The organism is Lysinibacillus sp. NPDC096212 (assembly GCF_044763105.1).
Lineage (GTDB): Bacteria > Bacillota > Bacilli > Bacillales_A > Planococcaceae > Lysinibacillus.
The window spans coordinates 1-57,671 of sequence record NZ_JBIWFQ010000003.1 but is presented as its reverse complement, the minus strand read 5'-3'; the positions used below and the strand labels follow the sequence as shown (position 1 = coordinate 57,671).

At 35.5% G+C, this 57,671-nt stretch carries 57 protein-coding genes (1 of these 57 running past the window's edge); 27 read left to right on the top strand and 30 right to left on the bottom strand.

Translation table 11 applies throughout. The annotated features are described in order from the left end of the window. The 5 genes from ACIQ7T_RS03675 to ACIQ7T_RS03655 form a co-directional block, all read right to left on the bottom strand. On the bottom strand, nucleotides 1–356 hold the start of the coding sequence (locus tag ACIQ7T_RS03675) for a hypothetical protein (RefSeq protein ID WP_402868700.1). The gene continues 1,237 nt to the left of window position 1, outside the view; the window shows 356 of its 1,593 coding nt (coding positions 1–356); the start codon lies at nucleotides 354–356; its stop codon lies off the left edge, out of view. Then, nucleotides 346–1,047, bottom strand: a complete 702-nt coding sequence (locus ACIQ7T_RS03670) for an ABC transporter ATP-binding protein (protein WP_370076091.1) — start codon at nucleotides 1,045–1,047, stop codon at nucleotides 346–348. Before ACIQ7T_RS03670 ends, ACIQ7T_RS03675 begins: the two co-directional genes overlap by 11 nt. Before the next feature lie 187 nt (nucleotides 1,048–1,234). Further along, complete coding sequence (locus ACIQ7T_RS03665; RefSeq protein ID WP_370076093.1) at nucleotides 1,235–2,014, bottom strand: ABC transporter permease; 780 nt, start codon at nucleotides 2,012–2,014, stop codon at nucleotides 1,235–1,237. 4 nt (nucleotides 2,015–2,018) lie between these two features. Next, a complete protein-coding gene (locus ACIQ7T_RS03660; protein WP_402868698.1) occupies nucleotides 2,019–2,921 on the bottom strand; it encodes an ABC transporter ATP-binding protein in 903 nt (300 codons plus the stop codon). Then, a complete protein-coding gene (locus tag ACIQ7T_RS03655) occupies nucleotides 2,905–3,156 on the bottom strand; it encodes a PLD nuclease N-terminal domain-containing protein (RefSeq protein WP_370076097.1) in 252 nt (83 codons plus the stop codon). Before ACIQ7T_RS03655 ends, ACIQ7T_RS03660 begins: the two co-directional genes overlap by 17 nt. 179 nt (nucleotides 3,157–3,335) lie before the next feature. Here ACIQ7T_RS03655 and ACIQ7T_RS03650 point away from each other — a divergent pair, with 179 nt between their 5' ends. Together ACIQ7T_RS03650 and ACIQ7T_RS03645 are read left to right on the top strand one after the other, a co-directional pair. Continuing rightward, nucleotides 3,336–3,875 carry a helix-turn-helix domain-containing protein gene (locus ACIQ7T_RS03650; protein WP_370076099.1) on the top strand — a complete coding sequence of 180 codons (540 nt, stop codon included), beginning with the start codon at nucleotides 3,336–3,338 and terminating at the stop codon, nucleotides 3,873–3,875. 34 nt (nucleotides 3,876–3,909) lie between these two features. Further along, nucleotides 3,910–4,770, top strand: coding sequence for a YitT family protein (locus ACIQ7T_RS03645; protein ID WP_370076101.1), 861 nt, complete (start codon nucleotides 3,910–3,912; stop codon nucleotides 4,768–4,770). Nucleotides 4,771–4,822: 52 nt separating this feature from the next. Here the strand turns inward: ACIQ7T_RS03645 and ACIQ7T_RS03640 are convergent, their stop codons facing one another. Then, the gene (locus ACIQ7T_RS03640) at nucleotides 4,823–6,007 is read right to left on the bottom strand and encodes a YbfB/YjiJ family MFS transporter (protein ID WP_402868695.1); all 1,185 of its coding nucleotides are present in this window, start codon (nucleotides 6,005–6,007) and stop codon (nucleotides 4,823–4,825) included. Between the two features lie 102 nt (nucleotides 6,008–6,109). Here ACIQ7T_RS03640 and ACIQ7T_RS03635 point away from each other — a divergent pair, with 102 nt between their 5' ends. Beyond that, nucleotides 6,110–6,988 (top strand): LysR family transcriptional regulator, encoded by an 879-nt coding sequence (locus tag ACIQ7T_RS03635; RefSeq protein ID WP_402868693.1) that lies wholly within the window; start codon nucleotides 6,110–6,112, stop codon nucleotides 6,986–6,988. A 96-nt stretch (nucleotides 6,989–7,084) separates the two neighbouring features. After that, on the top strand, nucleotides 7,085–7,393 hold the full coding sequence (locus ACIQ7T_RS03630; protein WP_370076109.1) for a hypothetical protein: 309 nt from the start codon (nucleotides 7,085–7,087) through the stop codon (nucleotides 7,391–7,393). Nucleotides 7,394–7,479: 86 nt separating this feature from the next. Here ACIQ7T_RS03630 and ACIQ7T_RS03625 read toward each other — a convergent pair whose 3' ends face one another. From ACIQ7T_RS03625 to ACIQ7T_RS03610, 4 genes are all read right to left on the bottom strand, one after another. Next, entirely contained in the window at nucleotides 7,480–8,994 is a 1,515-nt protein-coding gene (locus tag ACIQ7T_RS03625) for a sensor histidine kinase (protein WP_370076111.1), read from the bottom strand. Continuing rightward, nucleotides 8,978–9,679 carry a response regulator transcription factor gene (locus ACIQ7T_RS03620; protein WP_370076113.1) on the bottom strand — a complete coding sequence of 234 codons (702 nt, stop codon included), beginning with the start codon at nucleotides 9,677–9,679 and terminating at the stop codon, nucleotides 8,978–8,980. Before ACIQ7T_RS03620 ends, ACIQ7T_RS03625 begins: the two co-directional genes overlap by 17 nt. A gap of 261 nt (nucleotides 9,680–9,940) precedes the next feature. After that, nucleotides 9,941–10,534, bottom strand: a complete 594-nt coding sequence (locus ACIQ7T_RS03615; protein WP_370076115.1) for a DedA family protein — start codon at nucleotides 10,532–10,534, stop codon at nucleotides 9,941–9,943. Beyond that, the gene (locus ACIQ7T_RS03610; RefSeq protein ID WP_370076117.1) at nucleotides 10,534–11,106 is read right to left on the bottom strand and encodes a class I SAM-dependent methyltransferase; all 573 of its coding nucleotides are present in this window, start codon (nucleotides 11,104–11,106) and stop codon (nucleotides 10,534–10,536) included. The genes ACIQ7T_RS03615 and ACIQ7T_RS03610 overlap by 1 nt, the downstream gene beginning before the upstream one ends. Before the next feature lie 434 nt (nucleotides 11,107–11,540). On the opposite strand from ACIQ7T_RS03610, the gene ACIQ7T_RS03605 reads away from it, so the two are divergent. Next, nucleotides 11,541–11,837, top strand: a complete 297-nt coding sequence (locus ACIQ7T_RS03605) for a hypothetical protein (protein ID WP_370076119.1) — start codon at nucleotides 11,541–11,543, stop codon at nucleotides 11,835–11,837. Between the two features lie 153 nt (nucleotides 11,838–11,990). On the opposite strand, the gene ACIQ7T_RS03600 is transcribed toward ACIQ7T_RS03605, so the two are convergent. Next, nucleotides 11,991–12,620 carry a hypothetical protein gene (locus ACIQ7T_RS03600; RefSeq protein ID WP_370076121.1) on the bottom strand — a complete coding sequence of 210 codons (630 nt, stop codon included), beginning with the start codon at nucleotides 12,618–12,620 and terminating at the stop codon, nucleotides 11,991–11,993. Between the two features lie 390 nt (nucleotides 12,621–13,010). Between ACIQ7T_RS03600 and ACIQ7T_RS03595 the strand changes: the two genes are divergently transcribed. The 3 genes from ACIQ7T_RS03595 (at nucleotide 13,011) to ACIQ7T_RS03585 (ending at nucleotide 15,757) form a co-directional block, all read left to right on the top strand. Continuing rightward, complete coding sequence (locus ACIQ7T_RS03595) at nucleotides 13,011–13,910, top strand: hypothetical protein (protein WP_402868689.1); 900 nt, start codon at nucleotides 13,011–13,013, stop codon at nucleotides 13,908–13,910. Nucleotides 13,911–14,069: 159 nt separating this feature from the next. Next, nucleotides 14,070–14,963, top strand: a complete 894-nt coding sequence (locus ACIQ7T_RS03590) for an ABC transporter ATP-binding protein (RefSeq protein ID WP_402868687.1) — start codon at nucleotides 14,070–14,072, stop codon at nucleotides 14,961–14,963. After that, nucleotides 14,960–15,757, top strand: coding sequence for an ABC transporter permease subunit (locus ACIQ7T_RS03585; RefSeq protein WP_402868685.1), 798 nt, complete (start codon nucleotides 14,960–14,962; stop codon nucleotides 15,755–15,757). The genes ACIQ7T_RS03590 and ACIQ7T_RS03585 overlap by 4 nt, the downstream gene beginning before the upstream one ends. 85 nt (nucleotides 15,758–15,842) lie before the next feature. Here ACIQ7T_RS03585 and ACIQ7T_RS03580 read toward each other — a convergent pair whose 3' ends face one another. From ACIQ7T_RS03580 to ACIQ7T_RS03570, 3 genes are all read right to left on the bottom strand, one after another. Beyond that, nucleotides 15,843–16,487, bottom strand: coding sequence for a CPBP family intramembrane glutamic endopeptidase (locus ACIQ7T_RS03580; RefSeq protein ID WP_402868683.1), 645 nt, complete (start codon nucleotides 16,485–16,487; stop codon nucleotides 15,843–15,845). 28 nt (nucleotides 16,488–16,515) lie between these two features. After that, nucleotides 16,516–17,118 (bottom strand): TetR/AcrR family transcriptional regulator, encoded by a 603-nt coding sequence (locus tag ACIQ7T_RS03575; protein WP_402868681.1) that lies wholly within the window; start codon nucleotides 17,116–17,118, stop codon nucleotides 16,516–16,518. Between the two features lie 186 nt (nucleotides 17,119–17,304). Then, nucleotides 17,305–17,904, bottom strand: coding sequence for a TetR/AcrR family transcriptional regulator (locus ACIQ7T_RS03570; RefSeq protein WP_402868679.1), 600 nt, complete (start codon nucleotides 17,902–17,904; stop codon nucleotides 17,305–17,307). A 427-nt stretch (nucleotides 17,905–18,331) separates the two neighbouring features. Here ACIQ7T_RS03570 and ACIQ7T_RS03565 point away from each other — a divergent pair, with 427 nt between their 5' ends. From ACIQ7T_RS03565 to ACIQ7T_RS03510, 12 genes are all read left to right on the top strand, one after another. Further along, the gene (locus tag ACIQ7T_RS03565) at nucleotides 18,332–19,060 is read left to right on the top strand and encodes an ABC transporter ATP-binding protein (protein WP_370076133.1); all 729 of its coding nucleotides are present in this window, start codon (nucleotides 18,332–18,334) and stop codon (nucleotides 19,058–19,060) included. Further along, nucleotides 19,057–20,073 carry an ABC transporter permease gene (locus tag ACIQ7T_RS03560; RefSeq protein ID WP_402868677.1) on the top strand — a complete coding sequence of 339 codons (1,017 nt, stop codon included), beginning with the start codon at nucleotides 19,057–19,059 and terminating at the stop codon, nucleotides 20,071–20,073. The genes ACIQ7T_RS03565 and ACIQ7T_RS03560 overlap by 4 nt, the downstream gene beginning before the upstream one ends. Before the next feature lie 188 nt (nucleotides 20,074–20,261). Continuing rightward, nucleotides 20,262–21,140 (top strand): ABC transporter ATP-binding protein, encoded by an 879-nt coding sequence (locus tag ACIQ7T_RS03555; RefSeq protein ID WP_402868675.1) that lies wholly within the window; start codon nucleotides 20,262–20,264, stop codon nucleotides 21,138–21,140. A 195-nt stretch (nucleotides 21,141–21,335) separates the two neighbouring features. After that, nucleotides 21,336–21,866 carry an ABC transporter permease gene (locus tag ACIQ7T_RS03550; RefSeq protein ID WP_402868673.1) on the top strand — a complete coding sequence of 177 codons (531 nt, stop codon included), beginning with the start codon at nucleotides 21,336–21,338 and terminating at the stop codon, nucleotides 21,864–21,866. Between the two features lie 23 nt (nucleotides 21,867–21,889). Continuing rightward, nucleotides 21,890–22,600, top strand: coding sequence for a response regulator transcription factor (locus ACIQ7T_RS03545; protein ID WP_402868671.1), 711 nt, complete (start codon nucleotides 21,890–21,892; stop codon nucleotides 22,598–22,600). A gap of 9 nt (nucleotides 22,601–22,609) precedes the next feature. Beyond that, on the top strand, nucleotides 22,610–24,049 hold the full coding sequence (locus ACIQ7T_RS03540; RefSeq protein ID WP_370076143.1) for a sensor histidine kinase: 1,440 nt from the start codon (nucleotides 22,610–22,612) through the stop codon (nucleotides 24,047–24,049). 75 nt (nucleotides 24,050–24,124) lie between these two features. Further along, nucleotides 24,125–24,283: a hypothetical protein gene (locus ACIQ7T_RS03535; protein WP_370076145.1), complete on the top strand. Its 159-nt coding sequence runs from the start codon at nucleotides 24,125–24,127 to the stop codon at nucleotides 24,281–24,283. A 566-nt stretch (nucleotides 24,284–24,849) separates the two neighbouring features. Continuing rightward, complete coding sequence (locus ACIQ7T_RS03530) at nucleotides 24,850–25,047, top strand: DinB family protein (RefSeq protein WP_402868669.1); 198 nt, start codon at nucleotides 24,850–24,852, stop codon at nucleotides 25,045–25,047. A 246-nt stretch (nucleotides 25,048–25,293) separates the two neighbouring features. Continuing rightward, the gene (locus ACIQ7T_RS03525; protein ID WP_370076149.1) at nucleotides 25,294–26,052 is read left to right on the top strand and encodes an ABC transporter ATP-binding protein; all 759 of its coding nucleotides are present in this window, start codon (nucleotides 25,294–25,296) and stop codon (nucleotides 26,050–26,052) included. Between the two features lie 3 nt (nucleotides 26,053–26,055). Further along, the gene (locus tag ACIQ7T_RS03520; protein WP_402868666.1) at nucleotides 26,056–28,425 is read left to right on the top strand and encodes an ABC transporter permease; all 2,370 of its coding nucleotides are present in this window, start codon (nucleotides 26,056–26,058) and stop codon (nucleotides 28,423–28,425) included. 228 nt (nucleotides 28,426–28,653) lie between these two features. Continuing rightward, nucleotides 28,654–29,460, top strand: coding sequence for a HipA domain-containing protein (locus ACIQ7T_RS03515; RefSeq protein ID WP_370076153.1), 807 nt, complete (start codon nucleotides 28,654–28,656; stop codon nucleotides 29,458–29,460). Further along, on the top strand, nucleotides 29,453–29,854 hold the full coding sequence (locus ACIQ7T_RS03510; RefSeq protein ID WP_370076155.1) for a hypothetical protein: 402 nt from the start codon (nucleotides 29,453–29,455) through the stop codon (nucleotides 29,852–29,854). Before ACIQ7T_RS03515 ends, ACIQ7T_RS03510 begins: the two co-directional genes overlap by 8 nt. A gap of 243 nt (nucleotides 29,855–30,097) precedes the next feature. Here ACIQ7T_RS03510 and ACIQ7T_RS03505 read toward each other — a convergent pair whose 3' ends face one another. From ACIQ7T_RS03505 to ACIQ7T_RS03495, 3 genes are all read right to left on the bottom strand, one after another. Further along, nucleotides 30,098–30,295, bottom strand: coding sequence for a helix-turn-helix transcriptional regulator (locus ACIQ7T_RS03505; RefSeq protein WP_370076157.1), 198 nt, complete (start codon nucleotides 30,293–30,295; stop codon nucleotides 30,098–30,100). After that, a complete protein-coding gene (locus ACIQ7T_RS03500) occupies nucleotides 30,295–30,594 on the bottom strand; it encodes a DUF2178 domain-containing protein (RefSeq protein WP_370076159.1) in 300 nt (99 codons plus the stop codon). The genes ACIQ7T_RS03505 and ACIQ7T_RS03500 overlap by 1 nt, the downstream gene beginning before the upstream one ends. A gap of 450 nt (nucleotides 30,595–31,044) precedes the next feature. Further along, nucleotides 31,045–31,500: a 2-thiouracil desulfurase family protein gene (locus tag ACIQ7T_RS03495; RefSeq protein ID WP_402868664.1), complete on the bottom strand. Its 456-nt coding sequence runs from the start codon at nucleotides 31,498–31,500 to the stop codon at nucleotides 31,045–31,047. Between the two features lie 231 nt (nucleotides 31,501–31,731). Between ACIQ7T_RS03495 and ACIQ7T_RS03490 the strand changes: the two genes are divergently transcribed. After that, complete coding sequence (locus ACIQ7T_RS03490) at nucleotides 31,732–32,211, top strand: NUDIX hydrolase (protein ID WP_370076161.1); 480 nt, start codon at nucleotides 31,732–31,734, stop codon at nucleotides 32,209–32,211. A gap of 60 nt (nucleotides 32,212–32,271) precedes the next feature. On the opposite strand, the gene ACIQ7T_RS03485 is transcribed toward ACIQ7T_RS03490, so the two are convergent. From ACIQ7T_RS03485 to ACIQ7T_RS03460, 6 genes are all read right to left on the bottom strand, one after another. Next, the gene (locus tag ACIQ7T_RS03485) at nucleotides 32,272–32,787 is read right to left on the bottom strand and encodes a DUF6886 family protein (protein ID WP_370076163.1); all 516 of its coding nucleotides are present in this window, start codon (nucleotides 32,785–32,787) and stop codon (nucleotides 32,272–32,274) included. 447 nt (nucleotides 32,788–33,234) lie between these two features. Beyond that, on the bottom strand, nucleotides 33,235–34,440 hold the full coding sequence (locus tag ACIQ7T_RS03480; protein WP_370076165.1) for a dihydrolipoamide acetyltransferase family protein: 1,206 nt from the start codon (nucleotides 34,438–34,440) through the stop codon (nucleotides 33,235–33,237). 12 nt (nucleotides 34,441–34,452) lie between these two features. After that, nucleotides 34,453–35,430 (bottom strand): alpha-ketoacid dehydrogenase subunit beta, encoded by a 978-nt coding sequence (locus ACIQ7T_RS03475; RefSeq protein ID WP_370076167.1) that lies wholly within the window; start codon nucleotides 35,428–35,430, stop codon nucleotides 34,453–34,455. Further along, on the bottom strand, nucleotides 35,430–36,527 hold the full coding sequence (pdhA, locus tag ACIQ7T_RS03470; RefSeq protein ID WP_370076169.1) for a pyruvate dehydrogenase (acetyl-transferring) E1 component subunit alpha: 1,098 nt from the start codon (nucleotides 36,525–36,527) through the stop codon (nucleotides 35,430–35,432). Before pdhA ends, ACIQ7T_RS03475 begins: the two co-directional genes overlap by 1 nt. Nucleotides 36,528–36,649: 122 nt before the next feature. Further along, nucleotides 36,650–37,240, bottom strand: coding sequence for a TetR/AcrR family transcriptional regulator (locus ACIQ7T_RS03465; protein ID WP_402868661.1), 591 nt, complete (start codon nucleotides 37,238–37,240; stop codon nucleotides 36,650–36,652). A 273-nt stretch (nucleotides 37,241–37,513) separates the two neighbouring features. Then, nucleotides 37,514–38,716, bottom strand: a complete 1,203-nt coding sequence (locus ACIQ7T_RS03460) for a YbfB/YjiJ family MFS transporter (RefSeq protein WP_370076267.1) — start codon at nucleotides 38,714–38,716, stop codon at nucleotides 37,514–37,516. Nucleotides 38,717–38,835: 119 nt separating this feature from the next. On the opposite strand from ACIQ7T_RS03460, the gene ACIQ7T_RS03455 reads away from it, so the two are divergent. The 5 genes from ACIQ7T_RS03455 to ACIQ7T_RS03435 all read left to right on the top strand — a co-directional run bounded on the left by ACIQ7T_RS03455 (nucleotide 38,836) and on the right by ACIQ7T_RS03435 (nucleotide 43,798). Further along, the gene (locus ACIQ7T_RS03455) at nucleotides 38,836–39,726 is read left to right on the top strand and encodes a LysR family transcriptional regulator (RefSeq protein ID WP_370076173.1); all 891 of its coding nucleotides are present in this window, start codon (nucleotides 38,836–38,838) and stop codon (nucleotides 39,724–39,726) included. A 471-nt stretch (nucleotides 39,727–40,197) separates the two neighbouring features. Further along, a complete protein-coding gene (locus ACIQ7T_RS03450; RefSeq protein ID WP_402868660.1) occupies nucleotides 40,198–40,869 on the top strand; it encodes a CPBP family intramembrane glutamic endopeptidase in 672 nt (223 codons plus the stop codon). A gap of 205 nt (nucleotides 40,870–41,074) precedes the next feature. After that, complete coding sequence (locus tag ACIQ7T_RS03445) at nucleotides 41,075–41,515, top strand: hypothetical protein (RefSeq protein WP_370076269.1); 441 nt, start codon at nucleotides 41,075–41,077, stop codon at nucleotides 41,513–41,515. A 177-nt stretch (nucleotides 41,516–41,692) separates the two neighbouring features. After that, nucleotides 41,693–42,814, top strand: coding sequence for an N-methyl-L-tryptophan oxidase (solA, locus tag ACIQ7T_RS03440; RefSeq protein ID WP_402868658.1), 1,122 nt, complete (start codon nucleotides 41,693–41,695; stop codon nucleotides 42,812–42,814). A gap of 342 nt (nucleotides 42,815–43,156) precedes the next feature. Beyond that, on the top strand, nucleotides 43,157–43,798 hold the full coding sequence (locus ACIQ7T_RS03435) for a response regulator transcription factor (protein WP_370076179.1): 642 nt from the start codon (nucleotides 43,157–43,159) through the stop codon (nucleotides 43,796–43,798). A 503-nt stretch (nucleotides 43,799–44,301) separates the two neighbouring features. Here ACIQ7T_RS03435 and ACIQ7T_RS03430 read toward each other — a convergent pair. The 7 genes from ACIQ7T_RS03430 to rpoN all read right to left on the bottom strand — a co-directional run bounded on the left by ACIQ7T_RS03430 (nucleotide 44,302) and on the right by rpoN (nucleotide 57,003). Then, nucleotides 44,302–46,281, bottom strand: coding sequence for a hydantoinase B/oxoprolinase family protein (locus ACIQ7T_RS03430; protein ID WP_370076181.1), 1,980 nt, complete (start codon nucleotides 46,279–46,281; stop codon nucleotides 44,302–44,304). Nucleotides 46,282–46,304: 23 nt separating this feature from the next. Beyond that, the gene (locus tag ACIQ7T_RS03425; protein WP_402868656.1) at nucleotides 46,305–48,329 is read right to left on the bottom strand and encodes a hydantoinase/oxoprolinase family protein; all 2,025 of its coding nucleotides are present in this window, start codon (nucleotides 48,327–48,329) and stop codon (nucleotides 46,305–46,307) included. 244 nt (nucleotides 48,330–48,573) lie between these two features. Further along, entirely contained in the window at nucleotides 48,574–49,971 is a 1,398-nt protein-coding gene (locus tag ACIQ7T_RS03420; protein WP_370076185.1) for an aldehyde dehydrogenase family protein, read from the bottom strand. Nucleotides 49,972–50,009: 38 nt separating this feature from the next. After that, nucleotides 50,010–51,338 carry an aminotransferase family protein gene (locus ACIQ7T_RS03415; protein ID WP_370076187.1) on the bottom strand — a complete coding sequence of 443 codons (1,329 nt, stop codon included), beginning with the start codon at nucleotides 51,336–51,338 and terminating at the stop codon, nucleotides 50,010–50,012. A 487-nt stretch (nucleotides 51,339–51,825) separates the two neighbouring features. Next, nucleotides 51,826–53,472: a sigma-54 interaction domain-containing protein gene (locus tag ACIQ7T_RS03410; protein WP_402868653.1), complete on the bottom strand. Its 1,647-nt coding sequence runs from the start codon at nucleotides 53,470–53,472 to the stop codon at nucleotides 51,826–51,828. Nucleotides 53,473–53,634: 162 nt separating this feature from the next. Beyond that, nucleotides 53,635–55,050: an amino acid permease gene (locus tag ACIQ7T_RS03405; protein WP_370076191.1), complete on the bottom strand. Its 1,416-nt coding sequence runs from the start codon at nucleotides 55,048–55,050 to the stop codon at nucleotides 53,635–53,637. A 615-nt stretch (nucleotides 55,051–55,665) separates the two neighbouring features. Then, on the bottom strand, nucleotides 55,666–57,003 hold the full coding sequence (gene rpoN / locus ACIQ7T_RS03400) for an RNA polymerase factor sigma-54 (RefSeq protein WP_402868650.1): 1,338 nt from the start codon (nucleotides 57,001–57,003) through the stop codon (nucleotides 55,666–55,668). 311 nt (nucleotides 57,004–57,314) lie between these two features. Between rpoN and ACIQ7T_RS03395 the strand changes: the two genes are divergently transcribed. Beyond that, nucleotides 57,315–57,671, top strand: a 357-nt coding sequence (locus ACIQ7T_RS03395) for an acyl-CoA dehydrogenase family protein (protein WP_402868648.1), incomplete at its 3' end; no start/stop codon positions are given.

The following is a 57,671-nucleotide window of genomic DNA, read 5'->3' as shown; positions in this document are numbered from 1 at the left end:
ATTGATAGAATACTTACTACCATCATCGGTAAAGCTACTCCACTTATTATTTTCGACATTACAACCCGTTTCGCTGAAATGGGCAAATGAGCAAATATAGCAAAATCACTTTGACTAAACACTACCGAAATAGCAAAAAATGAAATCAATATATACGTCACACCATTTGAAAGGAGAATATTATAAAATAAATACTCCTCAGGGGTCGCTATAAAGTAAATAATTAGAGTAAGCACAAAATACTGAGTGGCTACATAAATGAATGCAATCAAAAGGAGTACTTGAATAACTGGCTGCTTTGGCTTTGCATAAAAAGATGTTAAAAAGAATTTGATTAATTGGATATTATCCTTCATTTGCTTGTTTCTCCATAAAAATAGTCTCTAAGCTACCATCGACTAGCAAATTCTCAACACGATCATGCAAGACAATCTTTCCATCTTTTAAAAACGAAATTGATTGACAAATTTTCTCGGCAACATCTAACAGATGAGTGGAAAAGAGAACGGTTCCACCCTTTTCAACGTACTCTTTCATACAATTTTTAAAAGCAACGACAGCTAGTGGATCTAGGCCATTTATCGGCTCATCCATAATAAGGATAGGCGGACTAATTGTAAAAGCAGTAATCAACGCAATCTTATGAAGCATTCCATAAGAATACGTTCCCATCGGTTTATAAATACTTTTTTCCATGCCAAAGATGTTAATGAAGTTTTGTAGTTTTTCATCATCAGTTTTTTCATATAGTTTCAAAACGAAATGTATCCAATCATATGCAGCTAAATTTGGAAATACATGAATCGTATCAGGTATATAATAAAATTGCTTTTTATATTCGAGTGACTGTGATTTCGCAACATTATTAATCATTATTTTTCCGCAATTTTGTTCTACTAATCCAGCAATACAATTTAATGTCGTTGTTTTACCTGCACCATTCCCCCCAACAAACCCCAGTATTTCTCCCTTTTCTATTTTTAACTCTACACCCTTTAAAACCTCATGTTGTCCATATGATTTCTGTAAATTTTGTATCGATAACAATTTCATCACCTCATCCCATATCATTTATATCACCTAATGTTTGAACACGTTCTGAAAAGCGGCTTAAACCCGTATTCATCACCCCATAAAGTGGCGAAAGACATCTGTATCTGTCGCTTTGCTTTCGATACAAAAGACATCTGTAACTGTCGCTTCGCTTTCGCACAGAAAACATGGCTGAAAGAAGTTAAAATTTCTTTTTCGCAATAAAACTTTGCATCGTAATGATCATCAATAAAACTAACAGCAGTGTTACTACAATATTGATGCCATACCAAGATCCCATATCACCCGACATTAGAATATTTGTTGCATACATACTATTACTAGCAGGATTAACAACGTCCATTATTGGATGTAGCCCAGCGATAAAACGACATATTAATAAACTAACGATACTTATTAGTGCAATAAATGCAGGACTTTTAAAAAATGTACTCATCATCGCAACAAACGTAATGATGAATAACAGCCAAACACAATAAAATACTAATGCCCATAAAGCTTGTGTCATAGGAACAGTAGTAAATAAAAATGCTGAATAGCCATAGGACACTGCATAGCCAAGAGCTATACATATAACAGCCAAAATATAATGGATGATGATTTTACTATTTAAATAAGAAGATATCGATACTGGCCTTGTTAGGATAAATGCCATCATGCCATTAGCTTTCTCTCCTTGGATAATACTCATAGTGGCAACGGCCAGAATAATAATGCCCAACTGATCAAACTGTGAATTTAATGTTGAGGCAAGTACCTCCTGTCCCACAGGCTTTGCCATCGTAGGATCAATTGTTATACCTTGAACACCACCAGCTGATTGTAAAATAACCGGTAAATAATACATCATAATCGGTTGCGTTAGCCCTAGTAAAATAAATACAATAGGGAGCCACAATATTTTAAACTCCCTTGCCATTTGATGTACTTCTTTTTTGCTTAATTCGATAAAAGCATTCATTCATTTACACCACCAATTCTAAAAATATTTCTTCTAGATTGTCTTGAATACCCACTTCAAATTTAATAAACATCACTTTTGAATCCAGTCCGTGCTGTATTAATCGATTAGCATCTGTTTCCAAATTTTCAACGTGTATTTTGAAGCCATTTCCACAGCTTTCGATTTTCTGCACATAAGATAATTGTTCAAGCATTGTTAACCACTGAAAATCTACCTTACGAATCATTAAAAAGATAGCTGATTCTTGATGGCGCTCAAGTAACTCTGATTTTGTAGCATCCTCTATTTTGTGACCATTTTTAATCATCACAAAGCGCTCACAAAATTCCTCCGCATCGCTCAATATATGCGTTGATATTAAAACTGTCGTTTCTTTTTTTATCTCTTTTAATAGATTTAACACTTCTCTTCTCCCTATTGGATCTAGCGCTGATACCGGTTCATCCATAATCATTAAAGCTGGCTTATGCAACAATGCTTGTGCAATACCAAGGCGTTGCTTCATACCACCTGAAAATGTCCCGACATGTATATGTGCTTCTTTCCCTAAGCCTACCTTTTCTAAAAGTAATGGAATTTCTTTCTGCAATTCATTTTTTGATATGCCTGAAAGTGTTCCCATAAAGGACAATGTTTCAAATGCTGTCATCCATGAGAAAAAATTAGGATACTGAGGTAAGTAACCAATTTGATTTCTCATAGCTGAAATCTTTTGACCATCAAGAAGTATTTCTCCTTTGTCTGCATTCAAAATGTCGGCAATGATTTGAATTAACGTGGATTTTCCCGCTCCATTTGGTCCAATTAATCCAACACACTCATTGGAATCAATGACCATTGAAAAATCATTCACGGCTGTTTTATGTTTAAACTTTTTCGTAATATTTTTAATCTCTAAGCGCACGTTTATTTACATCCTTTCTACCAATAATGAAGTATAGAACAGAACCAATTGAGTTACAGAACAAAATAATAATTGTCCACATCAGTATGTTTTCCCGCGTATGTCGGTGCCTATATAAATCGAATAATGCAACAATGATTAGAACAAATCCTACGAATATCAATGGCAAAATGATTGGAAGTATGCTTGCCCAATCCAGTTGGCTTAACTCATCAAAACCATAGTGTAATTCCATTCCTAAAACCTCCATTCATTATCATTATCGATAATGATAACATAAGGTGTAAAAAATTTCATTACCTTTCTACTGTACATCTGTAAAAAAAATATATAGTATATTTATTGATAATGTTCTCATATTGATAACATTTGATTGTGCTTCCCTTGATTCCATCTGATAGGAGGATCGTTTTTATGCGGAATAAAGCAGAGGTTTTAATGCACCCTGTGAGAATGAAAATTTTACAAGCTCTAATGCACGATAAAGAAGAAGGCTTAAGCACTTTGGAGATGATTTCTATCATAAAGGATGTACCTCAAGCTACTTTGTATCGTCACATCCAAATCTTAATGGATGAAAACATCATAAAAATTGTGAAAGAGCGAAAAGTACGTTCTGTTACAGAAAAATTTTATGCATTAAATGAAGGAGCAGAAAAACTTAGTCAGGAGGATTGGACACAACTAACGATCAAACAAAAATTAAATTATGTTTCCAACTATCAATTAGCTTTACTATCTCAATATCAAAATTATTTAAATTCACTTGATGAAGAAGAAAGACTTGCAGATTTAGCAACTTTTTCATTTATCGATTTGACATTAACGACTAATCAATTTATGAGTTTTGAAAATGAATTAAACGATTTAATTCTTAAATACTATAATATGGCCGACTCAAGCAAAGAGACTGAGACAAAAACAATTGCTATAAATATTATTCCAAAACCTTAAGTAATATTTTTACGTAAAGAAATGGAGAAGATTTATGAAAAGAAGAAAGACAGTAGAAAACACACGAAAATTTATCATGATTATAATTGGCGCCATCATCGCAGCATATGGACTAGAAGCGGTATTAATTCCGAACGATGTCATTGATGGTGGCGTGACAGGTATTAGTATTATGGGCGCACACCTCTTTGGTATTCCATTAGGCGTACTGCTCTTTGTATTAAACATTCCGTTTATTTGGATTGGCTACAAACAAGTAGGTAAAACTTTTGCATTGATGAGTAGTGCTGGGATAGCAGCTCTCTCTATTTCCACAGTTCTTATGCACGATGTTAAAACAATTTTAGGTCCAAATGATCCGTTATTAATTGTTTTATCTGGTGGTATGTTACTTGGTGTTGGGATTGGGATTGTCTTACGTAACGGTGGCGCTTTAGATGGCTCTGAGGTTTTAGCCGTGTTGCTATCACGTAAAATTCCGTTTTCAGTCGGGGATATTATATTATTTATTAATGCCTTTATTTTCTTAGGGGCAAGCTTTATTTTTGGCTTAGAAAGCGCATTATACTCAGCTTTAACGTACTATATTGCGAAAAACGTTATCGATATTATTCAAGTAGGTTTAGAAAAATCAAAAGATGTTCGTGTTGTCAGTGCAAAATCAGAGGAAATTGGTGATGCGATTCAAGCTCGTTTAGGACGTGGTGTTACATATACTAAAGGGCGTGGCGGTTTCTCCAATGAACCAACTGATATATTAAACTGTGTCATTAACCGTATGGAAGAAAATAAACTTGTATCGATTATTAAAGATATTGATGAAGGTGCCTTCGTAGTTATTTCTGATGTTTCAGAGGTACGTGGTGGGAACTTCAAAAAACGTGATATCCACTAACACAAAAGTAAGTAAGTCGCTCGTTGACTTACTTACTTTTGTGTTTATTTACTTACGTCGCGAGCTCTCCGACTTTCTCTTTTTCATATTTTAATCCACTAATTAGACATAAAGCTCCAACTACTACAACAGCTGTTGCGCCAAACAATGCATACTGATAACTGTTTGTATAATTGGCTAATGTTCCTGCAAGGGAAGGACCTAACATCTGTCCCAAAGCATAACCAGCTGTTAGATAACCTAATATTTGATGACTGTTCACCGGCAATATTTGTCTTGCTAATGTTGTGGCCACAGTTGTAATTCCCATAAAGGTTGCTCCAAAAATAAATGCACTAGTGTAGAGTGTTATCGTATTTGTCGCAAATGCTGGTAAAACAATGCCTAGCCCTTGCAATAGCATAGAAATCAATAATGTCCTCACATAGCCGTGTCGCTGTGCAAGTTTAGACCAAACAATGCAAGATGGGATTGCAGCAATCCCAACAACAAACCATACAAAAGCTGCATCACCATGAAAGCCTGTTGACTCTTCTGCTATTGATACGATAAATGTCCCCGTGACAATATAGCCAAGACCTTCTAAGCTATAAGCCAAAATTAGCCACTTCATCCATGTCATAGGCGGGAATTTTCGCATTGCTACTGTCTGACTTGATTTCTGTTGTGTATGTTGAGTAACTGGCTTAATGAAAAATACAACGAATACAAGTAATATGACACTAAATAACGCCAAAGCAATCCATGTTCCATCCCAATCAAACATTGCATGAATGGGCGATACAATAATCGCACTTAGAGCAATCCCTGTACCTACCCCACTATAAAAAAGCCCTGATAAATGTGATTTACCATTCCCAGCTAACTGATCGAGTACAAGGCTTGCAGCAACTACAAAAACAAATGCACTCATAACCCCTGAAATAAAACGAAGTACATACCATGCGATAATAGCATCTGTAAAGCCCATCATAGCAGTTGTCAAAATGCTAATAATGAGCGATATTTGTAAAAAGGGAATACGCTTATCCCCGATTTCTAAGCGACCAGCGACCAATGCCCCTACTAAGTAGCCTAAATAATTACTCGTTGCTAGAAAACCTGCTGTGGCACGACTAAAGGCAAAAGTATCTTGCATATACGGCAGGATAACCGTATAGGAAAAACGACCAATGGCCATGGCAATGACTAATGCAAAAATGCCCCCTATTAAATATTGAAACGTCTGCTTGTGCATATTCTCCCTCCCTCCTCCTCAATATAACAAAATTCCAATTATCACAAATAGCACGAATTCGTTATAATAGATATCAAATAAACTGATGGCTGGAGGGAACTTATGAATATTAATGATCTCTTAATTTTTCGGACAGTCGTGCAATCAGGTAGCTTCTCCAAGGCTGCTGCAGAACTTAATTACACCCAATCCAACATCTCTATGAAAATACAAAATCTAGAGGCCATGTATAATACAACTTTTTTTCATCGAGGACATCGAGGAATCCGCTTGACTCCAAAGGGAGAACAATTTTATGAAATAGTATTAAAAATGCTACATCTCTATGAAAAATCCTTTGAAATACTTCAGGTTACAGAGGAACATAAAGGACATTTACGTATCGGTTCAATGGAAACGACTGCGGCACTGCACTTACCTACCTTGTTAACGACTTTCCATAAAGCACATGAACAGGTGGATATCACGATATTGACAAGTCCATCCCAACAAAATATCGAACGGTTAGAAAACTATGAATTAGATGGTGCGTTTGTAAATGGACCCGTATATAAAGAAAATATCCTTGCGAAGGAATTTGTTTATGAGGAGCTTGTTGTCATCGCATCTAGCAAACATAAACGAATTGATAGCCAGCGAGATTTAGAGGACAGCACATTTATTACTTTTCCTCATGGCTGCTCATATAGAGCTATTTGGGAGCATTGGTTGCGTGAAGACGGTGTGCAACCACAAAAGCGTATGGAATTTGGCACCCTCGATGGAATCATCGGCTGCGTTGCTGCTGGACTAGGTGTAACATTACTACCACGTGCAATCGCTCAAAAATATATGGATACTCAGTCACTGTCGCTGCACATACTAGCAACAAAGCAGTCTCAAATCCCGACTTGGTTTATTTATCGCAATGACGAAGTACAATCACCCGCTCTAAAATATTTTTTAGAGACGATTGATGCATACAAATATCCTTCGGTTTGAAGGGTGGGGGCTATCCACGCTTTGAGGCGGGCTATCCATCTTTTTGACCGTTCTATCCATCACGTTTAACATCAAGATATAAAAAAGGAGAAATAAATGGATTTATTTATCGCAAGTAATCGCCAGTTACCTATCCGTTATTACGTCAATGAAGCGATTTGGATTCGTCGCGGTTGCTTAAGTTTACATCAATTAACACTACCCTTTTTTGTAGAAGTAGAAATGAAAAACCCACTTCATTTATTGAAAATTACAGAATATGTTCAAGAAGTTCAAAAACAATATAGCTATACAGAAATTCAAATTATTATTAAGGACAAGAATATTTTAATGCACTTACAAAAGAGCCTCCCTCACTCTAACGCCAATCATATTCTCACTATTGAGCAACTCATTCGCCCTTGAAAAAAGGTAGCATTGCTCTAATGCTACCTTACTAATTTTATAAATTATGCCTTGGCATAATTGCGTCCGGAATCCGCTGAAAGAAGTTAAACTGTAACTGGCAGTTCGATGATAAACTGCACCATACCTTCCCTATACTTCGCGTCAATTTTGCCACCATGTAATTCTACTATGCTTTTAGCAATAGCAAGTCCAAGTCCTGAACCTTCCGCTACACTTGTTCTAGATTGATCTTTTTTATAAAAACGATCAAATAAGCTCATTAGCTCTTCAGAAGTAAATTCATCACTTTCATTTGCGACACAGATTTGAACATTACTTTCTTTTCTTTCAAGAGAAACAAAAATCTCGCCATCACCGGTACTATATTTAATTGCATTCATTAATAAATTATCAAAAACCCTGACAATTTTTTCAGAATCTACTGTAACAAAGACTCGCTCGTCCGAGAAATCTTTATTGAATGAACGATGGTTTTCCTCAGCTTGCGGAATCAACTCCTCAATTAGCTGATCAAGAAGTTCATTGATACATACCTCTTGTTGTCCAAGGATAATGCTTTCATTCGTAAGCTTCGTATATTCAAATAGATCATCAATTAAGTTTTTTAACTGTTCGGATTTGGAGAAAGCAATCTTTAGATACTCATCAGATTGCTCTTTCGTGTCGTATCTCTCATCTCTTAACAACCGTAAATAGCCCATAATTGAGGTAAGAGGAGTCCGTAAGTCGTGTGATACATTGGTGATTAATTCATTTTTTTGTTTTTCAATTTTTCGTTCCATTTCAATACTTGTCATAATTGCTTCAGCCATATGATTTACATTGTCTGTTAATACAGCAATCTCATCCTGGCCTTTTTTCTTAATGCGATAGGCTAAATTTCCTTTAGCGATTTCCATGACTCCCTCCGCCAACACCTCAATTTGATTCATTTTTCGTTTCGTTATATAGAAGAATGAAAAGGTAAATACAATAATTGCACTAAACAATGGGATAAGACCCTCATTCGAACTCGCGATAACCATCCCCTCAGGAATACCACTTACAAAGAAATATAAGTTTTTTTCTTCTAAAGTTAATGGATAAAAGGCAATAAATTCTTCCCGCGATTGCTTGATTGTCGGTATCTCATAATTATAGAGTGGATGGTTTACCGCAAAATCCATTACATTCCTAATCTTATTATGCAAATTGATTTGTTCCTCTTCCACTTGCTTTGTTTTGTATAAAACCTTTCCGTTCTCATCGGTAACGATTACTTTTAATGCACTTTGTTTCATTTCAAGTTTTAAATTTTCTGATTCAATCATTTGCTGTATTGCTTCTAAACTATTATCATTGCTGGCTAGATCTGCGGCTCTCTTCGCTTGATCATTTATTTCCTGCATCCCTTGACTATAATCAATCTTAGCTGTTTGGTTGATGTTCAAAGCAAATGAAAGAGCGGCTTTTGCTCCAAGTAAACCTAAAAATGTACAAAGAATAAAAGTTGTCAAAAGTTGTATTCTGATACTTTTCCGTACTTTTGTAATGGTATTTATAATGAGCAATTTAAGCTTGTTTAGTATGTATTTAAATGGCTTAATGATCTTTCTCAATTTTATAACCTACTCCCCATACTGTTTTAATATATTGAGGATTTCTAGGATTTGTCTCAATTCTTTCTCGAATTTTTCGTATATGTACCATTACCGTATTTTCAGACTGTAGAGCCTCTTCCTTCCAAACCTTTTCATAAATTTGCTCAGCACTCATCACAATGCCTTGATTTCTTGCAAGCAACTCAAGAATTGAAAACTCCCTTGGCGTAAGCTTTACCTTTTCATTGTTGACGATTACTTCATGTGTGTCGGTACTGATTCGCATATCACCAATCTCTATCTCATTCTCGTCCATCATATCTGAACGATTCATTTTGATATATCTACGAAGCTGAGATTTTATGCGCGCAATTAGCTCTAATGGATTAAATGGCTTTGTTACATAATCATCTGCCCCTAATGTTAATCCAACGATTTTATCCATATCCTGAGACTTTGCTGACAGCATAATAATTGGCATCTCAGCTATTTCCCTTACCTTCATACACATTTCAATGCCATCCACGTTCGGCATCATAATATCTAGAACAATTAAATGTACTTTATGCTTTTTTAAAAGACTCAAACCCTCTTCTCCATCACTTGCTTCTAGAACTTCATAGCCTTCATTTTTTAAATAAATGGCAATAAGATTTCTAATCTCTTTTTCATCATCAACTATTAGTATTGTTTCTTTACTCATCTAATCCCACCAATTTCAAAGTATATTCAATTATTTTATTCAGAACCATTATCTTAGCGTGCGGTTGATTAACGTTCCGACTGAGCGCTTTCCAGTGGATATCCAGTCTTCACTCTAATCAACCTATTGCATGCAATATATTTCCTATTAATATTTACAGTTCCTAATTTTAACTATTTTTTTATTTTTCGTATATAAAAATAATAAAAACATCCTACAATACCGTCTTTAATTTTCGTCTATAAAAATAATAAAAACACCCTACAATACCGTCTTTAATTTTCGTCTATAAAAATAATAAAAACACCCTACAATACCGACGAAAACACCAAAATATATACCGTATTTTGTTGCTAATATTGAAATGGTTTCAATGTGTTTTCCAAAGAACAAACCAAGTGTAAAGTAAATCGATGTCCAAACAAAACCTGCTGTGTAGTAATACAAAGCGTATTTTTTAAACGACATGTTGTTCATACCTACTAAGTATGGAAGTATATGTCTCACGATTGGTATGAAGTAGCTTATAACTAAAGCAAAATGACCATATCTATCTATTAATTCTTTTGACTTTAATAAATATTTAGCCTTGTTCTTTTTCACCAATTTATCAAGTATTTTATGGCCAAACACTTTACCAAGGATAAATCCTAAGGAAAGTCCTGAAACTGCACCAAGATAAGTTATTATAAAAGCTTTTAACACACTCATTTTATCTAATGAAGACATAAAGCCGCCGCTCATAACGATCATTTCATCAGGAAGGGGCATACCCACGATTCCTAACCATAAGCTAAAAAATAAAGCAAAATAACCATATTGCTCGATATATGATACAAGATCCTGTAATCCCATTAAATAGCCCTCACATTTCCAAGTTTACAGCTCAGCACATAGGCAGGTGGAAGGTTAATCCATACTTTTTCATGTGTAATATCCTCAAAATAGTTTTGGATAAAGGATTTCCTAACAAGTGAATATTGGAATGTAATAAATTTTCCGTCTTCTAAGCATTCCTTTACATTTCGTAAAATACGTGAGGAAACGACAGAATCCAAAGACGTAAAAGGTAATCCAGATACGACATAATCAATTTTTTCGATTTTTAATGCTGACATATATTTGCATAAATCCTCAGCTGATCCATATATTACGATTATACTCGGCTCATGTGCAAATTGTTCACGTAGCTTTTCATAAAAAATCTCATTATTTTCAATAAGAATTAACTTTGTTGACTGCTCTTTTCTTTTTATTAATTCTTTCGTAAACGAACCTGTACCCGGACCTAGTTCAACAATACATTGGGCATTTTCAAAACAAATTGTTTCGACCATTTTTTTGGCTAGTTTTTTTGAACTAGGTGAAATCGCACCTATAGTTTTTGGATGTTTTATAAATTCAGTAAGGAACGTGATAAATTGCATAAATTTTCTCCCCGATCATTAGTAATTATTAGATGCTTTTACTATAAAGTGCATTTCTTAAAGAATTGCGGGGAGATTTCTTAAATTTTTCTTAAGAGTTTACATTATTTAGCTGTATTTATAATCGGATAACTATGATTAAGACTTTGTTTCCTTGTCCTCTTTATTTTCAGAGACTACAGGATTAATAAATGAAGCACCAATGATACTAATGCTTTCCTGGGGGCATCCGATGAGCCGCTTCGTAGCAGTGTCTCAACTTTGACGCTAATCCTAAAGGAGTCGCCTAGTCTACACTTCAAATAGAATACGTTTTAACAAATGTCATTCACAACTTCTAGTGATAATCTACACAAAAACAAATGTGGTAAACAAATGAAAATGAGGTATATTATTCTATTTTTATAGTAAAATTTAATTTGGAGGTGATAAATATGCAATATGTCACAATTGAAATAATTGATACTATAGGATTGAATCAAAGAGAAAAGAGAATGTTACAAAATACTGTTTTAAATTTTGCAGCTATGAGTAATGCTATAATTTTTAAAGAAGATTTAGTAATTAATCCCTTGGGTGATGGAAACAAAAATATTGGCGTGGTTATGGTTTATGCTAAACCATTGGACGAGGATCGTGGTGAAGAGTTAAAAAAATCTTTATCAAATAGGTTCTCTGTATATTTTAAAATGAGTGATCTGGATTTGAAAGCTCAAATTAAAATGCATTGATGTATTGGGTGATTTTTTTAAAAAACTATCTTTTTAGATAGTTTTTTTTCAGCATAATCTATTAATTTCTCTACAAAGTGTTATATACCTGTCTATTTGGGAAATGCTCAAAAATACAATAAAAAAGAACACCCAAATTAGGTGTTCTCCAACTTATTTACTATCATTCAAATCATCTGGATAAACAACTTTGTTAATTACCTCTCCATTTGATTCATCTTTAAAAATTACTGTAACTTTAAACTTCTCAGGATCCGTTCCGCCAAAAAGTTGATAATACATACCCACTATAGCAAGTCCCATTGATGACATAGCATCAAAACTGCTTTCAAACTCTTCTTTATTTACAGTAAGCGTAAACTCCGTAAAAGACTTGTTATAAGTTACGTCTTTAATAGAAGGAAAATCATCACTAGTTTTAATCTCGTCTACTGTTTCTAAAACACTTTTTTCTAGCTCTTCCATCATTTTTTTATGAACTGATTTAGACATTTTGTATGTCACAGAGCCGTCGTCGTTTTTGATGGCTTCCTTAATTCCTTCTTTTTTTGCTTCAGTAATCGCTTGATCAATGTCCTGACCTTCATAAAAAGAAGCTGGTATAGTAACCTCAACATTTAAAAGTCCTTTATCAACTTTTAACGACTCGTCTTTAGATGTTTCTTCTGTTGTTTTATCAACATTATCGGTTTTCTTACCACTATCACTTTCTTTATCTTGGCTACACGCTACTAACAAAAAACCTAGTAGCAATGTCAGTGGTAATATAAGTAATTTTTTCATTGTTTAAATCCCTCCTTCATAACTATACATAAGTGAATGTAGATTTACTATACCTAATATAAATCACTTTCTCTTTCAGGTAGTCATCGAATTTATTAGAAAAATATGAAATTTGGTCAACAAAACCTATTAAGCCTATTTGCAAATAATTTCCTAATTGCATTTTAGAACGTTCTTTTGAAGCAGGATTGGGGTACAAATTGGGGTACACGTTAAATGAGTACCCCCTCTCCCACTTTATACGACTTAAATTCCCCTTAAAATTCAGAGAAGGTGTTCAGGTCATTAGTTCTAATGATTATTTCCTACACAAAATAGTCATACAATTGCTTCCAGTTGAATAGAAACCTATATAGAGTTATACGGAAAAATAAAGTGGGGTGTAAAAGGATGCTTAAACTAAATGATGCAAAAGAAACGGTACTCGGAATTGTGCAACATGACCCATTGTTTGTCGTAATACAAAATACACCTTTAGAAGAAATACTTTATAACGACGACTATTTAGCGCATATTGAAGAAACAAATTATTATTCTACATCAGAAGTCGCAGGTTGGTTTGAAATTACGGATGCGATGCTTCGCTATTACATTAAACCATTTGAACAGTATATTTTTGATAATGCTTCGAATAGCCCAAACACCAATATTCGTTTGAACCTTCCTGCCATCTTAAGACTTCGTATGATTTTACTGCTAAAAGATGAACACCGCGTCAGAGGCTTAAAACATCTACTAGGAATTGATGACAACGGTCAACTCTTCAAACATCAAATAACTGCGACAACTATGGGCACTGATGATTTAGCGAATAAAGTTGATATTCTTGGAAATGTTCTGCAGCAAATGATACAAACAGGACTTTTTAATATTCTTCCAAACGAAGAACATGGATCCATACAAGTAACGATCAATCAAGACTTTCTCGCACAAAACATTCAATTAGTATCCTCGGAATCAGAGCTTCAAGTAGAAGAGATTCAGAAAGACACAGCTGAACTTAAACAAGAAAATGAAAATCTACAAAAACAAATTTCAGAACTGCAAGAGCGTAGCGTAAAGGATATTGTTCAAAAAATTCGTGAGCGTCATATTGAAAATGAAATTGTGTCGACATTACGGACAGAAGCATTACAGCAATTTACAGCGAAAAATAAGGCAGGCTTTTTCAGAAAAACTTTTCGTTCCTCTCAAATTGAGATGGAAAAGGAGCAATTTGTGTTGAGTTATATTTCGGAGCACTTAGAAGAACGTTTAGAAGTAGCACTGAATAATTATTATGGAGAATAAATATCTTCAAATTGATATTACATGTGAAATTGTAATCACTAAGCGGAGAACATGAAGGTGTCTTTTAAAAAAAGCCATTCATGTTCTTTTTTATAGTCATTTATTTTTTGAAAAATAGTCTTATAATCATTATAAAGAACAGTCCAAGAGGTGAATTGTATGGCAATGATCGAAGTCAATAATTTAACTAAAAAGTTTGGCGATTTTTATAGTGTACAGAATGTGGACTTACAGATTGAAAAAGGTGAAGTGTTCGGATTTTTAGGTCCAAATGGTGCCGGTAAATCTACTACAATACGGCATTTAATGGGCTTCTTACAACCCACGGGAGGACAGTGTTTCATAAAAGGATTGGATTGTCGACAATCTTCGGCTGAAATTCAAAAGTTTGTAGGCTATTTACCTGGTGAAATTGCGTTTATCGATAAAATGACTGGACAACAATTTATCAAATTTATTGCCCAAATGCGAGGATTACATGATTTAACAAGAGCTAATGAACTCATGCAATATTTTGAATTAAATGCCACTGGGCTTATTAAGAAAATGTCAAAAGGTATGAAGCAAAAACTTGGCCTCATTTGCACATTTATGCATAACCCTGAGATAGTCATTCTAGATGAACCGACAAGTGGATTAGATCCTCTTATACAAACAAAGTTTATCGATTTTATTTTAGCTGAAAAAGAAAAAGGAACAACAATATTCATGTCCTCTCATATGATTGAAGAAATTGAAAAAACTTGTGACCGTGTAGCGATCCTTAATGCTGGGAAAATTGTTGCAACTGAAACAATTGCTGACTTAAAAAAACAAAAATCTAAAAAGTTTTTAATTGAATTTCAGAACGAGCAAGAGCTCTCTCGTTTCATAGGAGAGCAACTTAAAATTGAACAAATCGGGCCAACACAAGCTATTATAAAAGTTCAAGGTAATGTCCAAACATTACTTCATACATTAGCAGACTATAAAATTAATGACCTCGATATCATTTCACAATCACTTGAAGATATATTCATGCATTACTACGAAAGTGGAGGTAAAGAATTATGAACTTTACTTTGCTAAAACATGAGATGCTAGCTGCTATTAAACTTTTTAGTATTATTCTCGCTGTATTAATGCTCTATATCATTAGTATCGTCTATATGTATAACCCTGAGATGAGCAATACTCTTAATAAGCTTACCGAAACAATGCCTGAATTAATGTCGGCATTTGGTATGAGTAACATAGGTAATACGTTAATTGAGTTTCTATCAACCTATTTGTATGGATTTTTATTGCTTATTCTACCGTTAGTTTTCATCATTATGTCGGCAAATAAACTAATTATGGGCTATATCGATAATGGTTCAATGGCATACTTAATCGCGACACCGAATACACGTTTTAAAATTGTTTTCACTCAAGCATTTTTTTTAGTTGCTAGCATCTTTATATTGCTCTCCATAACAACTTTGGCAGCAGTTATATTTTCAGAGATTCTATTTCCAAATGAATTGAATATAAGTGCTTTTTTGACATTAAATATCGGTCTTTTTTTCTTACACTTTGCCATTAGTGGCTACTGCTTTTTTGTATCCTGTAGTAGCAAGGATTTAAGAACCTCTTATGCATATAGTACAGGAATTCCTATTCTTTTTTATTTAATTCAAGCGCTTAGTAATATGGGTGGTTCTTTAGAAAAGCTTAAGTACTTCACGATTTACTCATTGTTTACACCTGAAAAATTAATGACTCAAGATAGTTCGTCTATTTGGATGCTAGGGGCATTATTTTTAATTGGGATGCTATGCTATATGCTCGCTATTCGTGTTTTTGTTAAACGTGATTTGTACTTGTAAAATGTAGAACGTAGAATTGGCTTGACTTGTTTTTTTCTAAGCCAAGCCAAATTATTTATAGGCTGAAGTTAAATAAATATAATTTCTACATTGTAGGTGGTAAATAAATATTTAAAAAGGTTAAAACAGTTAAGTTACCGATATCTACAATAAAATGTGAAAATATTACCCATCTCAAGCTCTTTGTTTTAAAATATGTAATTGCCCAAACAACACCGGCTAAACTTAAATAAATATATAAATGATAGGATTTACTAGCAATAGAAAATACTCCCCACATTAATGGATGACTAAGTACAAAAAATAAAGTTGTATACAATATACTTAACCATTTAGGAAACCAGTTTGCCAGACCATCCAGTAATATCCCACGCCAGTACAGCTCTTCAAACCAAGGATTTATAACAGCAAATAATAACCATAGCACAATAAGAAAAGTAGAATTAAATAACTTATAGTTCATGAAAAATATAGTTAACGGAAACATTCCTAATAGTAAAGATATCGTAATCCAAATTTTAGAAACTTCAGATTTTCCTAGCCAATTTTCAATCGGCTTATCTCCTTTAAAATAAAAAATACAGATTCCAATTGTACTCCAGTAAACTATCGCCAATGGAATCCAAGCCCACCCTTGTATGTACTGACTAAAGATTGATGCAGTTATAAAGCCTAATCCAATGATCACAAATGGTGATAGTAGAAGATATATACTTTTTTTACTACTCATATTATTTGTAGCCAACCCTTCTTTGATTTTATTCTTTTGTAAAAATTTTCATAAGCATATTTGCATCAGGTATCGGGCATTCTGGCCATTGAATTTTGTTAATTGCTAAACCTTGTATAAAAGCAAAATAAGTAACAGCTAATGTTACAGGATTTGCTGAAATGATTTCCCCCTCTCCCTGACCTGCTACAATCATAGGCAATGTAGCCTCAACAGGTGATAGTGCATTATCCTTTGTTAGAAACTCTTTTACTTCATTTGGGATAGCGTCAGAAGTACTTGCCTGTATCATAATCAAAAATAAAAAAGTATGTTCTGTATCTATTAAGTTATTTAATATTTGCTCTGTCATCCACTTTAATTTCTCAAGCGGTGTACCCATTTGCTCAATTGCTTTCTGAATAATTTCAATAGAACTATTAGCAGCTTTTTTTACAAGCATCGAAAAAATTTCATCTTTTGAATCAAAATAATGGTAGACAAGTCCATGGCTTAAACCAGCTTCTTTAGCAATATCACTGATTTTTGTTGCCACCATTCCTCTTCTGGCAAAGACTATTAATGCAGCTTGTAATATTTGTTCTTTCCGTGCATCTCTAAGCTCCTGGTTTTGTTCTTCGTTTCTTGGCATTAATACCGCTCCTTTTTTGATTGATTAGTCAGTCAATATAAAGCCATTTTATTGTTCAATACAATATTTGTCAATCATTTAACAGATTTTGAGAGAATTTTCTCAAATAAAATGAATAAAATTTCTTTCTAATTAAAAGATACTTTTTAGTAAGGAGATATTGAGAGCATCTCCTTACTAAAACTTTCATTGCTGCAAAGTGGCCAAATCGCCAAGGAATCGCAATAAACGAAAATGAATCATCGCTAACTCCTCCACGTTTAAATCTTCATTCCCACTGTCTAACCACTCTTGAATAACACCTAAAATCGCGGAAGTTAAAAAAGCTTCAAAATATCGTTGGAATTCTGGATCAAGCCCTTCTTCCCGCATAACAGAAATTCTGTCCAATATATGATTACTAAAAACTTTCTTCATCCTCTTACTAAAAGCAGGGCTCCCCTGCTCCCCTAAAATTACTCGAAAGGCTGTTGCATGCTCTTTAATATATTTAAACACTGCTATAAATGGCTGATAAAGTTGACCTAATTTTATCGTATGAAAGGCATCTAGTGGTTGAACGGTTTTTACATAGCTCTCTAGTTCATTTAATAATTCCTGCTGCAAATCCTCCATCACTTCATATTTATCCTTATAGTGTAAATAAAAAGTTCCTCGATTAATGTTTGCGGTAATAGCAAGGTTTTTTACTGTTACTCGTTCAAAACCTACTTCCCCTATTTGTATAAGTAATGCATTTTTTATAGCCCGTTTCGTTTCAAAATTCATAATATCGTGAATAGACATTTAGATCCCCCATTGTATTATCACTTTATTCCGATCAGTTCTTAGCGATGTTGTTATATGATCACAACAAGGTCAAATATTTGTAATTACAGTATTACCTTATTTATCGGCATTCTTCTTTATTTATTTCCATTAATTTCATTTAGTAAAATTGTTATTTAAAAATATTTTTAAAAATGTCTAGAGTAGTACCGTAGCATTAAGAATATATATCTTAAATGATTATAAAATCGGAAAATTCTCCATTGAATATGATGATTAATGGCTACTATTTTCAACGACTAAAGCAGTCTGATTTCATCTAGCCCGAAAATGTTAAAATCCAAAATCACTTAACACTTTCTAGCTATCTGTTTATTGTAATTTCCAATACACTGCCTTAAAATTTCAGTATCAACACTGTGTTCAGTAAAGGAGAGATGGATATATGGGAAACAATGCAATTTCATTAAACTCCATTGAAAAAAAGTTTCAACAAAAACAAGTAATTGCCCCGCTTTCCTTAGAAATTCCTAAGGGTCAGCTTATTGGCTTACTTGGTCCTTCAGGCTGTGGGAAAACGACGTTAATTAAAATGATTATGGGAATGATTAAGCCCGATAATGGCAATATTCAAGTGTTAAATCATACAGTTCCTCACAAGCAATTACTGACGGATATCGGCTATATGGCACAATCTGATGCACTATATTTGGATTTAACCGGTGAAGAGAACCTTCATTTTTTTGCAAAGCTTTATCGTTTATCAAAAAAAGAACGTGTGGAGCGTGTCAATTATGCTGCCAACCTTGTTCATTTAACGGAAGATTTAAATAGTAAGGTGTTAAATTATTCTGGCGGAATGAAACGAAGATTATCCCTTGCAATTGCCCTTATCCAAAATCCAAAGTTGTTGATTTTAGATGAGCCAACGGTTGGTATTGATCCCGTATTGAAAAAAGAAATTTGGCAGGAGTTAATTCGTTTAAAAAACGATGAGCATAAAACAATTTTAGTAACAACACATGCAATGGATGAAGCAGAGCGCTGTGACCAGTTAGCAATGCTACGTAATGGTCATATTATCGCGCATGGAACACCACATGATTTGAAAGCTCATTATCAGGCAAAGGACTTTGATGAAGTGTTTTTAAAGGCTGGAGGTGAAGCACTATGAGAATCGGCGCAATTGTTACAAGAATTATGCAGCAAATGATCCGCGATAAACGTACACTCGCCTTATTATTTTTTGCACCTCTTCTTGTGCTTTCGTTAATGTATTTTGTTTTTAATAGTAACGAACCTGAAATGACACTAGTCGTATCGAATGGTCCAGCATCAATCATTGAAAAGCTTGAAGAAGCAAATTTTCATGTTATCGAAAAAAATGATTTTTCTATTACCAGTTTAAAAGATGAAAAATATGATGGCTGGTTAGCTTTTCATCAATCGCAATTGAAGCTCACATTATTAAATGATGATCCGTCTACAGCTAAGGCTTTAAAGATGAAGCTATCTCAAGTTTTGCAACCAGAACAATCTGCAATGATGAAGTTGACGAGTGAGTATGTATATGGCGATGAAAATACCGCTACTTTTGATATTTTTAGCCCAATGCTTACAGGCTTCTTTGTTTTCTTCTTTGTCTTTTTAATTACAGGTATAGCGTTATTAAAAGAACGAACTTCAGGGACATTGGAACGCTTACTAGCGACACCGATTAAACGTTCTGAAATTGTTGCTGGCTATATAATTGGTTATGGATTGTTTGCATTTATTCAAACGACTATTATTGTTCTATTCGGGATTTATGTCCTTGATATCGTACACGTTGGCTCCATCTGGCTTGTGCTACTAATCAATATTGTCGTTGCACTTGTTTCATTATCATTAGGAGCTCTGTTATCAAGTTTTGCTGCATCAGAGTTTCAAATGATGCAATTTATTCCGCTAGTCATTGTACCGCAAATTTTCTTTTCAGGTATTTTCCCACTTGATAATATGGCGGAGTGGCTGCAAAATATTGGGCGTATTATGCCACTATACTATGCCGCAGACGCGTTAAACGGGGTTATGTATAAGGGCTATTCCTTTAGCGAAATTCTAGCCGACTTAGCGGTTCTTGCTTGCTTCGCTCTTGTATTTATTACATTAAATATTATAAGTCTAAAAAAATATCGATCATTATAATCAAAAGGGTTCTGCTCAAAAACTGGGCAGAACTTTTTCAATTAGAAAATCACACCAATTTTCTATTAGCAAAGGAACTAGTATTCATCTATACTAAATTTACAGTTAATAGTTAAATGTTTTGCAGCGTAATTTATAGAAACTTAAATGACTTACAATAAAAAGCCTAAAAATAAAGGTGTGTAAAGATGAATACGATTATGGAAATACAGAACATTTCTAAACAGTATAGAGGTAAGAGAATTATAGAGAATGCTACATTTTCTATTTGTGCCAATCAAATTATAGCCCTAGTAGGAAAGAATGGGTCAGGTAAGAGTACCCTTCTAAAAATTATTGCGGAATTAGTCGATGCTGACAGCGGTTCTATCGTGAAACATCGACAATCTTTAAAAATTGGCTATGTGCCAGAAGTGACCCCTTCACATATTTTGTTTACGCCTGAAGAATATCTTTATCATATGGGCAGTATTCAAGGCATGGCCAAAAAGCAACTACAGCAAAAAATAAATGAGTTACTTGAATTATTTCATTTACAGGAAGCTCGGAACATTCGGATTGTTAATTTTTCTAAGGGTATGAAGCAAAAGGTTATGATTATGCAGGCAATGCTTGAAGACACAGATCTACTTATCTTAGATGAACCGTTATCAGGACTCGATCCTAAGGCCCAAAGTGACTTAGAAGAAACTCTCTCCATTTTAAAGGACAAAGGATTAAGTATCGTTTTAACATGTCACGAAACAAAATTACTGCAACATCTTGTTGATATAGTTCTTGTTATTCAAAATAATAAGGTCATTCAAGCTGATTCATTCAATAAAAATGATATAAAGAAAAACAAATTAACTTTTGAAATATCAAATGATAAATTATTGGACGACCTATTTCCTTTTCTTGAAATTCAACATCGAAGTCTATTAAATAATGGCTGTCATGAGGTCATTACCGTTATTAAAACAGAAGATACTGATCAAGTATTACTTGATCTCCTACAGAAAAAAGCCTGTATTAAACAATTAATCCCAATTAATCAGAAGGAGGAACAATTTTACACCCATTTTTAAGGAGGAAAAGATGCTAACATGACTAGTTTATTGCGCTATCATTTTATTAATTATTTGAGGACCTATAAATATGTCCCACCCTTTTCAATTTTCATTTTATGTCTTGTTGTCAACTATACCTTTATCCCAAATCCTATATTAAATAGCTATTCGTTTACAGCTATTATTCTCTTTTTTCTAATGGGATGGTTTACAGTGACACTATTTCACGCAGAAGACGAAGGACAAAAAGTAATAACAACACTTCATGCCAAAAGTCGCACGCGATATAATTTAGGAATTTTTATAATTTGTATACTCATTGGTTTATTCTTAAGCTGTGTATCCGTGATCTACCCTACTCTAATTGGCGCCTTTGGAGAAAAACCAAGATTTATACATCAATTACTAGGATTTCTCTCTCATTTTAGTTTAGCTGTACTAGCTATTGCACTTTCAGCTATTTTCACGAGAGAACTCGTTAAAAACAAGCAAAATACTTGGTGGGGTGTACTTGCCATTTTAATTGTATCTGTCGTTATCGCTACTTTAAAAGAGACAATTTTGCAGATCAAGGGACTAATTTGGCTGCTTCCACCTGTCCGTTTTTCACTGGAAATAATGAGTTCAGAAGATTCTATAAAGTCAATACCGAACAGTTTTTATTGGCAATTTGCCTGGATATTCATCTATGCAAGCTTCGTCATCTTGTTGTTCTTCCTCCTATCAAATCGAAAAAGGAAGTAAATTTCTAACGAAGGAGAATTCTTATGGTTAAAAAAGCCAAGGTGCTAATTATAGAAGATGAAAGTGCTATTGCAACTATTATGAAGGACTACTTAAGCGTCAACCATTTCGATCCTCATATCGTTAATACTGGTCATGAAGCAACCCAATATATAAAGGAAACCTATCCTGACTTCATTATTCTTGACCTTTCTCTCCCTGATTGCGATGGTATCGAATTATGTCGTCAAATTCGTGAAAATAGTAATGTTGCTATACTAATTTTAAGTGCCCGTAACAGTGACACCGATAAAGTTCTTGGCTTGGGGTTCGGTGCAGATGATTATATGACAAAGCCATTTTCTTTAAGTGAGCTTGTGGCAAGAATAAATGCCCATTTACGAAAACAGGATAGATGGCTGCAGGACAATGCAAGCCAGGTAGATATGATTCAAATCGATCATATGGAAATCAATAAAAATGAATATACTTTTTTACGTCATAAAAAGCACGTTCCCCTATCAGCTAAAGAATTTGATTTACTATTTTTTCTAATGAAAAATCGTAATCAGGTTTTCTCTAAAAATCAGTTACTCGATGCTATTTGGGGCTATGAGACATATGGCGATGAAAATACGATAACCGTTTACATCAGACGTCTACGCGAAAAAGTTGAAATCGATCCATCTTGTCCTATTTATATTCAAACCGTTTGGGGCGTTGGCTATAAATTTAGTACTCAAAACCATTTGTAGGAGAGCATGATGTACATAAAAAATTGGATGGAGAAATGGTTATGGTCGACACTAATCTGTGTTTTACTGTTGTTTATTTGTATCTTCACATTATTTTTCACAAATTTTAATCGCAGTGACGAACCACAAGATGAATATGTGATCAATCAAATTCGTTTAAAAGTAAATGAACAATTATTGTACATAGAAGATCATTTTACAAGTCTCGAACAGAATTTAAATTTACGCAATTCCCTCCAAGAAATGAGCAATAGCGAAGGAATAGATATTACAGTTGTTCAATTAGATGGAAAAATTTTATTTAATTCAATCGAAGGCGATATTTCACAGTTTATTAACTTAGAAGAAGATTTACATTATGATTTATTTACGTCTCAACAACAACCTGGGATCATAAAAATTGCCTTCCCTATAATTAGTGAGACGCATGAACAACTAGGGAACGCTATTTTTACTATTGATAGAGATATACTCTTCCCCATAGAACAGCCTAGTCCTAGCAATTTTATACTTTTATTCATATGTGGTTTATTATGTTTTTGCATTATAGGACTGACCTTGTACTTTGTACGGAAGTCTAACAATGAGATCTTGCTTCCTTTAAATCATTTGAAAAACAATACCAAGGAAATTATTAAAGGTAATTATGAACAAAAAACAGTATATTCGCGGGCAGATGAAATCGGTGAATTGTATGCAGTGTTTGATCAAATGCGCCTGGAAATAAAAAACCTTACTATTCAACGAGATGAACAAGAACAAAACCAAAAAAAGCTTATATCTAGTATTTCTCATGAAGTAAGAACACCTCTAACAACATTAAAAGCTTATTTAGACGCTATTTCTGAAGGAATTTGTCCTGATATGGATTCGCTTATGTCGTATATTCAAACTATGCAGACAAATACTGAAAAAATGTCCAGGTTAATTGATGATTTATTTATTCACACTTTGAAAGAACTTGGGCATATCCCGGTTAACTTAACAGAGCAATACAGCAAAGATATCTTTACGAATATTTTGCATCCAATTCGTCATTACGTCCAAACAACCGGCATTCATTTTATCGAGCCAGAGTCTATCCCTAATGTACTTATTCAAGTAGATAAGCATCGACTAGAGCAGGTACTTTCAAACCTTATTACGAATGCACTAAAGCATACTACTAAAGGCGATTCCATAACCGTTTCTATCAATATTGAAAATCAATTACTATACATTAATGTAATAGATAATGGTAATGGGATATTGCCTCAAGATATGCCTTTTATTTTTGAACGCTATTTCAGAGGTATTCAAGCTACAGGTGAGACTGCTGTGAAAAATGAAGGAGCCGGACTCGGATTATCTATATGCAAGCATATTATGGAAGCTCACAATGGTTCCATTTCATTTAAAAGTAAGCAAAATGAAGGAACAACATTTACATTAACACTTCCTATTATTTAAATTTTTTAAGAGGGTAATTTCGAAAAATTAAGAATATAAGTAATGAAAGTCAGAAAAAAATGGGAGAGTGAAGACATGATTCATGACATAGGGGAATATGTAAAATATTTAGATGGTGTTCATAAACGAACGATGCAATATATGAAGGCAATACCTGACGAACTTTTAGATTGGAAGCCCTCAGAAGATAAATTTTCTATAGGTGATTTATTCATATTGCATCATCTCGTTTGATGTTCCTCGGAATATTTGAACATGGCTCGTGGACGTACGCAGGACATGATACTATTGAGACTCCCACCCCTAAAGGGACAAGCTGACTAATGTCAGTGGGATTCCTGAGTAACTATGCGTTCGCAGTCCATTTCTGTTTTGAACAGTTCTCAAGATTGGGGTATCCCATTACCCCTCCCTATCCAGTGCATATAGCAGATAGGGCTACACTACTGTTACCATAGCGTATAGTTGGTTTCGTCCGATATGTTTTAGCGTCTTTTTCGTGACGACACATATTGTTTTACCGATAGCATGAATTAGGCTATCGAACCTTATACAATATCCAATTTTCAATGAACGAGCGTGTTTTATAGACTTTTACAGTCTATAGATGAAGTATAACACCCTTTCAGACAATTAAGGTAGTAATAGTTACCTCTTGTCTGACCTCACTTTCATCCCATGTCTAAAGACGGGCTACACCCTGCATAGGCTTTCTTGTTCGGAAAATCTGTAAGGGGGCTACTCTTGAGGATATTTCAAATTATTTAGAATCATGTCAAACTAAATTAACAGAGGGGCTATTGAAAATTGGTAACGGTTTGGTGTCAAAAAAGGTTTTAACCCTTCATGGTCATGAAGTAAATGCTTGGAGAATACTTATGTCGATTCCCGAGCATGAAATCCATCATCGCGGACAAATCTCTACATATTTACAAATGAACAAGATTGAACCGCCTCAAATTTTCGGATTAAAAATTGAGCAGGTAAAAACAAAATAATTTATGAAAGAGCTTTGGACATCATCTTATATCCAAAGCTTATTTTTGTCTTTATATAAAATTTCGCTATGTTATACCCACTGTTTATAAGATCTCCACCAATCTGCTTTTACGGGCTGTTAATTCAGGATAAAATATGATTTTCAAATCTACATATATGTTGTAAGAATTTATTAATAATTTAATAAGGACCTTATAATAATTCACCCTTACACTAAAAGAAATACATTTGAAGGAGGTATTCTCGTGGATAAAGAGGTACTTATTCGAGCTCAAAATCTATGTAAGACATATTCCACAGGAAGTGAGCAATTTCATGCAATAAAAAATATTAATATTGAAATATATAAAGGAGATTTTACAGTCATTATGGGAAACTCCGGTTCAGGTAAATCGACACTGCTTTATCTTTTAAGTGGTCTTGATTCCATTACGACTGGTGAAGTTTATTTTCATGGGGAAAGGCTAGATACATTTACCGAACAGCAGTTAGCTACATTTCGCTCTAAAAAAATTGGATATGTCTATCAAAGTAGTAATCTCGTCCCGGATATGACATTGCTAGAAAACATCACCCTCCCAGGATATATTGCAAAATATCCTAAAAAAGATGTGATCAAAAAAGCGGAGATGCTATTAAATAAAATGGGACTTGAAGAACAACGAAATCGTTTACCTTCGCAAACCTCTGGTGGACAGCAACAAAGAGCTGCTATTGCTAGAGCATTAGTCAATGACCCAGAGATACTGTTTGCAGATGAACCAACGGGTAGTTTAAATTACGATCAAGGTGTAGCTGTCTTAGATATTTTAACGACTTTAAACAAAAAGGGTCAGTCTGTAGTAATGATTACACATGATATAAAAGCTGCCTGTCGTGCTAATCGGCTTATTTTCATTCAGGATGGAAAAATTGGAGGTATTTTAAACTTCGATCAATACGATGATGCTAGCATACAAGAGCGTGAACATATTATCTTTTCTTATGTCGCAGGAAAGGAGTAAAAAATGCACGCAATTATTACTCTTTGTTTTGCACATATCAAAAAAAGAAAAATCCAAAATGTACTATTAGCAATCCTAATTATGCTATCCACCCTTTTATTAGCTACCTCTGTAACAATTATTATGAATACAAACAATATTTTTGAAAAAATACATCATGATTCAAATGGGGCTCATCAAATTTTAACTATGGGTAAGGATATTCATAATCCAATCACTGTCAACATTTGGTGGCAAGAGCAACAAGGAGTTACTGCCTCTAATCCCATTCCTTATAGAAATTTATCTGGCTTCACAGCGAATGGTGTAGAAACGCAAAATCTCTTATTCATGATGAATACACCAAAAATGCCCTTCGCTATTGATCGATTACTATTTTCAGAGGGTGAAAATCAGGACTATCCTACTGAGGGAACGATTTGGATTCCCACTTCGATGGCTTCTACTTCGAATATTTCACTTGGAGATGCTATTGAATTTAACACCGGCGAAAAAGCTTTTTCATTAAGCGTTTCTGGTATAGTTGTAGATTTGCCATATGGTGGACTCTTTTCAAATAATGCTCGTATTTGGATGAACGACTCTGACTATCATAAACAATTTGATACGATGATAGGATCTGAACAATATATGATGGCTCTTCGCTTTGATGATTATCAGCAAAGTACAAACTATTGGATAGAATTCGAAAAATTTTTAAACGGCCCCTACCTTGAATCAAAAATGGAATACGTGGATCTCTATTCGTTTAATTTAATTATTAATAAAATTATCGGATTTATCATGATTGCTTTTGGTGTAGCAATGTTATTCATTTCATTGTTTATTATTGGTTTTAGTATTTCAGATGCCATTTTAACGAACTATAAAACGATTGGTGTCATTAAATCTCTCGGACTTACTTCTCGAAAAATTAGTGCGACCTATGTTTTACAATTTGCTTTATTATCCGTGGTCTCGATTATTCCTGGCCTTATTGCCAGTACAATCCTTTCCAGAGTGATTATAGAAAGCTCTTTATCTTATTTAAAGTCCGGAAAACATTTAACGATTATTCAAGATTTTAGAATCACCATGCTACTTGCTGTCATAATCCTTGTCATTGTTATCCTTACTGCGTTCATTTACTCAAACAAAACACGCCACGTTGAACCAGTACAGGCAATTAAATACGGTATGTCAGAATTTGCAAACAGTAAATTGAATCGTCGTTTAAATAACTCTAATCGCCTTTCTAATTTTGTTAATTTGCAAATTGGCATTAAAAACATCACCAAAAATATGAAAAGTTCCATTCTTATTATTGTTCTTACAGCCATTACTTCTGCTATTTTAGTGTTTAGTGCAGTCATGCTTAATAGCTTTATTTCCATCAAGCAAAACACACCAGCATTTGGCTACGATTCATCACATGTTGTAGTAACGGTTTCTAATGAAGCAACATTTTCAAAACAACAGTTTGAACAATTTTTACGCTCAGATGAACGCATTAAAAATCACGCTTGGCTAGATCAATTTACAGGGGTTCTCCCTAATGAACCAAATCAACCGTTAAATATTAAAGTCGATACTCTTGAAGGTAGTTTTGATGCTGCTGGATACGAGACAATTTCTGGCCGTAATCCCGTAAATAAAAATGAAATAGCCATTGGCCTTAATGTCGCGAAGGCTTTACACAAAAATCTAGGGGACATCGTGGAAGTCTATATCGAAGGCAAGCAGCATCATTTGATTGTTACCGGTATCTATCAATCGATAGCAAATATGTCTAATTCAGCGAGAATTACCGCTGATGTTATCAAAGTTTATAATGCTACCTATTCTGCTTCAAAACAAAGTATGATCAATTTGGTAGATGAGACATTATCAGATCAAATCGTTGATGATTTAAACAATAATTTTAAAAGCTCTGTCTCAGCTGAAACACAACAAACATCATTAGATAATGTCTTTAAAGTAGTGGTCGCTATTTTAATAATCCCATTATCTGTTATCGGAATTTTATTTATCACTGTAACATTCATCATTATTTTTAGTGTTTCTAGAATAAATGTAAGAAAAGAAAGCGGAACTTACGGAATTTTTAAATCTATTGGTATGACCTCAAATACTATTAGATGGTCGATTACATCAGGAATTCTGTTTCTTTCATCACTAGGGACTATATTTGGGATTTTTATCGGTATTAAAGTAATACCCGTAGCTTTACAAAGTATTCTTTTAGAATACGGCTTACTTGAACTCCCCCTTGCGATAAACTGGCCAGTTAGTATTGGATTATCTCTTTTAAGTATTTTGGCCGCTTGTTTTGGTTGTTGGTTATCAACGAAAATAATCGCCAAAACCTCACCTCGAATTTTGCTCGTTGACTAAAAAATGCCCCCGATCTACTTAGGTAGTGGGGGCGATTATTTTCGTATAAGGATTGTCATTTTTAATTTATTCAATCCAACCTCCAACCGTTTCTTATAGATCATCCCAAAAAAGCCAAAGTTTAAAGAAGCGACAAACAATACTGGTTGGGCAATTTTCCGTGCGTTAAATGATGATAACATTATATAATAGAAGAAATTCAAACTAGATTAGATTGGATGTGATGACATGGAAACAATTCATATTCCTATCGATGCTGAACATATTATTAGTACCTCTAGTAAAGGGGATCAATCGAAATGGCGTATTGGCAACACGTGGGTCAAACAAAATGCACGAGGTTATGAGGGACAAGCAGAAGTATTAGCTTCCCTCATGCTTGAATGCTCAACTCTTGATCGCTCTAAATATGTCGTCTATCAGCCATGTATCATTCAGTTGGCTGACGGTGAACAATTTGATGGCTGCTATTCACTCGACTTTCGTGGTACAAAACAGGAAGTGACACTTGAGCGCTTGTTTGAAGCAAATTTCAGCTCTACTGACCCTATTACAAATAACAAAACACTTTCTACTAAAGAAAAATTCGAGCAGTTAATGGCACAGATTGAGCAGTATACAGGGCTCGTTGTACATCATCAGATTGCACAGCTATTCGCATTTGATGCCCTTATTCTAAATGAAGATCGGCATACAAATAACATTTTATTTTTATACGATCCAAAAGGAAAAACATGGGAGTTGGCACCTATTTTCGATAACGGGCTTAGCCTATTATCTGATGAAAAAGACTATCCACCTGGCAAACCTTTAACGATTTTAAAGCGAAAAGTAAAAGCAAAACCACTGAATTCATCTTTCACAAAACAACTTGCTCTTTATGAAGGACCACCCTTTATTGATAAGGAGAAATTAATAGCGACAATCGAACAATCACCGTACGATTTTGGACGTGCTAAGGACGTATTACTTTCACAGTTGCGTAATCCAGCTTTGAAACATTTATTCATAGAAGGAAGTGAAGCTATTGATTGATTACATGACTTTTGACGTGATGTGGATGGATGACATTATTGCAAATGTTGAGTTAAAACCGACTGATGGTGGCACACCATATGTCATTAACTATATTGAAGATTTTAACAAGCAATTTTCGCCGACGATGGAGGGGCATATTACCTTAGAAGAACTGGAACGTTGGCTAAAATGGCGAACCTTCCCCCCTACTCGGGTCAACGCAAAAGAATTACTGACTTCACTAGATATGCAAGCCTATAATCGTTGGGGCATCGTGCGTAAAACACATGGTGTAATGGCAGATGATGAGATTTGGATTCGATTTAAAGGCGAAACCCTCACACATCGGGATGTCTGCTTACGCAAGGATCTATACTATCCTGAGGAACCAAACTTTCTAGAATTTCAATAAGTTAACTGGGGTGATAAACCTCTTTAGTAAAATAAACCATTAAAAATTAAACGAGCTCTCAGACGTATTTTAAATCGAGTTGACGGGTGATTGCCCATCTTGATTCGTCTGGGAGCTCTTTAAGAAAACCTAGCATAAAACAGAACCCTCATAGAATAGAGCAGTAAAAAGTATATGCCTATTGTTTTAAAAACGTGTATTTCAGAAAATTAATTTCAAAATACACGTTTTTTAATGCAACTTTTAATTTTCTTCAAAAATAAATAATTCGTTGACAGTAACCTGTAAAACAGATGCTAACTTAAAAGCTAAATGTAAAGTAGGATCATACTTTGCATTTTCAATAGCATTGACAGTTTGTCTTGAAACACCACAATATTTTGCAAGCTCATCTTGGGAAAGCTTTAATTGTTTGCGAACTTCTCTAATATTATTCTTCATTAGGCATACTTTCTTGAAAAGAATAATAAAGATACAAGATACACAATACATATGGTAAATAAGAAAATATACGGGCTCATTCCCAGATTAATTGCTTGCCCTGTAATACTGCGGTAAATATCTAAAATAATTTCAATGACTAAAAACCCAATAACAACACTGAAAGTATAAGTCATCGCTTTAGATTTAATATAATCTTGACGTTCATCTTGTCGTTTTGCGATAGAATACAGTGTAAAAATAATAATACCCATTGAGACTACAATCAAGCATAGAAATATAATAACAAAAATATTCATATCACTCACTCCTATTCTTAAAATGTAAAAAGTATTTGACACTCACAGTGTAATTCTTTTCCATTTCAATGTCAAACACTTTTTACATTTTCTCAGTGATGAATATAAAGATTTTCTTCCCTAAATAATCTTCCAAGGTAAAAAAATAAGTACCTATGATTCATTAGACTCTCAGACAGTCACACTTATTAAACAAGATTTAAAGAAGCGCTAAAAAAAGGTATAAATTCTTCAACTGTATTTTATGCATCTTTTAATCTTCTGGCTGCTACAACTACACGGAATTTGGATTAAATATTTATAAATAAAACCAAATTAAAAATTAAATAAAAGTTCATCCACATCGTTCGTTCCTACATGGATGTTCACTACTTCTACTTGAGTGTCTTTCATTTTCTTCAAAGATAGAAGACGCAGACAATTCATTCAAATTTATGCAACGTTAATGATCTAATTATTTGTAAAAAAATCTTCTTCAGAAAAGACCCCAATATTATTTCTTCTTAGCAATGCAGTAGTTACGCCTGCGCCAACTAATTTTGTACCATTGAAATCCCCATTGTAAATCATTGCACTGCCACAAGATGGACTATACTCTTTTAATATAACCTTAGTCGCACCTAGTTCGAGTGCTTTCTGTAATGTTGCATATGCGCCCTTTATATATAGCTCCGTGACATCACGGCCTGATTTTTCAACCACTCTCGCTTTTCCATCAAGAACATCTTCACCATCTCCACCAATAATTTCAGCGGGCTCACGAGGCGTCGAAAAACCTCCCATAAGTTCAGGACATACAGTTACCGCCTTATTTTCTAACACAAGTCGTTGAATTCTTTCATCTAAACTATCTGTTCCGTTATAACGTACCTTTAATCCTGCTAAGCAAGAACTTATCAAAATCATATGTGCACCTCTTTTTTAGCCATATCGTATAAGTAAAACTTTAGCCCATTAAAAGAGTCTGTCAATAGTTTTTACATGGCTTATGTTACTTCCTTGACCTACTCTATTATCTAATATTGATTTTTTAAAACCATTTTTTATAGGACAACCATTTCACTGGGTTGTGCTACTATTTTATTATCTATATTTTATTATGAATTCATTTCATCATTTAAAAAGGAGGAAAAAGACTTGGTTGAATTTACAATTTGTTTTCTTAAGAAAGGTGACCAAATATTATTGCTAAATAGGGATTTTCCAGAGTGGATGGGGGCTTGGAATGGTGTAGGTGGAAAGATTGAGAAAGATGAAACTCCACTGGCTGGTGCATTACGAGAAATTAAGGAAGAAACGGGCATTGTACTGAAGGATATTACATACAGAGGAAAAATAACATGGACCGATGGAATGACAGACTTTGGCTGTATGTACGCTTTTATTGCTGAATTACCGGAATCCTATCATTATGTGACACCGATTAAAGTTGCAGAAGGCATTTTAGATTGGAAAGATCTATCATGGATTTTCCATCCTAAAAATGTAGGAATAGCAGATTTAAAATATTACTTACCGCAAATGCTAGAAGAAACAGTTAACTATGAATACATATTTACATATAAAGATAGTGAATTGATTGATATAACGAGTACCCCATTAGTACTTACTGTCTAAATATATAACAAGCCTCGTAAACGCGACAGTAGCGTTTACGAGGCTTAGCTAATTATTTTCTTAGGGTTGCGCAAATCGCATTCTGCACATCGACCAATTCAATGTTGTTTTTTGAATTTCTTCATAGATGTTCCACAGCCTATCGACTACCCGTAATTCAACATTACGTTTAAACATCTCTTCAAATAAATTTGCTACTTCAAATTTAGCAATAGGATATTGTGTTGTTTCACTTGTATAATAACCAGCATTTTGATCCTGTAGTGTAAATTCGCGGATGTCAAACTCATATAAATAAAGTTTCGTATTTTTCATCGTCTCAAACCACTTGCTTTCAATTACGACAACATGTCCGCATGATGCTGATGCTATATAGGTCCGTTTATCCTGTTCGGTTGTATCGGTACCAATATGGTAGCAAACTCGCGGACAATTTCTAGGTGTTAAAAAATTAGGCAAGTATGTATCGTTGATTGCCCATACTAGACCTTTTTCTGGATCTAAATCTAGTCGATCAGGTAATCGTGGGTGAAATACTGTTATATCACTTTCCTCACTAACATGATAAATGCGCAAATGTTTCCCCTCCTTATTTTCTGAAATTCTGTATATTGATTCCAGCGTTTGACGTAACTGTTCTTGCCATACTACTTACTCATTTCAGTATAGCATTGTAACGTTACCTTTCTTGTGCATATTTATATTTTTCATTAACGGAAAAAAGAAATAAAGCCAGAAATCCCTAACCGGATTTCTGGCTTTTCTAATTTAAGGACTGGATTGAGTTTTGATAGGCAATGCTTTGTCTAATGTGGTCTGTCGTTTAACAGTGATCTATCAGGACCCTGTTTGGCTTGCTAACGGACTTAGTAAAACAAAAATTGCTGCACCGACCATCGCTCCAAACAAGCTCATTTTCTTTTCCATCGTTATCCCCTCTTATTCCCTATGTGTCATAGAACGCTTGCATATAACACCCACAGAACAACAGAAATCGCTTTGGCTAGCATCTATCATTTTGAACTATAGTAAAAAACGTACAGGTTCCTCTAAATAGCCTGCCACACTACGCATAAATGCACCTACTGGCTCGCCATCAATAACACGATGATCAAATGTGCAAGACAGTGTCATGGAATGGCCAATTTGTATCGTATCTTCTACTACGATTGGCTCTTTCACAATTTTATGAAAGCCTAAGATTGCTACTTCAGGATAGTTAGTAATCGGCGTCGCAAATATCGCCCCGTCCTTTCCTGTACTAGAAATTGTAAAAGTACTACCTGTTAAATCTTCAACCGTTGCTTTTTTAGCAAGGACCCTTCCCAATAAGCTTTCTAGTTCTTCTGTAATTTCAAAAATACTTTTTTTATTTGCATGCTTTATCACTGGCACAAGTAGACCGTCTGAAGTAGCAACTGCAACACCAATATGAATATAAGGGAAAATCACAAGTGCTTTTTGATCTTCATCTACCTTGGCATTAAACTGCTCATGTTCCTGTAAAGCTGTCGCAACTGCCTTAATTAAAAAAGGTAAGTAAGTTAGTTTTTTGTCCTTCATTTCCGGCAGCTGTTGAACACTTTTCCTAAAAGCCACTAAATTCGTCACATTAATTTTTTCCATTCCGGTGCATAATACTGCTTTGGAAACGGCTTTTTGCATATTTTCAAAGATTGCTTTGCGTAAGCCACGAATAGGGATGATTTTATTTTCATTAGCTTCATCTTCACTATGTTTTGGCTTGTTTTGCACTAATGCTATCGCGGACGATGATTGTTTAGCATGTTCATCTAAATCACATCGCAACACCCGTCCGTTTGATCCACTTCCTTGTATTTCTTCAATATTAATGCCCATAGTGCGCGCTGCTTTTCTAACTGAAGGGGCCGCCTTCACCCTTCCTAATACCAAAAATTCAGTCTTTTCTTTCAGGATACTCTCCTCTTTTTTCTCTTCAAGCGGCTGTGTTTTCTGAGTTGGTGACGAATCTGAGATTTTACTAAATTGACAAAGCAGGCTACCTACCTTAATGGTATTTCCCTCCTCGCCTCCAAGCTCCTCAATCACCCCTGTAATTGGAGCTGTAATTTCTACTACGGCTTTATCTGTTTGAACCTCTACTAACGGCTCATTAATCGCTACTTTTTGCCCTTGCTTTACAAACCAGCCAACAATCTCAGCTTCATGTAAGCCTTCCCCTATATCAGGGAGTAAAAAATCATACATTACTATCCCTCCCTAATCTTTCATGACATTTTGTACTGCACTTACAATGCGCGCTACGGTTGGCATCCATTCTGCCTCAATGCTCGATACTGGGAACGGTGTATCATAACCTGTGACACGTAAAATCGGTGCGTGCATAGCATACATACAGTTTTCGGCAATAACTGCTGTGATTTCCGCCCCTACACCGCCTGTTTTTGCCGCTTCATGAACAACGACTAGTCTGCCAGTTTTATCTACCGACTGAATGATGGTTTCATAGTCAATAGGTGCGATTGTTCGTAAATCAATGATTTCCACAGACACACCCTGCCCTTGTAATTGCGCTACTGCCTGTTTAACCGTTACGACACTTGGACCATATGTAACGATGGTCACATGCTCCCCCTCTTGAACAATGGACGCCTTACCAATAGGCACTTCATAATATTCTTCTTGTACTTCCTCTTTTATCGTTCGGTATAGCTTCAACGGCTCTAAGAACAACACTGGGTCTGGATCTTTAATTGCCGCTGCGAGTAACCCTTTAGCATCGGAAGGCGTACTTGGCATGACTACCTTTAAACCTGGTGAGTGTAGAAACAATGCTTCTAAACTATCTGAATGTAATTCAGGTGCATGAATCCCTCCTCCGTACGGTGCTCTAACAACCAGTGGCACGGTAACTGTGCCTTCCGTTCGAGAACGAAGGCGTGCGGCCTGTCCTACCATTTGATCCATCGCCTCATAAATAAACCCTAAAAACTGTATCTCTGCTATTGGTTTAAGTCCTCTAGTGGCTAAACCTACTGCAGCTCCGATAATTGCAGACTCAGCAATCGGTGTATCAACTACACGCCTTTCTCCAAAACGTTCCATGAGCCCATCCGTCACACGGAAAACTCCTCCATTTTTTCCGATATCCTCACCGAGACAGAGGATTGTTTCATCATTTTCCATTGCTTGGGTTAAGCATGTATTGATTGCCTGTACTATTGTCATCTCCATCATTACACCTCTCCTCTTTCTTGCAATTGTCTTACTAAGTTTTGAGGCATTGTTTCATACGTTGCTCTTAGTACTTTTGGAATCGTGGTCTTATCGATTGTAAGTGCCTTTTCATAAGCTTTTAAAACGATTTCTTCGCAGTCATTTAACAGCTCCTCCTCTTGCCTCTCATCCCATAGCCCAGTAGTAATAATAAATTTTTTCATTCTTTCTATAGGATCATTTGTCAGCCATTGCTCAACTTCAGCTTGGTCTCTATATTTCGTAGGATCGTCTGCAGTTGTATGCGGTCCTTGGCGGAATGTAACAGCTTCAATCAGCACAGGCTCTCCATTTTTAGCTTTTTCTATAGCAAGCTTCGTTGCCTCATAAACTGCTAATACGTCATTGCCGTCTACTCTAATTCCTGTAATCCCATAAGCCAACGCCTTTTGTGCGATTGATTGGCTAGCGGTTTGTTTATGAATTGGATTACTAATTGCCCATTGATTGTTTTGAATAAAGAAAACCACTGGTAATTTATATACACCCGCAAAATTTAATGCTTCATGGAAATCGCCCTCAGAGGTACCTCCATCACCCATATAAGCAACCGAAACACTATCTTCCCCTTTATATTTACTAGCCCATGCTCCACCTACCGCATGTAAAAATTGCGCTCCAATAACGATTTGAATAGGAAAAATAGATAAATCAGTTAAATGCTGCCCAGCCATCTTACCCATTGTGTAACAAAAGAACTTATCGATAGGCATCCCGTGAACAAATGAAGCCGCAATATCACGGTAACTAGGATAAATCCAATCATTCGAATTCAATGCGTAAGCGCTTCCAACCTGTGCCGCTTCTTGCCCTCTAATTGGCGGATATGTTTTTATTTTACCTTGGCGTTGAAATTTCAATGCAATCCCATCAAAGATTCTTCCTTGTACCATATGTTTATACATTTCGATACATTGCTCATCTGTGGCAGTTCTTTTAAAGAAAGTTTCCGAAAGCGAACAATCTTCGTTCAAAACTGACGCGGTGTCAATTTTTAAACATGATTGATTTAACCACATTTCAACTCCGCCCTCTAAACATGACTGATTTAACCACATTTCAATTCCTCCCATATATCGTTTTTATAATTAATATCGTTATTTTAATTATAGGCAAGGAATCACCGTCACGTCATTAGCTAATTTTGTTTTTATTTAGCTTTTTTACACCTTAAACAGAATTATTCAAACAAACCAAATGTATACATCGTTGTCACATCACGTGCAATTTCCTCAATTGGAATGTCCGTTTTGCCCAAAATAATTTTCCATAAATACCGCTCTCCAATGTAATACAACGAACCCGCAATAACCTCCGCATGATAATTTTCATTGCGAATCAGCCCCAACTGTCGAACAATTTCTACGTTGGCAGACACCCTTTTAATAAATTGATCCGTGATTGATTCCCATTTCTCCTCAATTAACGGGGACACACCTTTTGCTTCATGAATCAATCTGAATATTTCCTTGTTTTCAACTGCCAAGGATAAGTAATTATATGTATTTTTAAACGTAAAATTAAAAGCCTCTTGCTTATTTTTCGGCGTATAATTTAGTTCTGCAATTTTATAGAATGGGCTCATGATATCCTCAACTAGAGTTGCCAAAACTTCCTCTTTCCCTAGGTTAAAATGAGAATAAATCGTCCCGTAACCTAGCTCTGCTTCCTTGGCAATTAACTTGATCGTCGTTTCCTTATATCCATTTGCTAAAAAAACATTTTTTGCCGCTACTAATATTTGTGCTTTTGTTCGCTCACGCTTATCCACCTAATATCCCCCCCAAATTTTCGTTTAACTAAACATAATGAAAAATTCCTTTTAAAGTCAACTTTTAGCTAATATTTATTCCAAAACCATCTATTTTACTAACCTTTCAATAAAAAAGTAAAATCCGCTGATTCTATTTCCTCATTCCCTCATAGAATAGTAATTACTTCTTTTGTGCACATTCTATTTTTTTATATCATGTAGATAGAGGTCGCCATCTTTAAGTAAAAACACAAGCCAGAAATCCCTAATCGGATTTCTGGCTTTTCTAATTTAAGAACTGGATTGAGTTTTGATAGGCAATACATTGTCTAAAGTGGACTGTCGTTTAACAGTGATCCATCTCCCACATAACATGACAATCAAGGCAAAAAAGACGATGACTCCTGCAAATACAAGAGCTGCTTTATAGCTACTATAAACTGCCACAAGCTGACCCGCGATAATTGGCCCTATAATTTGTCCAAAGGCATAAAATGTTGTTAACAATGATACTACTGGACCGCTTTGTGTTGGGAATAGCTGACGTGCATAAGACGTCGTTAACGTCACAATGCCTACAAATGTTAAGCCGAATAAAAATGACGATAATAATACGCTCCAAACTGTTTGTGAAAAGACTGGTAACAAGATGCCTAATACTTGCAATATATATGCGACAAACAATATTTTGATGGCAGAGAATTTTTCTAATAAAACAGTCCAAACAGGTGCCGACGGGATCGCCGCCACCCCAACAATGACCCAGCTATACGAAGAGTATGCTTGTAGTGAAGGAATATTATGAATGATATCCACTAAAAAAGTACCAGTGATAATATAGCCTAACCCTTCAAAGCCATATGCGACGATCAACCATGGCATAAAGCCCTTTGTCATTTTGGTATCAGAGGATTTTCCGGATTTCACACTATCCTGTACATGCAAATCTCGCCAAAGTATAAATGTTATCACTAAAAAAACAGCAGATAAAATCCCTAAGCCTATCCATGTACCTTGCCAAGCAAAACGTACTTCAATAGCAGGGACTAATAAACCTGAAATAGCAATTCCTAATCCGATACCACCAAATAAATAGCCTGACCATTTTGTAAGTGAATGCTTTGCTAAATAATCCATAACAACACTACATGTTAATACAAAAATAAGTCCCCCTGTAATGCCTGCAATCAGACGAAGCACAAGCCAAATACTATATATTTCAATGATTCCCATAAGAACAACAGAAAGGACATTCAAAACAACACTTAACAATAAAAAGTTTTTCTTTTGGCGATTGATAAATCCTGCCCACAAAGCGCCAATGAAATAGCCAATATAATTACTCGATGCCAAAAATCCTGCAACTTCAAACGAAAACCCAACATCATGACGCATAAATGGCAATATTGGCGTGAATGCAAAGCGGCTAATTCCCATTGCCACTACAAGTAATAGTACTCCTCCAAATAAAATTCCGATGTGCTGTCGATTCATCATGTCCCCCACCCCCTAAAAACTTTTTGTAATTAAAAGGATACAGAGTGAAAATTAATAAATCTAATATATAATTTATATAAAAGGATAAAAAATTCTTATAAGAGGTGGCATACATAATGAATTTACATGCTCTTAGATTATTCACAAAAGTTGCTGAGCTCAATAGTGTTTCTAAGGCAGCGCAAGCTCTAATGATTAGTCAACCTGCCGTTACCATTCAAATGAGAAATTTGGAAAAAGAACTAGGCTTAACGCTTTTAGAATCAAAAGGTCGAGGAATTACCTTAACACAAAACGGAGAATTTTTATTTAAACAGGCCCAGCGATTATTTGATTTAGAATTGGACATTGAAAATAAACTAGAGCAATTAAAAAACACAGGTAATGAAGAATTACAAATTGCTTCTACCCATGTTCCATCCCATTTCTTATTACCGAAATGGCTCGCAAAGTATAAACAAGCCTATCCGACAACTAATATCCACATAAAAACAGCTAATTCCCATCAGGTTATTGAAGAATTACTTCATTATAAAGCTGATATGGCTTTTATCGTAAAAGAGGATGGACATCATCCTGATATTAATTATCAATTTCTCATGAATCTCGATTATTGGTTTATCGTCCCATATGGTCATCCGCTGGCAGATCAGAAAGTGACATTAGCGGAATTAATGCAGCAGCCATTTGTTTCACGAGAAGATGGTAGCTCTACGAAAGAATATTTAAACGCTTTATGCAAGGTTCATAAAATCCCACCTCCAAGAGTAGGGCTACAATTGGACGGCATCAATGAATCTATTTATGCCATTGCTGCTGGATATGGTACGATGCTAGCTCCATCCATAGCAGCTTCTAGCTTTATTCAGCGACAGCAAGTAGCGCGAGTTTTTATAAAAGACATCGAAATTCAGCGCCCTATTTATCTTTGCACACGAAAAAATGAACAAAATACCTCTTCGACCTTTAATACTTTTAGTAACATCATCAATGACTCAATTTCATAACAGTCTGTTTTCAAAAGTTTGAACTGCACAAAATTACTGTGTTGCTAATCCCCAAGGAGTCGCCCAGCCTCCACTCCAATCAACCGCATCACATACATTTCAATAATGTCATCCACACCGTTTAATACATCTTCGGCTCATAGCAACAACTACTATAGTAGCCATTTGTTAAACAAAGTATTGGCTAGTACTAAATAGCATTTGTCAATGCACAACCTCCTATTGAGATTGTGCATTTTTTATTTAGGCTGTTTTCTCAAAGATTGTTGCTTTCAAAGGTTCGCCCTTTAGTCCGGTACCGTAAATTATTACCACCACGTATCTCCCTGCTCCAACTCCCTGCTATCAAAAACATAAGAAGAAAATTCGGGATTAATATCTTTTTTCAAATCAAAATAGGGTTTCTAAATCTATACTGAACTTCAATAATTAGGTATAATCGTAATAAAGCATTGTATTTTGGAGGTATAAATGGCATTGAAATTAAGTTTTGAAAATAAAGTGAAAAATAATGATGTAAAAACAATGATAGGGTTTCTACTCATTTTTTACTTTGTATGGTCAATCAAAGAATTATGGTTAATCGAATACATTTATTCGTTCGGTGAAATAATCTCGCCATTATTAGAGGCATTGGTTAAAGGTTTCGTTTGGATTGTTCCAACTTCGTTATACATAAAATATTATTTACATACTAATCCATTTGACTACTTAAAAATGAACGTTAATGTTAAGAAAGGTTTATTTTGGGGAGTAATTCTTTCACTGTTAGTTGGCTTATATTTTACTTCGGAAACTTATATAATTAATCAGCAATCATTTCATTTTTCATTATCCTTTGACGATTACCTTAATGGTTTCCTTATGGCAGGGCTTGCCGAAGAAATTGTTTTTAGGGGATTGATTTTACAAGAGATTAATAAAAAAATGACTTTTTGGAAAGCAAATATTATTACAGCTTTATTATTTTTAGTGGTTCACTATCCAATTTGGATTTACGATGAAAAAATCTTTCATTTTGGGACGCATTTATATGTTCTTTTTCTCGGCTTACTCTTTGGGTTTGTGTACAAAAAGACCGGTTCAATATGGTCGGTTATTATATTGCACGCATTTCACAACTTTTTCGTAACCATTATTTAATGAATAAAACAAGTAATAAATTTTATTCACGTAACTGGGCCCTTCTAAAAGTAAGTTGAGACGCTTTTTTAATTAAGGGTTCTTTAGTTAAGGCTGTTTTCTCAAAGGTTGTTGCTTCTCGATTGGCTACCTTCTTCAACTAAAGCACTACACTACATTGAAGAAGCCTCTCACACCACTTATAATTTTCCCTATTTTACCATTCATGTTACAATCATCCTTAAAAGGAGGGGTGTTTTTGAAAAAGATAATTGGATTAAGTTCTATTCTATTCGCTGGTATCACATTATCCGGATGTTCAGATATAATAGAAGATCCCAATATTGAAATTGCTATTAAACGAGAAACTGGAAACGGAAGTATTGAATTATTAACACCAAAGATTACAACAAAAGATAATCAATTAGAATTTATGACTGAGGGAATTGATGAAAATAAAGTAACCTTTATTAATGTTGCCAATAAAACAGTATTTGAACAAAAAATAAAAAATGATGAATCCTACAAACTTAATATTATGGATATCAAAGATGCTCATAGGACGGACTACAAGCCCAAAGTTCAACTTTGGCAAACTATAGATGATACTGAAGATGGAGATATAGTAACCTTTAAACAAGTTAGATATACAGTTGAAAAAGATTAATTTTATAGTTTGATGAACAAAAATAAACCCAAATACTATCTTCTTCAACTAAAATAGAAGCAGTTAGTTGAATAGCAACAATCTTTACGAAAACAGCCTTTATTTAAAATATTTTCAGAAATTTCTGTCCCACCCTCTTTTATTTTGTTATACTAGAGCAAAAAAGTAGGGATTAAAATGATATACGACGTAATTGTAATTGGTGCAGGATCGATGGGGATGGCTGCAGGCTATAATTTAGCGAAAGCAGGCAAAAATGTCTTGATGCTTGATGCCTTTAACCCACCTCACGAAGAAGGTAGTCATCATGGAGAAACTAGAATTATTCGCTTTGCGTATGGTGAAGGAGCTAGCTATGTACCTTTTGTCAAAAGAGCGGGTGAGTTATGGAAAGAGCTTGAAACGTTAACGGATGAAGCCTTATTCTTACAAACAGGCGTAATAAATGTCGGTGAAGAAACCCATTCTTTTATTCAAAATGTAAAAACTAGTGCAGAGCTCTATGATTTAACATTAGAACAGTATTCTGCGACCGAGGCAATGGCGAAATGGCCTGGATTAGCCTTACCTGAAAACTTTGTTGCTTGCTTTGAGCCTACTGCTGGTGTCCTTCGTGTTGAAGCCTGCATTAACGCTTATAAAAAATTAGCCCTTGAGGCAGGAGCAACCTTACATACAAATGAAAAAGTGCAGAACATCAAAGCTGGAGACATTGTACGTGTTCAAACAGCAAATAATATATACGAGGCTAAACATTTAATTGTGACAGCTGGTGCTTGGGCAACTGAGTTACTACAAACAATGGACATCGCCATTCCTGTTACACCGACGCGAAAAACATTTGCATGGTTTGAGGCAGAGGAACAGCTTTATTGTGAAGATATTTTCCCGGCCTATTGTTTTGAATTTACCGATTCTATGTACTATGGTTTTCCCAGTATTGATGGAGCTGGCCTAAAACTTGGCAGACATGATGGCGGTGAGGCTATCAATCCAAATGATCCGCTACGCCCATTCGACGAACAGGATACAATAGACTTACAAAACTTTATCGATCGTTTTATGCCTCAGCATGGTGCATTGAAATTCGGAAAAACATGTAAATATTCGATGACTCCAGATGAAGATTTCATTATTGATTTTTTACCTGAGCATCGAAATATTGTCATTGCAGCGGGCTTCTCAGGACATGGTTTTAAGTTTAGTAGCGCGGTTGGTGAAGTTTTAGCTGATCTTACCCTACAAGGAAAGAGTAAACAGGACTTGTCTCTATTTAAACTAAATCGTTTTACGAAATAAAAAAATATCCAAAGGAATTTGTCTCAATAGTTAGTGAAGACAAATTCCTTTTTCTTAAGAACTAAATAAAACGGAGCTATATATAGAAGCAAAAAATCTGCTGTTGTAAAGTCTAAGTCGCTTTACCCTTTCTGCATTACATAATAACCCTCTCAATTATCTACAATTTATACACCCTTCTCTTTTAAGTACCTTGAAATATTCCGTTTTCAGTATATAAAACACTTCCCTCTTTAAATCTATGTATGGATTGTATCCCTTTCGAGACTAAAATTGGGTATAATGCATTATAAATAACATTTCATAAAAAATAGTCCATTTTGATTAAGGGAGGGTAATAAGTTGATAAATATTTTAGTAGTGGACAATCATGAAGCTGTTGGAGAAGGTATAAAATTATTATTAGAACAAGAGGTAGATTTCCATGTCACAGTTGTAAGAACTGGTGAGGAAACTTTGAATGCCCTCTCCCAACAAACATTTGATATATTTTTATTTGATGTAAACATGCCCTTTTTAAATGATCAAGGATTAGTAAAAAAAGTGGAACAATTAAATGCTGAAGCAATTAAAATTATCTACACAGGCTACGACATTGAACCTTTTTTCAATATTTTAATAGAATCAGATGTTTCTAGCTTTGTTAGCAAAACAGCCTCTAAGGAAAATCTTATTATGGCAATACGCTCCGCTCTAGATGGGAATGCCATGATACCAGTGAAATTATTACGACAATTAAAACTAGTAGAAAGCCAAAAGAACAAAATGGAAATAATGAATCAGTTCATTCAATATGACCTCAAAAAAAATGAACTAGCAGTGCTTAAATTAGTGGCTGCTGGTAAGACAAATAAACAAATAGCAGAAAATTTATTTGTTAGTTTGCGTACAGTCGAATATCGTTTAACAAAGATTTTCAAAAAACTACAAGTATATTCAAGAATAGAAGCTGTTGAAAAAATCAGAAAAATAGGCTTGTTATAAAAATAAGTAATCGAATGATCAACTGACTTTTCTATTCATAAAACCGCAAAAAAATACAGTGCTAACCATCAAAAATCTTGTGGTCATATTGTGGTTTATTTGTGGTTATGAAGTACAATCATGATAGAATGAATAAAAGTCATTGGTAAAAAATTTGGGTTTATATTTGACTAAATAATAAAAAATATACCACCACTTTATGTTGCTTTGGGGTACACAAAAGTTTGTCTTACCTATAGAAAAAATTCATAACTCGAAAGGTTGCTCCGTAAGCTTATAGTGATTGGATTAGCTATGTTTCTTACATTGATAATTCAAAAAGTTTCAAGTAATACTGGAATAATAAACAACAACTCCTTAACTTTAGATTTTTTAAGTTATGTAATAATAAGTATATGCATTACTGGATATTAAAAATTTGTATACCTTTATTTCGCAGAGAGAGTAGTGTGAACTACTCTCTTATTTATTTTACTCAATCAAATTGCGCTAGAACGGTTTAATTATCCCCAATATGCTAAAGAGCGTTTCTTCATCGCTTCTCGGTATTGCTCTGTGGAGATTGGCAATGCTGTATTTGTTTGATAATCCATAATGACACCATATTTTCGAACAACATCCATTTGATTAATTTCTCCTTTGTTATACATCTGCTCAACTTCTATTGGATCTGTTTCCAGCCATTTATGACGATTTTTTCGAATATAATCGCGTTCTTTTAATGTTGCAGCCATATCAATTTCGAAGGCATCTATATCACGGTCAATTTCATGGATGACTACGCCATAATCAAGTTTTGCTCGCTCAAGCGAAACATATTCATCTATCACGTCCTCTAAAACAGCGTTTACATCTCGTGCTAATGGGTCACCTAAGCCACCACCTCCTGCTGAGGGACGTGTAAAGGAATCTCCATTCTTCAACTCGACATTGGAGAAAATCGTGCCTAAAAATTTTTCATCCTCTTTATTTGGATTTAAAATTGCTCCCTGCGCGATAGAAGGTAGGCCGCCCATAATACCCCATGTAATGGAGCGAGAACGATCACAGCAATAGGACATCACTGTTTGGTTTACATTCGTTAAAACGCCTCCCTTTTCTACACCACAGCCGCCACGGTATTTACCTGGACCAGCTGAATCTATCATTATTTCATGCTTCGTTGTAACAACTGGGGACAAACGCTCTTGCCCTTCACACGGCTGAACACTCAAACCTACCCCGAACACTGGTGAGGTTGTATTCGCGCCATCACGGTCAATACGTCCACCATGACCACCAGCCATCCAGTCATACCACATAAAATATTCACTACTATCTCTCCGCTGATCATATCCACCTATTAATAAATACTCTAAATTAAATGAACATGCGATCGCGCGTTCAGGCATAATATTCGACCATAATTCGAAGCAGGCATTCATAATTTTTTCAAACGCGCCTGAACAATAGCCAGAGACAGCTACTGGGCTAGGTGCATTGACGACAGAGTTTTCAGGAAGAAATATTTTCACAACACGATAAAATCCTGAGTTCAGCGGAATATCCGGGAAAAATGTTTTGGTTCCTGCATAAGTGCCAGAAAGTGCTGAGCCAAAGCCTGCATTTAAAAAACAGCTAATATAAGGATGTGAATCGCTTAAATCATAAGCTATTTCATCCTCCGTAATGGTCATTTTCACACGAATCGGGATGAGGCCATCTCCTACTTGCGGATCCATATCGATATAGTCCACTGTTTCCCATTGTCCTTTTGGTAAAGCTTTAATTTTCGCTCGCATTAATCTCTCTACATAGTTTTGAACTTCTTCAAAGGCTACTAGCACTGTATGAATGCCGTACTTTTCAATCATTTCTTGGAGCTGTTTCTCTCCAACTTTTGCCGCTTCCACTTGAGACCTTAAATCTCCTATACGTTCTTCTGGAATGCGCATATTCATGACAATAATCTTCACAACATCTGTTAAATATTGACCTTTACTATAAATGCGGACAGGTGGGATACGAAGCCCTTCCCCGTAGTGTTCCTTAGCTGTAATATCAAAGGAACCTGGATTAGAGCCACCGACATCTGCCCAGTGACCATTTGTTTGCATAAGTGCAATCAGTTTATCATCATGGAACACTGGTGAAATTACACGTACATCACTGAAATGTGTTCCTCCACGATAAGGATCATTTACTAAAAATACATCACCTGGATGAATGTCATCAGCGAAATCCTCTAAAACAGCTTTTGCAGTTAAATGTAATGTCCCTACATGTACGGAAATATCTTGCGTACCTTGCATAACGGTATTCCCCTGTGCATCACATAATGCACAGCTAAAGTCTCGATTATAAATGACAAACGAATAACATGTACGTAGCATTTGTTCAGCCATTTGATCGACTAAATTCACAAAACCGTTTTTTAACACTTCAAATGTTACTGGGTCTAGATTTTGGACCTTATGATGTGTCTCCAATTTCGTTGTACTCATAGCCAATTCCTCCTTATCGCGTATTAGTTCACCGTGATAATAATATTTTTATAGGCATCTACTTCCGCAGTAAACCCTGGTGGAATAACAGTCGTCGTATCTAGCTGATCGATAATGGCAGGACCAGCAAATTGTGTATAAACGGGTATTTTATCGCGATTATATACGTTTGTTTCAATATATTTACCCTCAAAATAAACAGGACGTGTTTCTTTAAAAGCATCTTCAAGTGAACCTTCAGAAACATATTGAGGGAAATTAGGTTTTGGTACTGTGCCTATAGCTGTTACACGTAAGCCAAATATTTCTATAGCTTGATCCTTATCAGAAAATGCAAATTCTCGTTCATGTTCTTGATGGAACGCTTCCAAAATAGCATCTAAGGAAGTGAATTGATCGGATACGAGAACAGCAAGAGATCTCCATTGTCCCTTATAACGAAGATCTATATAATTCGTTAATGACGATGTGTTCTCTGCTATTCCTTCCTCATCTAATAATTCTCTTGCTTCTTCCCGCAATTCACTAAATTGATTTGTCAGTTCCTCTACACTTACTTCATCTAGTTTTTTTACATACGTTTTAGAAATATCATGGCGCACATCTACAAGTAGGCACCCCATTGCTGCTGCAACACCTGGATGCGTAGGAATAATGACTTTTGGGATATTTAAATCTTTTGCCAAATAGGCTCCGTGTAATGGTCCCGCACCACCAAAAGCTACAAGCGCGAAATCACGGGGATCATAGCCTCTCCGTACTGATATTAATCGAACTGCATCACTCATATTGGCATTTGCAACTTCTATAATGGCACTTGCCGCTTCCTCAACCGTTTGATCGAATGCATTGGCGATTTTGTTCACAGCCTCACTAGCTGCCTCTTTGTTTAACTGCATCGTTCCATCTAACAAATCCACACCTAGACGTCCTAACACTAAATTTGCATCTGAGTTAGTGGGCTCAGTGCCTCCTCGGCCATAGCAAGCTGGACCTGGTACTGCCCCTGCACTTTGTGGTCCATTTCGTAAAGAACCGCCTTCATCTTTCCAGGCGAGGCTACCTCCACCGGCTCCTATTGTTAATATTTCAATGCTAGGGAAACCAATTGGATAGCCATATTCTATCGACCAATCCTTTGTGATTCGAATATCTCCCTTATACATCAGTGAAATATCAGTACTTGTACCACCCATATCTAAGCCGATTGCATTGTCAAATCCGCATAACTTTGCGATATGCTTACTTGCAATTGCTCCAGCAGCTATCCCGGAACTTGCCAATCTAGCAGCATAGCGGGGTACTGTACTTGAAGTCATAACACCTCCACCAGAATGTAAAACTAATATTTCATCGTCATAACCTTTTTTCTGCATTTCAGTGCTTAACTTACTAATGTAATTACTCATAATTGGTCCAAGAACTGCATTGATAATAGTTGTACTCATACGCTCATGCTCAAAAATTTCCGGAAGCACCTCGCTGGAAATACAAACATAGACATCCGGTAATTCCTCTTTTAAAATCCCTTTGACTTTCGCCTCATTTTCCCCGTTCACATAGGCATTAATGAAACTCACGGCAATGGATTCTGTTCCTCGACGTTTTAATTTTTTTGCTAATAAACGAATTTCCTCTTCATCAATAGCTTGAAGAATATTTCCTTCATAATCTATTCGTTCTGTCACTTCAAATCGATCACGTCGTTGAATATAGGGCCTCGCAGTATCTTTATACGTATCCCAAATATCTTCTTTCGTTCCTCGTCGGATTTCGATGACATCTCTAAAGCCCTTTGTCGTAATAAGAGCAGTTTTTGGCAGCTTGCGCTCAATTAACGCATTCGTTCCAACTGTTGTACCATGAGAAAAAATTTTAATATCCTTGCCATTTAATTCTGCTTTTGCTACTCCATTTAAAATTCCTTGCTCTGGATTTGAAGGTGTAGACGACGTTTTTGTAACAAATACTTCTCCCGTCTCTTCATTAAAAACAAATACATCCGTAAACGTTCCACCGACATCAATTGCTAAACGACTTTGTGCCATAGCTCTACCTTCTTTCGTTTAATAAATTTTAAAAAGGCAAAAACGCCTTTGCGGTTGTTCACATCGTGTTACTTTGCTTTCATCAAAACGTATTTTTGAGTATAAAGTTAATGCCTCGAGCGGATGCCCCAGATTTTTTTATGTTATCGCGTACAATTCAAGAAAAATCTGGGTCATTACACCGAGGCATATGTGACATTTATTTTTTTGTCTTCTATTTTAAATTTCTTGCATGATAAACTTTTTACTCACTTTTTGTGCTAATCGTAATTGTTTTAAACGTTGTAAAGAACTCTTTCGCTGCCTGCCCCTGTTCACGGGCACCGGTACTTGAGTTTTTCATTCCTCCAAACGGTGCTTGAGGCTCTGCTCCACCTGTTTCATCATTAACCTGCACAAGTCCTACTTCACTACGGTTAATAAAATCAAATGCTTTCGGAATGTTATTAGTATAAATAGAAGCACTCAATCCAAAATTAGAATCATTCGATAATCGAATCGCTTCTTCATAATCTTTTACTTTGATGACCGCTAAAACTGGTCCAAAAATCTCTTCATGGGCAATCGACATCTCATGAGTTACATTCGTAAAAATTGTTGGGTCAATATAGTATCCTTCTAATATACCTTTTGTAGGACCACCGCCAAATACTAGCTCTGCTCCCTCAACTTTTGCTTTCTCAATGGCGGATAATATGGAATCATATTGTCCTTTAGATGACACAGGTCCCATCGTGACACCAACTTCAATTTTTTTGGCTTCCTCAATTAACTGCTCTACTACCTTTTCATAAACCGCTTCCTCAATGTAAACTCGACTAGTTGCTGTACAACGCTGTCCAGTCTGCTTCATTGCACCATCAATCGTTAGTTTTGCAGCTTGATTGATATTGGCATCAGCTAAAATGATCGCTGCATTTTTCCCTCCAAGTTCAAGCTGAATTTTTTTATTAGTCGATCCAGCAGTATCTAAAATACTTTGCCCTACACTATTTGAGCCTGTAAATGTAATCGCCTTTACTTCTGATGCCTCCAATAATACCTGCCCCACCTTTGAACCGCGACCTTGTACGACATTTAATACGTTTTTTGGTAAACCTGCTTGTTGAAATAGTTCTCCAATCAATTCACCAGTTAAAGCGCTTTCAATAGAAGGCTTCCAAACAACCGTATTGCCGTACACTAATGCAGGTGCAATTTTCCATAGAGGAATAGCTACAGGGAAATTCCAAGGAGTTATGGCAGCAACGACACCAAGTGGTACCCGTATTGTGTACAATAATTTCGCTTCATTGGCAGAAGGTAACACTTCACCTGTTGCCCGCATTCCTTCTTGTGCAAAATAACGTAAAATGGAAGCGCCACGTTTAACTTCACCAAGCATTTCATTTTTCGTTTTACCCATTTCACTCGAAGCTATTTCAGCTACTCTATCAATATTTTTCTCAAGCAAGTCTGCTGTCACGCGTAAAATTTCTCCACGCGCAACAGAAGACGTATTTTTCCAACCTTCAAATGCTTCCTGAGCTGCAACGATAACGTCTTTCGTTTCATCTATAGTCAAAAGCTCAACTTTGCCAATACATTGAGATGGTTTCGCTGGATTAAATTGTTCTCGTATTTCTCTAACGATAGTTGTCATAAAACTCCTCCTTCAAATTATGAATTTTTACGTTGACATTACTCTTTTTCAACAATTGTTTTACGTATATGCTCAAATGTCTCGTCTAAAATACGTAACATTTCATCTAGCTCTACTTTTGATAGAATGAGAGGTGGAGAAAAAACAACTGTATCTTGATCATACGTAACTGTTCGTAGAATCAATCCTCGTTTCATCGTTTCTTGTACAAAAATTGGACTAAGAGGAGACTCAAACAATTCACCCGTCTCACGGCTCTTTACTAATTCAATGGCTCCAAGTAATCCAAGAGTACGCACGCGTCCGATAAAACTATATTTTTCTTGCAGTGCTCGGAATCCTTCTAACATGGCATCGCCCATCTTTGCAGCATTTTCAACGAGATTTTCACGCTCAAGGATTTCTATATTTTTCAACCCAACTTGACAAGCGAGTGCATGACCGCTGTAAGTATATCCGTGCATTAATGTCCCTTTAGAAAGTTCACAAAGATCTTGATGCAGCTTTTCGGATATCGCCACACCACCAAGTTGAACATAACCACTCGATACTCCTTTAGCGAATGACATCATATCTGGCACTACCCCGTAATGTTCCATACCGAAAAATTTACCTGTACGACCAAACCCGGTAATGACTTCATCTGCAATGAATAAAATACCGTACTCATCACAAATTTTTCGCACTTCTTTAAAGTAATCTTTTTGTGGAATATTAACCCCACCTGCACCTTGTACAGGCTCAGAAATAAATGCTGCCACAGTCTCAGGACCTAACGCTTCAATCGTTTCACGTAAATTACGTACGGATTCGCTGTATACATAGTGGAAATCAGGTGCGTGCGAATTCGTAAAGTCACGAAATGCCTGTAAACCTGTCGCATTTGTAGCACCCATTGCTACACCGTGGTATGAATGGGTACGTGAAATAATTTTTTGGCGCTCTGGCTGTCCTTTTAGTAACCAGTAATGACGTGCTAATTTAATTGCTGTATCGTTCGATTCTGAACCTCCAGAAGTGAAAAATACAGTGTTTAAGTCTCCAGGAGTTAAAGAAGCAATTTTCGTCGCTAAACGAATAGCCGGTTCATTGCTAAACGATGCGAAGCAGGAACTAAATGCTAATGTAGAAATTTGCTCCTTCGCCACTTCGGCAATTTCTTTACGACCATGCCCAATATTTACATTCCATAAAGAAGACATCCCATCAATGTAGATATTTCCTTCTATATCTTTTAAATAAATGCCATTGCCCTCTGTAAAAATGGCTGCTGGCCCTTGTGTTTGTTGTTGCTCAATCGATGTTGTTGGGTGTAGAAAATGTTTTTGATCTAACGTCTTTAACTCTTCTTTTAGTTGAACTGTCATAAATACCAACCTCTTTTCGTTTAAAATTTCATTCATTTTTTTAGTAGCAATTCTCATGCCAACTGATGAAAAAAATTTTTTTAACGAAAAAATATTGCTACATTTTCATAATGTGTGATTGATTTCCGTTCCGGCTGGGCGCTTTCCTGGGGGCGTCCGATGAGCCGCTTCGCTGCGCTGCAGGGTCTCATCTGTGACGCTAATCCCCAAGGAGTCGCCCAGCCTCCACTCCAATCAACTTATATACATGGCGTACGTTTTAACAAATAATATCCTAAAATTTTAGTGGTGAATCGTTATTGCTGCTTCACAAAAACTACTCAAAAAGGAAAAGGGACGCTTTCTTGTTTGAAAATGTCCCTTTTCTTCTACATCAATTAAATTAAAATATTAATGGCATTCCATCATTTTCTTTGTATTTATTAGCGAGTATTGCAATGTTGCAACTTATTGTGCATGAATGAAATTTTGATGCAAAAATACATCACTAATCCTCATATGAAATTTGTTTCGTTAATTGGAATTTTTGTATTTTACGTACTAATGTTGACTGATCACAGCCAAGTGATTTAGCAGCTTGCCTAATACTTGGATATTTAGATAGAGCTTCTTTAATAATCTGCTTTTCAAACGCAGCTACTTGCTCCTTTAAAGTACCACTGAACCTCGGAGTTACAACCTGTTCCTGGATGCTTTGTAGTTCTATTGGATTTTCCAGATCACGTATAATAGTTGGGTTACTATCTAACTCTTGTTGCACAATTAATGCTGTTATTTCTGGCTGCGTTGCTAGTAAGCAAATACGCTCCACCATATTTTTAAGTTGACGTACATTGCCTGGCCAATCATAAGATTCTAAAATTTTCATTGCAGATGACTCAATTGTCCGATGGATCCCATATTTTTCTTCAACAATAGCCAAAAAATGGTTGACTAGTGGGATGATATCTTGGCGACGATGTCTTAAAGGAGGAATTTCAATCGGGATAATATTTAAACGATAATATAAATCCTCTCGAAAATTACCTTGCCACACCATTTCTGCCAAATTTCGGTTTGTCGCAGCGATTATACGTACATCTATAGGAATAGGCTTTCCACTACCTAGACGCTGAACCTCTGATTCTTGGAGTACACGTAATAATTTCGCCTGTAGTAATACGGACATCTCTCCAATCTCATCTAAAAACACTGTACCACCTGACGAAATCTCAAATAACCCTGCCTTACCACCTCTTGACGCTCCCGTAAAGGCTCCTGCTTCATAGCCGAAAAGTTCAGATTCTAACAAATTCTCAGGGATTGCACTACAGTTAATCGTTAAAATTTGCTGATCATGACGGCGGCTATTTGCGTGAATAAGCTTTGTTATCTCTTCTTTACCTACGCCCGATTCACCACCAATTAATACAGTAGAATCTACCTCTGCAACTCTCATAACACGCTCTACAACCTGCATCATTGCTGAAGATACAGCAATTAAACTACTTTTTGTGTTTTCTTTATTATGTAAGGCATGTAGCTTATTTTTAAAATTCTCGTTTTGAACTTCTAATTTTTTTACTTCTTTCTCTAACAGTTTTAATTGTGTCATATCACGAGTAATAGCAACTACATATTGTAATTCGCCGTATTCATCAAATATCGGTTTACCTGAAACTAAAAAGCATTTGCCATTAATGAACGTCTGCAAAATAGTTACTTTTTCTTTTGATTCAATTACTTTCATCGAAATGGAATCACTCATTAATCCTTCGGCGATGACATCTTTTGCATATCTCCCCATTAAATCAATGCCAACAATTTCGATATCAATATCATTTTGAAATAAAATTTTGCCATCGCTATCACATACTGTAACGCCATCGGATATGGAGTTTAACACTTTAATTGACAACGGGTTCATAAAGTCTATATAGCTATACTGCATGAATGGTTTGACATGAAACAAGCTACCTTGCGAAGTCTCTATTACGTGAATAAAATAGCCTTCTACATCAAAGGTTTCTATTCCTTTACTATATTTCTTCATTATTTTTTCAAGAAGCTCTATTTGGATATCACTTTTAATCATTACATCATCATTTTTTACAATAAAAAAATGTTCCTCTTTATGTAGTTGAGTTATCGACAACTAGATCCCTCCCTCTTGAACTTTAAAGGCTTTTTCATACAAAAAAATTCGCTCTTTCTACGGGGCATCTGGAAGCCTAAAAGGGTTAAAGTATCCTTTAAGTTCTTTCATGGCTTGATATCTCGCAGAAATATCGCGAATTTTTTGTATTTTTATAATATTCTACTCTGATGCTAGCTTTTCCTCTATTTGCTCCGCTGGTCTTGTCGACAGCTTTCGCATAATCATGAACAACACAACTGAGCCAATTAATACAAATGTACTCAAATAGAATTGTGAACGTAAGGATTCGATGAGAGCTTGGCATAAATAAACGACTGTTAAAATACCAATTGTCACATACGATAAATATGGAAATAGCCACATTCTAATCGATAATGGCTCATCTGAAACTTTGTCGTAATAACGGCGGAAACGAATTTGTGAAATAGCAATAAAAATATAAACAGCAATCATTAATCCCCCAACGCAATTACCTAAAAAGTAGAAAATGACTTCAGGTGAAATGAAGTAAAGCATCGCACAAATATACGCTACTACTGTACTACCAATAACAGCTGGTACAGGCACACCTCGACGATTTTTTATTTGCGAGAATATTTTTGGTGCATCGCCTTGACGCGACATTTCAAGTAACATTCGTGAACTTGTATAAAGAGCAGAATTTAAAACTGAGATTAGTGAAATAAAAATGACGATTTGAATAAGTTGAGCAGCAATTGGAAGCCCTGCCATCGTTAAAATATTTGCATAAGGCGCGGACAATATTTTTGAATCATTCCAAGGGATGATTAAAACCATAATAGCTACTGATCCTACAAAAAATAACCCTAATCGAAAGACAACGTTGCGAATGGCGCGGACAATATTTTTCGCTGGATTTTCAGACTCTGCTGCCGCAATGGCTGCAACCTCAGCACCACAAATCGAAAATATAACAAAGACAATTGCCGTAAAAATTGGGACAATACCATTCGGAGCAAATCCACCGAATTCCGTTAAAATCCCTAACCCCTTAGGTTCATAATTTGGCCAAATTCCTAAAATCATAGCTATACCAACAACTAAAAATACAATAATTGCCGTAACTTTAACGAAGGACAACCAATATTCAAATTCACCAAATGATTTTACTGAATAAATATTAACAATTGTCATCAATAATGTTATACCTACGCTTCCGAGCCATGTTGGTATCATCGGGAACCAATTATGCAGCATTCCCCCTATGAGTGCCGCTTCTAACCCCACAATAAATACCCAGCTTGCCCAATAAAGCCACCCTACTGTAAACCCTGCCCATGGGCCAATATATTTCCCAGCATAGGAAGCAAATGAGCCTAGCTCTGCCGAACCTCCTGATTTCTTTCCTAATACTATTTCTCCTGATGCCATTTCCCCAACCATTTGCATGATCAGAACTATGAGCATGCATGCAATCGCATATGAAATCACCGCCGCAGGACCGGTACTTAAAATATTTTTCCCTGTCCCTACGAAGAGTCCTGTACCAATAACCCCTCCAATGGAGATCATTGTAATATGCCGTGTTTTCAATGATTTTTGCAAAGCCCCCATTAAACCACCCCTTTGTGTTATGTAGACATTTACTAGCCCCTTTCTTCTATTTCAATGTCTATCGTTTAATGAGCAATTATGATGCCAAACCTATTCAATTATTAAAAATTTCAAAAAATTATCAATCTGTACATCTTTTGTTGTTATTTAAAAATTGTCTTATCACCCAAAATTGTTGATAACATTTTATAAAACATAGTTATTTTTGTTGATTGGAGTGGAGGCTGGGCGACTCCTTGGGGATTAGCGATAGAGGAACGAAAGCTAAAAGCATCACATCCTGTGATAACGCCTTCGTGACCAACATCGGTGCTGCTGATGCTTCGTTAGCACTACGCTTTCGCGCAAAAGACATCTGTTGTTGGCCCGAGACCCTGCAGCGAAGCGAAGCGGCTCATCGGACGCCTCCAGGAAGCTCTGCTCTGCGCGAAAGCGAAGCGTCAGCGGCAAATGTTTTATCTGTGCGAAAGCGAAGCGACAGCAACAAAGCGCCCAGCCGGAACGGAAATCAACTTCACGTTAGGTGAGGAGCCTTTACAAAAATCTATGAATCTTTTCATATGCGTTTTTCAAATTTTGATGCAAAAATACATCATTAAAATTTATTTACATCATCTATCCATATACACGATTAAATGAACTCATAATATTCATCTCTTCCCTGTACTTCGCTACTGTCCGTCTGGATATTTGGATACCTTCAGCACATAAAGTATTTGTAAGCTGCTGATCAGTTAATGGTTTTTGTTTATCCTCTGTCTCAATCAATTGTTTGAGACGCTTTTTAATATACATAAGAGAATCCATTTTTCCAGAAATATTCATTACTCCTTTTGTAAATAACGATTGTAAAGCATATACGCCATGGGAAGTTTTTATATATTTTCCACGCACTGCCCGACTAATCGTTGATACATGTAGACTTAAAATGTCCGCTATATCTTTTAATCGCATAGGCTTTAATGCCTCAATGCCTTTATGGAAAAAATCTTCTTGCAATTCCACTAGCAATCTAGCTAATTCGTACAGTGTTTTATCACGTTGTTCGATTCCTTGTAATAATAAAAGAGCATCTTTCATTGTGTCTTTAAAATAGGTTTTACAGTTCGGATCATTCTTTAGCATTTCAACATAATGTTTATCGATAGTGACGCTTGGTAAATATCCACGATTTAATTTAATCAGCCATTCCTCTCCTAATTTTTCTACTTCGACTTCTGGAATGACATATGGAATCGCTTCCAATTTATCTCCTGTCATCACTGGTTTTAAATTTTTTATATAGTTGACAGTTTTCTTCACGTCATGTAGAGACGTCTTATACTTTTTACTTAATTGTTTAATAGCTTGTGCTGCCACTAGCTCTAAATCCGCTTCGATAAACCGAGAAGCTAATTTCGGTGCAAGCGCATCACTGTCTACCTGAATGAGTAAAAATTCCTTGTAATTACGCGCCCCTACTCCTACTGGCTCAAAAGTTTGAAGTAAGTCCAATAGTGCCTCTACATGCAAAACATTTGTATTACATCTATCAGCGACAATTTCTACATCAACATCTAAAAATAGACGTTCATCTAACGATTGAATTAAAAACGTTAAGATTTTTAAATCTACAGAAGAAAGATTTTTATGCATAGGTACTTGTTCCAATAAAAACTGCTCATAGCTTTCTTTTACTGCAAACTTCATCTCAATGGGATTAAATGAATGATGTTGTGGTGCATAATATTGCGCAGAATAACTCTTATCGGAATAACTTGCTAATTGCATAATTTCCTCATATTGCATTTTCACCGTCGAATCCGTGACAACTAACAGTGGATTTTCGTTAGCCTTATCATAAATATACTTTTCTAGTTCATTTGTTGAATATTGCAGAATTTCTAAATGCTGTACTAATTGTGGTGATAACACTTGCATTATTTTTTGGGAAGTTTTGATAGCCATTTGCATATCCCACACCTCCATTACGTAATTTTCTACATAGTAACATGTTTATTCTCTGTTTTTCCATTTTTTCATCGAATATTATTTTTAAATTATAGTGTAGCCAACATCTTTTTGGGCGAGCAGCTCATCGGACGCCCCTCAGGCGGAACGGAAATCAACCTCAAGTTTTGGTGATAAGCAACGAACCTTCCTCACTATTCTCGTAAAATTTTCAAATAATTCCAAAAAGTAATTGACTACAGTTATAAGTCATCATAAAATACACATATACAATAACAGTTACCACATTACGGTAAAATTTAAGGAGTGATCAAATGTTTCATGTACCAACTGTGCAATTTACACAAGAGCAAGAGCAATTCCGCTTAGATGTTCGAACGTTTCTACAGGATGAATTAGCAAAAGGAACTTTCACGCCTAAATGTGACTCTTGGCTAAGTGGAGATGATCCTGAATTCTCTAAATTAATTGGTCAAAAAGGTTGGATTGGCTTAACTTGGCCTAAAAAATATGGCGGTCAAGAGAGGAGTACTATTGATCGATACATTTTAACGGAAGAATTTTTAGCTGTTGGTGCTCCGGTTGCTGCACATTGGTTTGCTGATCGCCAAACAGGACCACTTCTTTTACGGTATGGAACAGAAGAGCAGCGAGAATATTTCTTACCGAAA

Bases quoted from the DNA above. Each gene is read 5' to 3' on its own strand.
- ACIQ7T_RS03665 (WP_370076093.1), bottom strand. From the start codon at position 2,014: ATGAATGCTTTTATCGAATTAAGCAAAAAAGAAGTACATCAAATGGCA.
- ACIQ7T_RS03655 (WP_370076097.1), bottom strand. From the start codon at position 3,156: ATGGAATTACACTATGGTTTTGATGAGTTAAGCCAACTGGATTGGGCA.
- ACIQ7T_RS03650 (WP_370076099.1), top strand. From the start codon at position 3,336: ATGCGGAATAAAGCAGAGGTTTTAATGCACCCTGTGAGAATGAAAATT.
- ACIQ7T_RS03645 (WP_370076101.1), top strand. From the start codon at position 3,910: ATGAAAAGAAGAAAGACAGTAGAAAACACACGAAAATTTATCATGATT.
- ACIQ7T_RS03640 (WP_402868695.1), bottom strand. From the start codon at position 6,007: ATGCACAAGCAGACGTTTCAATATTTAATAGGGGGCATTTTTGCATTA.
- ACIQ7T_RS03635 (WP_402868693.1), top strand. From the start codon at position 6,110: ATGAATATTAATGATCTCTTAATTTTTCGGACAGTCGTGCAATCAGGT.
- ACIQ7T_RS03630 (WP_370076109.1), top strand. From the start codon at position 7,085: ATGGATTTATTTATCGCAAGTAATCGCCAGTTACCTATCCGTTATTAC.
- ACIQ7T_RS03620 (WP_370076113.1), bottom strand. From the start codon at position 9,679: ATGAGTAAAGAAACAATACTAATAGTTGATGATGAAAAAGAGATTAGA.
- ACIQ7T_RS03615 (WP_370076115.1), bottom strand. From the start codon at position 10,534: ATGGGATTACAGGATCTTGTATCATATATCGAGCAATATGGTTATTTT.
- ACIQ7T_RS03610 (WP_370076117.1), bottom strand. From the start codon at position 11,106: ATGCAATTTATCACGTTCCTTACTGAATTTATAAAACATCCAAAAACT.
- ACIQ7T_RS03605 (WP_370076119.1), top strand. From the start codon at position 11,541: ATGCAATATGTCACAATTGAAATAATTGATACTATAGGATTGAATCAA.
- ACIQ7T_RS03600 (WP_370076121.1), bottom strand. From the start codon at position 12,620: ATGAAAAAATTACTTATATTACCACTGACATTGCTACTAGGTTTTTTG.
- ACIQ7T_RS03595 (WP_402868689.1), top strand. From the start codon at position 13,011: ATGCTTAAACTAAATGATGCAAAAGAAACGGTACTCGGAATTGTGCAA.
- ACIQ7T_RS03590 (WP_402868687.1), top strand. From the start codon at position 14,070: ATGGCAATGATCGAAGTCAATAATTTAACTAAAAAGTTTGGCGATTTT.
- ACIQ7T_RS03585 (WP_402868685.1), top strand. From the start codon at position 14,960: ATGAACTTTACTTTGCTAAAACATGAGATGCTAGCTGCTATTAAACTT.
- ACIQ7T_RS03580 (WP_402868683.1), bottom strand. From the start codon at position 16,487: ATGAGTAGTAAAAAAAGTATATATCTTCTACTATCACCATTTGTGATC.
- ACIQ7T_RS03575 (WP_402868681.1), bottom strand. From the start codon at position 17,118: ATGCCAAGAAACGAAGAACAAAACCAGGAGCTTAGAGATGCACGGAAA.
- ACIQ7T_RS03570 (WP_402868679.1), bottom strand. From the start codon at position 17,904: ATGTCTATTCACGATATTATGAATTTTGAAACGAAACGGGCTATAAAA.
- ACIQ7T_RS03565 (WP_370076133.1), top strand. From the start codon at position 18,332: ATGGGAAACAATGCAATTTCATTAAACTCCATTGAAAAAAAGTTTCAA.
- ACIQ7T_RS03560 (WP_402868677.1), top strand. From the start codon at position 19,057: ATGAGAATCGGCGCAATTGTTACAAGAATTATGCAGCAAATGATCCGC.
- ACIQ7T_RS03555 (WP_402868675.1), top strand. From the start codon at position 20,262: ATGAATACGATTATGGAAATACAGAACATTTCTAAACAGTATAGAGGT.
- ACIQ7T_RS03545 (WP_402868671.1), top strand. From the start codon at position 21,890: ATGGTTAAAAAAGCCAAGGTGCTAATTATAGAAGATGAAAGTGCTATT.
- ACIQ7T_RS03540 (WP_370076143.1), top strand. From the start codon at position 22,610: ATGTACATAAAAAATTGGATGGAGAAATGGTTATGGTCGACACTAATC.
- ACIQ7T_RS03535 (WP_370076145.1), top strand. From the start codon at position 24,125: ATGATTCATGACATAGGGGAATATGTAAAATATTTAGATGGTGTTCAT.
- ACIQ7T_RS03520 (WP_402868666.1), top strand. From the start codon at position 26,056: ATGCACGCAATTATTACTCTTTGTTTTGCACATATCAAAAAAAGAAAA.
- ACIQ7T_RS03515 (WP_370076153.1), top strand. From the start codon at position 28,654: ATGGAAACAATTCATATTCCTATCGATGCTGAACATATTATTAGTACC.
- ACIQ7T_RS03505 (WP_370076157.1), bottom strand. From the start codon at position 30,295: ATGAAGAATAATATTAGAGAAGTTCGCAAACAATTAAAGCTTTCCCAA.
- ACIQ7T_RS03500 (WP_370076159.1), bottom strand. From the start codon at position 30,594: ATGAATATTTTTGTTATTATATTTCTATGCTTGATTGTAGTCTCAATG.
- ACIQ7T_RS03495 (WP_402868664.1), bottom strand. From the start codon at position 31,500: ATGATTTTGATAAGTTCTTGCTTAGCAGGATTAAAGGTACGTTATAAC.
- ACIQ7T_RS03480 (WP_370076165.1), bottom strand. From the start codon at position 34,440: ATGTATGATTTTTTACTCCCTGATATAGGGGAAGGCTTACATGAAGCT.
- ACIQ7T_RS03475 (WP_370076167.1), bottom strand. From the start codon at position 35,430: ATGATGGAGATGACAATAGTACAGGCAATCAATACATGCTTAACCCAA.
- pdhA (WP_370076169.1), bottom strand. From the start codon at position 36,527: ATGTGGTTAAATCAGTCATGTTTAGAGGGCGGAGTTGAAATGTGGTTA.
- ACIQ7T_RS03460 (WP_370076267.1), bottom strand. From the start codon at position 38,716: ATGAATCGACAGCACATCGGAATTTTATTTGGAGGAGTACTATTACTT.
- ACIQ7T_RS03455 (WP_370076173.1), top strand. From the start codon at position 38,836: ATGAATTTACATGCTCTTAGATTATTCACAAAAGTTGCTGAGCTCAAT.
- ACIQ7T_RS03450 (WP_402868660.1), top strand. From the start codon at position 40,198: ATGGCATTGAAATTAAGTTTTGAAAATAAAGTGAAAAATAATGATGTA.
- ACIQ7T_RS03445 (WP_370076269.1), top strand. From the start codon at position 41,075: ATGTTACAATCATCCTTAAAAGGAGGGGTGTTTTTGAAAAAGATAATT.
- solA (WP_402868658.1), top strand. From the start codon at position 41,693: ATGATATACGACGTAATTGTAATTGGTGCAGGATCGATGGGGATGGCT.
- ACIQ7T_RS03430 (WP_370076181.1), bottom strand. From the start codon at position 46,281: ATGAGTACAACGAAATTGGAGACACATCATAAGGTCCAAAATCTAGAC.
- ACIQ7T_RS03425 (WP_402868656.1), bottom strand. From the start codon at position 48,329: ATGGCACAAAGTCGTTTAGCAATTGATGTCGGTGGAACGTTTACGGAT.
- ACIQ7T_RS03420 (WP_370076185.1), bottom strand. From the start codon at position 49,971: ATGACAACTATCGTTAGAGAAATACGAGAACAATTTAATCCAGCGAAA.
- ACIQ7T_RS03415 (WP_370076187.1), bottom strand. From the start codon at position 51,338: ATGACAGTTCAACTAAAAGAAGAGTTAAAGACGTTAGATCAAAAACAT.
- ACIQ7T_RS03405 (WP_370076191.1), bottom strand. From the start codon at position 55,050: ATGGGGGCTTTGCAAAAATCATTGAAAACACGGCATATTACAATGATC.
- rpoN (WP_402868650.1), bottom strand. From the start codon at position 57,003: ATGCAAATGGCTATCAAAACTTCCCAAAAAATAATGCAAGTGTTATCA.